Annotated in this window: 45 protein-coding genes, 1 tRNA gene and 1 pseudogene; 13 read left to right on the top strand and 34 right to left on the bottom strand. The window is 71.5% G+C overall.

All coding sequences use genetic code 11. The annotated features are described in order from the left end of the window. Positions 1-890 (bottom strand): annotated as a pseudogene (locus GXW76_RS12210) (thiol reductant ABC exporter subunit CydC); the annotation flags it as partial. Continuing rightward, positions 890-2,566: a thiol reductant ABC exporter subunit CydD gene (gene cydD, locus GXW76_RS12205; protein WP_211862299.1), complete on the bottom strand. Its 1,677-nt coding sequence runs from the start codon at positions 2,564-2,566 to the stop codon at positions 890-892. The pseudogene GXW76_RS12210 and the gene cydD, both read right to left, overlap by 1 nt. 96 nt (positions 2,567-2,662) lie before the next feature. Here cydD and GXW76_RS12200 point away from each other — a divergent pair, with 96 nt between their 5' ends. Beyond that, positions 2,663-3,562, top strand: coding sequence for a polysaccharide deacetylase family protein (locus GXW76_RS12200; RefSeq protein WP_211862298.1), 900 nt, complete (start codon positions 2,663-2,665; stop codon positions 3,560-3,562). Further along, entirely contained in the window at positions 3,559-4,095 is a 537-nt protein-coding gene (locus GXW76_RS12195; RefSeq protein ID WP_211862297.1) for a lipocalin family protein, read from the top strand. Before GXW76_RS12200 ends, GXW76_RS12195 begins: the two co-directional genes overlap by 4 nt. Positions 4,096-4,119: 24 nt before the next feature. On the opposite strand, the gene GXW76_RS12190 is transcribed toward GXW76_RS12195, so the two are convergent. From GXW76_RS12190 to GXW76_RS12180, 3 genes are read right to left on the bottom strand one after another with little or no spacing between them, the layout of a single operon-like run. Further along, positions 4,120-5,694 (bottom strand): hypothetical protein, encoded by a 1,575-nt coding sequence (locus tag GXW76_RS12190; RefSeq protein ID WP_211862296.1) that lies wholly within the window; start codon positions 5,692-5,694, stop codon positions 4,120-4,122. A 46-nt stretch (positions 5,695-5,740) separates the two neighbouring features. After that, entirely contained in the window at positions 5,741-6,589 is an 849-nt protein-coding gene (locus GXW76_RS12185; RefSeq protein ID WP_246514159.1) for a GNAT family N-acetyltransferase, read from the bottom strand. Continuing rightward, a complete protein-coding gene (locus GXW76_RS12180; RefSeq protein ID WP_211862295.1) occupies positions 6,586-7,335 on the bottom strand; it encodes an SDR family NAD(P)-dependent oxidoreductase in 750 nt (249 codons plus the stop codon). The genes GXW76_RS12185 and GXW76_RS12180 overlap by 4 nt, the downstream gene beginning before the upstream one ends. 123 nt (positions 7,336-7,458) lie before the next feature. Here GXW76_RS12180 and GXW76_RS12175 point away from each other — a divergent pair, with 123 nt between their 5' ends. Further along, a complete protein-coding gene (locus GXW76_RS12175) occupies positions 7,459-7,884 on the top strand; it encodes a PaaI family thioesterase (protein ID WP_211862294.1) in 426 nt (141 codons plus the stop codon). 116 nt (positions 7,885-8,000) lie between these two features. Here GXW76_RS12175 and cysQ read toward each other — a convergent pair whose 3' ends face one another. After that, positions 8,001-8,777, bottom strand: a complete 777-nt coding sequence (cysQ, locus tag GXW76_RS12170) for a 3'(2'),5'-bisphosphate nucleotidase CysQ (RefSeq protein ID WP_211862293.1) — start codon at positions 8,775-8,777, stop codon at positions 8,001-8,003. A 152-nt stretch (positions 8,778-8,929) separates the two neighbouring features. On the opposite strand from cysQ, the gene cysD reads away from it, so the two are divergent. Together cysD and cysN are read left to right on the top strand one after the other, a co-directional pair. After that, positions 8,930-9,853, top strand: a complete 924-nt coding sequence (gene cysD, locus GXW76_RS12165; protein WP_211862292.1) for a sulfate adenylyltransferase subunit CysD — start codon at positions 8,930-8,932, stop codon at positions 9,851-9,853. A 1-nt stretch (position 9,854) separates the two neighbouring features. Next, positions 9,855-11,723 (top strand): sulfate adenylyltransferase subunit CysN, encoded by a 1,869-nt coding sequence (gene cysN / locus GXW76_RS12160; protein ID WP_211862291.1) that lies wholly within the window; start codon positions 9,855-9,857, stop codon positions 11,721-11,723. Between the two features lie 7 nt (positions 11,724-11,730). On the opposite strand, the gene GXW76_RS12155 is transcribed toward cysN, so the two are convergent. The 6 genes from GXW76_RS12155 to GXW76_RS12130 all read right to left on the bottom strand — a co-directional run bounded on the left by GXW76_RS12155 (position 11,731) and on the right by GXW76_RS12130 (position 17,081). Further along, a complete protein-coding gene (locus GXW76_RS12155) occupies positions 11,731-12,705 on the bottom strand; it encodes a hypothetical protein (RefSeq protein WP_211862290.1) in 975 nt (324 codons plus the stop codon). A 6-nt stretch (positions 12,706-12,711) separates the two neighbouring features. Continuing rightward, complete coding sequence (locus GXW76_RS12150) at positions 12,712-13,563, bottom strand: hypothetical protein (RefSeq protein WP_211862289.1); 852 nt, start codon at positions 13,561-13,563, stop codon at positions 12,712-12,714. Then, entirely contained in the window at positions 13,556-14,863 is a 1,308-nt protein-coding gene (locus GXW76_RS12145; protein ID WP_211862288.1) for an NAD(P)/FAD-dependent oxidoreductase, read from the bottom strand. Before GXW76_RS12145 ends, GXW76_RS12150 begins: the two co-directional genes overlap by 8 nt. After that, entirely contained in the window at positions 14,860-15,750 is an 891-nt protein-coding gene (locus GXW76_RS12140) for a DMT family transporter (RefSeq protein WP_211862287.1), read from the bottom strand. The genes GXW76_RS12145 and GXW76_RS12140 overlap by 4 nt, the downstream gene beginning before the upstream one ends. A gap of 84 nt (positions 15,751-15,834) precedes the next feature. Next, a complete protein-coding gene (locus GXW76_RS12135; protein WP_211862286.1) occupies positions 15,835-16,356 on the bottom strand; it encodes a cysteine dioxygenase family protein in 522 nt (173 codons plus the stop codon). A gap of 41 nt (positions 16,357-16,397) precedes the next feature. Beyond that, positions 16,398-17,081 (bottom strand): GntR family transcriptional regulator, encoded by a 684-nt coding sequence (locus GXW76_RS12130; RefSeq protein WP_211862285.1) that lies wholly within the window; start codon positions 17,079-17,081, stop codon positions 16,398-16,400. Positions 17,082-17,194: 113 nt separating this feature from the next. On the opposite strand from GXW76_RS12130, the gene GXW76_RS12125 reads away from it, so the two are divergent. Beyond that, a complete protein-coding gene (locus GXW76_RS12125; RefSeq protein WP_211862284.1) occupies positions 17,195-18,244 on the top strand; it encodes a DUF4214 domain-containing protein in 1,050 nt (349 codons plus the stop codon). Here GXW76_RS12125 and GXW76_RS12120 read toward each other — a convergent pair. Beyond that, positions 18,223-18,864, bottom strand: a complete 642-nt coding sequence (locus GXW76_RS12120; RefSeq protein ID WP_211862283.1) for a class I SAM-dependent methyltransferase — start codon at positions 18,862-18,864, stop codon at positions 18,223-18,225. The genes GXW76_RS12125 and GXW76_RS12120 overlap by 22 nt on opposite strands. Before the next feature lie 106 nt (positions 18,865-18,970). Beyond that, positions 18,971-19,588 (bottom strand): 30S ribosomal protein S4, encoded by a 618-nt coding sequence (rpsD, locus tag GXW76_RS12115; RefSeq protein WP_211862282.1) that lies wholly within the window; start codon positions 19,586-19,588, stop codon positions 18,971-18,973. Between the two features lie 200 nt (positions 19,589-19,788). On the opposite strand from rpsD, the gene GXW76_RS12110 reads away from it, so the two are divergent. Continuing rightward, on the top strand, positions 19,789-19,989 hold the full coding sequence (locus tag GXW76_RS12110; protein ID WP_211862281.1) for a hypothetical protein: 201 nt from the start codon (positions 19,789-19,791) through the stop codon (positions 19,987-19,989). A 52-nt stretch (positions 19,990-20,041) separates the two neighbouring features. Here GXW76_RS12110 and GXW76_RS12105 read toward each other — a convergent pair whose 3' ends face one another. The 9 genes from GXW76_RS12105 to GXW76_RS12065 form a co-directional block, all read right to left on the bottom strand. Next, on the bottom strand, positions 20,042-20,881 hold the full coding sequence (locus tag GXW76_RS12105) for an RNA methyltransferase (protein WP_211862280.1): 840 nt from the start codon (positions 20,879-20,881) through the stop codon (positions 20,042-20,044). Between the two features lie 7 nt (positions 20,882-20,888). Beyond that, entirely contained in the window at positions 20,889-22,313 is a 1,425-nt protein-coding gene (gene cysS / locus GXW76_RS12100; protein ID WP_211862279.1) for a cysteine--tRNA ligase, read from the bottom strand. Between the two features lie 141 nt (positions 22,314-22,454). Beyond that, positions 22,455-23,789: a glutamate--tRNA ligase gene (gltX, locus tag GXW76_RS12095; RefSeq protein ID WP_211862278.1), complete on the bottom strand. Its 1,335-nt coding sequence runs from the start codon at positions 23,787-23,789 to the stop codon at positions 22,455-22,457. Then, positions 23,786-24,094, bottom strand: coding sequence for a hypothetical protein (locus GXW76_RS12090; RefSeq protein ID WP_211862277.1), 309 nt, complete (start codon positions 24,092-24,094; stop codon positions 23,786-23,788). Before GXW76_RS12090 ends, gltX begins: the two co-directional genes overlap by 4 nt. Next, entirely contained in the window at positions 24,091-24,474 is a 384-nt protein-coding gene (locus GXW76_RS12085; protein WP_211862276.1) for a hypothetical protein, read from the bottom strand. The genes GXW76_RS12090 and GXW76_RS12085 overlap by 4 nt, the downstream gene beginning before the upstream one ends. Next, complete coding sequence (locus tag GXW76_RS12080; RefSeq protein WP_211862275.1) at positions 24,471-26,135, bottom strand: NAD+ synthase; 1,665 nt, start codon at positions 26,133-26,135, stop codon at positions 24,471-24,473. Before GXW76_RS12080 ends, GXW76_RS12085 begins: the two co-directional genes overlap by 4 nt. A gap of 34 nt (positions 26,136-26,169) precedes the next feature. Beyond that, positions 26,170-27,054, bottom strand: a complete 885-nt coding sequence (locus GXW76_RS12075) for a DMT family transporter (protein ID WP_211862274.1) — start codon at positions 27,052-27,054, stop codon at positions 26,170-26,172. Then, a complete protein-coding gene (locus GXW76_RS12070) occupies positions 27,051-28,199 on the bottom strand; it encodes a beta/alpha barrel domain-containing protein (RefSeq protein ID WP_211862301.1) in 1,149 nt (382 codons plus the stop codon). Before GXW76_RS12070 ends, GXW76_RS12075 begins: the two co-directional genes overlap by 4 nt. A gap of 86 nt (positions 28,200-28,285) precedes the next feature. Further along, the gene (locus GXW76_RS12065; protein ID WP_211862273.1) at positions 28,286-29,665 is read right to left on the bottom strand and encodes a class II 3-deoxy-7-phosphoheptulonate synthase; all 1,380 of its coding nucleotides are present in this window, start codon (positions 29,663-29,665) and stop codon (positions 28,286-28,288) included. Between the two features lie 129 nt (positions 29,666-29,794). On the opposite strand from GXW76_RS12065, the gene GXW76_RS12060 reads away from it, so the two are divergent. Next, complete coding sequence (locus tag GXW76_RS12060) at positions 29,795-30,961, top strand: serine hydrolase domain-containing protein (RefSeq protein ID WP_246514157.1); 1,167 nt, start codon at positions 29,795-29,797, stop codon at positions 30,959-30,961. Positions 30,962-31,075: 114 nt separating this feature from the next. Here the strand turns inward: GXW76_RS12060 and gorA are convergent, their stop codons facing one another. Together gorA and GXW76_RS12050 are read right to left on the bottom strand one after the other, a co-directional pair. Then, positions 31,076-32,452 (bottom strand): glutathione-disulfide reductase, encoded by a 1,377-nt coding sequence (gene gorA, locus GXW76_RS12055; protein WP_211862271.1) that lies wholly within the window; start codon positions 32,450-32,452, stop codon positions 31,076-31,078. Between the two features lie 99 nt (positions 32,453-32,551). Beyond that, entirely contained in the window at positions 32,552-33,361 is an 810-nt protein-coding gene (locus GXW76_RS12050; RefSeq protein WP_246514155.1) for a class I SAM-dependent methyltransferase, read from the bottom strand. Between the two features lie 199 nt (positions 33,362-33,560). Between GXW76_RS12050 and GXW76_RS12045 the strand changes: the two genes are divergently transcribed. Then, on the top strand, positions 33,561-34,343 hold the full coding sequence (locus tag GXW76_RS12045) for a tetratricopeptide repeat protein (RefSeq protein ID WP_211862270.1): 783 nt from the start codon (positions 33,561-33,563) through the stop codon (positions 34,341-34,343). 143 nt (positions 34,344-34,486) lie between these two features. Here GXW76_RS12045 and GXW76_RS12040 read toward each other — a convergent pair whose 3' ends face one another. Continuing rightward, the gene (locus GXW76_RS12040; protein ID WP_211862269.1) at positions 34,487-35,965 is read right to left on the bottom strand and encodes an NAD-dependent succinate-semialdehyde dehydrogenase; all 1,479 of its coding nucleotides are present in this window, start codon (positions 35,963-35,965) and stop codon (positions 34,487-34,489) included. Positions 35,966-36,087: 122 nt separating this feature from the next. Here GXW76_RS12040 and fahA point away from each other — a divergent pair, with 122 nt between their 5' ends. Together fahA and GXW76_RS12030 are read left to right on the top strand one after the other, a co-directional pair. Further along, on the top strand, positions 36,088-37,386 hold the full coding sequence (fahA, locus tag GXW76_RS12035) for a fumarylacetoacetase (protein WP_211862268.1): 1,299 nt from the start codon (positions 36,088-36,090) through the stop codon (positions 37,384-37,386). 6 nt (positions 37,387-37,392) lie between these two features. After that, positions 37,393-38,181 carry a cyclase family protein gene (locus GXW76_RS12030; protein ID WP_211862267.1) on the top strand — a complete coding sequence of 263 codons (789 nt, stop codon included), beginning with the start codon at positions 37,393-37,395 and terminating at the stop codon, positions 38,179-38,181. 119 nt (positions 38,182-38,300) lie between these two features. Here the strand turns inward: GXW76_RS12030 and GXW76_RS12025 are convergent, their stop codons facing one another. The 4 genes from GXW76_RS12025 to glmU form a co-directional block, all read right to left on the bottom strand. Further along, a complete protein-coding gene (locus GXW76_RS12025) occupies positions 38,301-39,269 on the bottom strand; it encodes a Bug family tripartite tricarboxylate transporter substrate binding protein (protein WP_211862266.1) in 969 nt (322 codons plus the stop codon). A 218-nt stretch (positions 39,270-39,487) separates the two neighbouring features. Beyond that, the gene (locus GXW76_RS12020) at positions 39,488-40,687 is read right to left on the bottom strand and encodes an amidase family protein (protein ID WP_211862265.1); all 1,200 of its coding nucleotides are present in this window, start codon (positions 40,685-40,687) and stop codon (positions 39,488-39,490) included. Positions 40,688-40,752: 65 nt separating this feature from the next. Further along, the gene (gene glmS / locus GXW76_RS12015; protein WP_211862264.1) at positions 40,753-42,576 is read right to left on the bottom strand and encodes a glutamine--fructose-6-phosphate transaminase (isomerizing); all 1,824 of its coding nucleotides are present in this window, start codon (positions 42,574-42,576) and stop codon (positions 40,753-40,755) included. Between the two features lie 4 nt (positions 42,577-42,580). Next, on the bottom strand, positions 42,581-43,888 hold the full coding sequence (gene glmU, locus GXW76_RS12010; RefSeq protein WP_211862263.1) for a bifunctional UDP-N-acetylglucosamine diphosphorylase/glucosamine-1-phosphate N-acetyltransferase GlmU: 1,308 nt from the start codon (positions 43,886-43,888) through the stop codon (positions 42,581-42,583). 238 nt (positions 43,889-44,126) lie between these two features. On the opposite strand from glmU, the gene gph reads away from it, so the two are divergent. After that, a complete protein-coding gene (gph, locus tag GXW76_RS12005; RefSeq protein ID WP_211862262.1) occupies positions 44,127-44,774 on the top strand; it encodes a phosphoglycolate phosphatase in 648 nt (215 codons plus the stop codon). Here gph and GXW76_RS12000 read toward each other — a convergent pair. Further along, positions 44,763-45,539 carry a DUF3108 domain-containing protein gene (locus GXW76_RS12000; protein ID WP_211862261.1) on the bottom strand — a complete coding sequence of 259 codons (777 nt, stop codon included), beginning with the start codon at positions 45,537-45,539 and terminating at the stop codon, positions 44,763-44,765. The two genes, gph and GXW76_RS12000, sit on opposite strands and share 12 nt — an antisense overlap. 89 nt (positions 45,540-45,628) lie before the next feature. Here GXW76_RS12000 and GXW76_RS11995 point away from each other — a divergent pair. Beyond that, a tRNA-Val gene (locus GXW76_RS11995) sits at positions 45,629-45,703 on the top strand. A gap of 99 nt (positions 45,704-45,802) precedes the next feature. On the opposite strand, the gene GXW76_RS11990 is transcribed toward GXW76_RS11995, so the two are convergent. The 3 genes from GXW76_RS11990 to GXW76_RS11980 form a co-directional block, all read right to left on the bottom strand. Then, positions 45,803-46,444 (bottom strand): EF-hand domain-containing protein, encoded by a 642-nt coding sequence (locus tag GXW76_RS11990; protein ID WP_211862260.1) that lies wholly within the window; start codon positions 46,442-46,444, stop codon positions 45,803-45,805. Between the two features lie 117 nt (positions 46,445-46,561). Beyond that, positions 46,562-47,950, bottom strand: a complete 1,389-nt coding sequence (locus GXW76_RS11985; RefSeq protein WP_211862259.1) for a M20 family metallopeptidase — start codon at positions 47,948-47,950, stop codon at positions 46,562-46,564. Positions 47,951-47,963: 13 nt separating this feature from the next. After that, entirely contained in the window at positions 47,964-48,932 is a 969-nt protein-coding gene (locus GXW76_RS11980) for a D-2-hydroxyacid dehydrogenase (RefSeq protein WP_211862258.1), read from the bottom strand. Positions 48,933-49,085: the final 153 nt, after the last annotated feature.

Raw genomic sequence — 49,085 nt, 5'->3', positions numbered from 1 at the left:
GGCATCAGCCCCAGCGCCTCGGCGGCCGCGATGGCGAGGAAGACTGCCATCAACCCCGCCGCCAGTCCCTGCGCCCCGGCGGCGAGGGCCCAGGCCAGGCTGCCGAGCAGCGCCGCCTGCGTCAGCAGCGACCCGGTGGCGCCGCCCCAGGCCGCGCGACGGGAGAGGCCGCGCTGCGCCGCCGCGAGCGCAGCACCTTCCGCCGCGACGCGGGCTGCTGCGCGGGCTTCGCCATTCGCCGCGAGCGTGTCCTCGATGCCGGTCAGCGGTTCCACCACTGCGCTCCGCAGCGCGCCCTGCGCGTGGGCCACGGCCTCCCCGCTGCGCATGGCCGCCGGGGCAAGCAGAAGCGGAAGTCCCAGCGCCGCCGCCAAGGGTAGGGCGAGGCATGCCGCGAGCAACGGATCGGCCGCGCCCACCACGAGCGCCATGGCCAGCACCACGGCAAGCGATGCTGCCGCCGGCACGAGGGCGCGCAGATACAACCCGTCGAGCGATTCCACATCCGCGACGAGACGGCCGAGCAGGTCGCCCGCGCGCCGCAGCCCGAGGCCGGTCGGCAGTCGCTGAGCCAGGCGCCGGAAGAACCAGACGCGCATATCCGCCAGCGCGCGGAAGGTCGCCTCGTGCGTGACCAGGCGCTCGAGGTAGCGCGCGACCGGCCGGAACAGCATGACCGGCCGCAGCCAGAGCAGCGCGGCGAGGCCGAGCCCCCCCAGGGCGGCCGCAACCGGCTGCCCGCCGGCCACCGCCCCGGCGATGACCCGGCCCGCCAGGACCAGCAGGGCCACCCCCGCCAGCGCCGAGAGCACAGCCGCCGCGAGGCCGGCGACAAGCCAGCCGGTCCGGCCGCGCCACAGGCCGAGGACGCGCAGGATATCGTGCCGCATCAGTCCCCCGCCATCCGATCGCTGGCCGACCGCCCGGCCTGGAGTTCCAGCACCCGGCCGAAATGCCCGCGTGCCGCGCGCGCATGTGTGGCGACGATCGCCGTGCGCCCGACACAGAGCCGCCGGATCGCATTCAGCACCGCGGCCTCCGTGCCCGGGTCGAGATGCGCCGTCGGCTCGTCCAGCAGCACCAGCGGCGTATCGCGCAGGAAGGCGCGCGCCACGGCCACGCGCTGCGCCTGGCCGCCGGAGAGGCCGAAGCCCCCCTCGCCCACCAACGTGTCGAGGCCCTGCGGCAGGTCGGCGGCGAAATCCGTCACCTGGGCGGCGCGCGCCGCCGCCTCGACTGCGGCGTCATCCGCCTCGGGGCGGGCGAAGCGGATGTTCTCGCGGATGGTGGCGCGGAAGATCTGCGCCCGCTGACCGACATAGGAAGAAAGGCGCCGCAACTCGGCTGGCCGAAGCTGCGTGACGTCGTGCCCGTTCAAGGCGACGCGCCCGCCATCCGGCCTGCGGAAGCCCATCAGGATACGCAGCACGCTCGTCTTGCCGGAGCCCGAATGGCCGGTCAGCAACAGCGTCTCGCCCGGCAGGACACGGAATGAGAGACCGTCCAGGGCGGGCGGCCGCGACGGGTCGTAGCTGAGCTGCACCTGGTGGAATGTGACCGTCACCTTGGGCGGCACTTCCTCGAGCAACAGGCCTTCCGGCTCCGGCGCGGCGAGCAGCGGCGCGAGGTCCGCTGCCGCGCCCTGCGCGGCCATCCGCTCGTGATAGGCCGCGGAGAAGGCCCGCAACGGCAGGAAGAAGACCGGCACCAGCAGCAGGGTGAACAGCGCGGTGACCGGCGCAGGATGGGTACCCGTCACCAGCGCCCCGTGGCGATAGGCGAGCGAGGCCAGCGCGATGGCGACGATCAGTTCCATGGCCCCGCTGGCGATGAAGGCGAGCCGCAGCACGCGCATGGTCCGCGACCGCAGTTCCTCCGCCGCGGCGCCCAGGCGCTGCGCCTCGGCCTCCTGCTGGTTGAACAGGACCAACACGGGCAGGCCGCGCATCCGGTCGAGGAAGCGGCCCGAAAGGCGCTGCAAGGCGCTGAACTGTCGCCGGCTCGCCACCCCCGCGCCGATGCCGCTGATCGCCTGCGCGACCGGCACCAGCAGCCCGGCGCCGAGCAGGATCAGCCCGCTCACCGGATCGGCCAGCGCCGCCGCGGCCGCGACCAGCAGGGGTCCGAGGATGGCCAGCGCCGCCGCCGGCAACCAGCGGGCGAAGTAGCCCTCCAGCGCCTCGACGCGTTCGACCACGAGGGCGCTCTTCTCGCCGACGGCTCGTTCGTCCGCGGGGCCAGCGGCCAGCAGGCGGGAGAAGACGGTGGCGCGGATGCGCGCCTTCGCGTCCTCGCCGGCCGCGATCTGTGCCCGTTCCTGCGCGATGCCGAGCACTGCCATCAGCAGCGCCAGGACGCCCGCGGCGGCGAGGTCGTGCCAGCCCGCCTCGGCGCGGCCGAGCAAGGTAGCCAGCAGCCGCGCTATCAGCAGGGCCTGCCCGATGCCACAGGCCGCGATGCCAAGGCCGATCAGGACAGGGGGGATGAGCCGGGCGCGTTCGAACCGGGCCTCCCGCGCCAGCAGCGCCGCGGCCCCGGCCTCCGCACCCGCCGGGGAGGTTGCCATGGCGCGACACTAGGCCATCCGGCGCCTCGCCGCCACGGGGGCCCATCTTGCCGCCCTGCCCGGGCGGCCCCATCACGGTGCGGCAGGAGGGTTCCGATGCTGCCGACCCACGGGCGCTACGACTATCACCCCTGGCCGATGCGCGCGGCCTACACTTGGCCCGGCGGGGCCCGGCTCGCGGTCTACCTGGGTGTGAACCTGGAGCATTTCGCGTTCGGCGAGGGGCTCGGCGCCGAACTGGCGCCTGCCGGGCCGCAGCCGGATGTCCTGAATTTCGCCTGGCGGGACTATGGCAACCGGGTTGGCGCCTGGCGGCTGATGGCCCTGCTGGACGAACTCGGCCTGCCGGCCACCATACTGCTCAACTCCGCCATGTACGACCATGCGCCGTCCCTGGTGGCGGCGCATCGCGCCCGCGGCGACGAGATCGCCGGCCACGGCAGGACAAATTCCGAACGCCAGTCGGTCCTGCCCGAAGCCGAGGAACGCGCGCTGATCGCCGAGAGCACCGCGGCGATCCTGCACCACGAGGGACGGGCGCCGCGCGGCTGGCTCTCCCCATGGATCGCCGAATCGCGCGTGACCCCGGACCTCCTGGCGGAGGCGGGCTACGCCTACACGCTGAACTGGTGCGCCGACGATGCGCCGATCTGGATGCGCACGCGTGGCGGGCGGCTGCTCGCCATCCCCTACCCGCAGGAGGTCAACGACATCCCCGCCATCGTCGCCCGCAAGGATGGCGCGGCCCAGTTCGCGGACATGATCGTGGACGATTTCGAGGAGCGCCTGCTGCAGGTGCGCGACGGCCGGCCGCAGGTGATGGGCGTCGCGCTGCATCCCTACCTCGTCGGCCAGCCTTACCGGCTGCGGCAGTTGCGGCGTGCCCTGTCCCGCATCGCCGCGCGCCGGGGCGCGGTGTGGATCACCACGGCAGGCGGTGTGCTCGACCATGTGCTGTCATTGCCCGACGGCACCATTCCGGGAGACGACAAATGATTCGCCGCGCCCTGCTCGCCCTGCCGCTGCTCGCGGCCGCCTGTGCCACGCAACCCGATCAAACCACGCCGCGCACCGTGGGGCAGGTGGACCTCGCCCGCTATGTGGGCCGGTGGTACGAGGTGGCGCGCTTCCCGGCCTCATTCCAGGACAATGCGCGGCTGCGCTGCGAGGACGTGACGGCGACCTACACGCAGCGCCCCGACGGCCGGATCGACGTCGTCAACAGCTGCCGCAACGCGCTGGCGGGCGGGGAGGAGCGCATTGCCGAGGCAGTCGCCTACAGCGCGGCGCCGGGCAACGACCGGCTCCGCGTCTCCTTCTTCTGGCCCTTCTATGGTGACTACTGGGTGATCGGGCTGGACCCCGGCTATCGGTGGGCTGTCGTCGGCGCGCCTGGCCGGGACTACCTCTGGATCCTCTCGCGCACGCCGGTCCTGCCTCCGGCCGACCACGCGGCGGCGGTGGAGATCGCGCGCCGCGAAGGCTTCGACGTCAGCCGGTTGCAGGCCACGCCGCAACGCGGGGGCTGACCCCCGCGCATCCGGCGGCGCCGCTCAGCGCCCGCCGGGTGGCAGCAGGATGAGTTCGAAGGCACCCGCCCCGTCGCCGAGCACACCCGCCCGCAGGAAGACATCACCCTTGCGGACACCCTCGATGACGAGGCGGGAGGCGAGGTTCTCCTCCCCGCCGTCATCGTCATCGGCGAGCATGCGGCCCTCGGCATCCAGGAGTTCCAGGACGGTGTCGGTACCGTCCCGCAGCATCCGCGTCAGCGCCACGTGCTCGCCCGGCGGCAGCAGGAAGAAGGCGGATTGCCCACGCCGCAGCCGGATCGGCACCGCCACGCCAGGCTGCAGCGGGGCCGCGGAAGCCGCGTCCGCGAGGGAGGTCGGGAAGGTCACCGCCAGCGGCGCGTCCGCCTCGACGACGAGCTCGAACTCGCCCGTCGCATCGCCGAGCAGGCCGGCGCGGATATAGAGCGGCCGAGCCTCGGAGGCCGGCACCTCGATGCGGGAGGCAAGGCCCCCACCGCCATCGTCGTCCTCGGCGATCTCGGTCCCGGCCTGGTCGAGCAGCGCCAGCACCGTGTCCGCGCCGCGGCGAAGGTTGCGGGTCAGCACGGCGATGTCGCCCTCGGGCAGTCGGAAGAAGGCGGTCTGGCCGCGGCGCAGGCGGAGCGGGACCGATTGCCCCAACTCGAGCGCGGGGGCCGCCGTCGCTTCGCGAAGGCTGGTCGGGAAGGCCGGCGTGGCCGGCGCCGTATCCGGCAGGGCGACGAGTTCGAAGGCGCCCGCGACGCCAAGCACGCGCGCGCGGACATAGAGCGGCCGCCGCTGGCCGGCCGGCACCTCGAGGCGCGAGGCGAGCTGTTCCTCCCCGCCGTCATCATCCTCGACGATCTCGCGGCCATTCGCGTCAAGCAGCGTCAGCAGCGTGTCGGTCCCGCTCGAGAGGCGCCGCGTCACGACGACCAGGTCCTGCAGCCCCGGCGGCAGGCGGAAATAGGCTTCCTGCCGCCCGCGCAACTCGACGGCGACGGGCTCGCCGACCCTGAGTTCCGGCCGGCTCACGGCCTCCGTCAGGGTCCGCGCCGAAACGGAGGAATCGGAGGGCGGCGCCGCCTGGAGCGCGAGTTCGAAGCGGCCGGCGGTGCGCTCCAGCAGGCGCACGCGCAGGAACAACGGACCGGCCTGGTCGGCGGCGACCTCGATGCGCGAGGCGAGGCTCTCCTCCCCGCCGTCGTCGTCCTCGGCGAGGACGCGGCCCTGCGAATCCACCAGCGCCATCACCGTGTCGGTGCCGCGGGCGAGGCGACGCGTCTGCGCCACCAGGTCGCCGGCACCCTCGGGCAGGCGGATATAGGCGGTTTCCCCCGGGGCGAGACGCAATGCGAGCACGTCCCCGACGGCAAGCGGCGGTCGCGAGGCCGCCTCGGCGAGATCGAGGGCAGGCGTTGCCTCCGCAGCCGGCGTGCCGAACTGCGCCCGCTGCACCGCAAGCGGCGCGTCCGTCGCGGCGCCGCGCAGCGGTCCGGCCGGCGCCGGGCCGCTCAGCATGGGCGCGGCGCCGAGAAGCAGGACCGGTGCGAGCCGTGCGAAGCGCCGGAGGCGCGCGGGACGTTCGGTCATCCTGGAAGACTCTCCTTGCTGTGACATGCGTGAAGCGGCCGCGCGGTCAGCCGAGTTCGAAACTGGTGATACCGTAGATGCGGCCGAGCGGCAGGCCGGGCGCCGGGCCGGCATACATGCGCGCGGTCTCGAAGGCTGGCGCCATGCCGGCCGCGACCGCCATCGCGACCGCATCGGCGTTCGGCTCCGGCAGGTCGAGGAAGACCGGCCCCGGCGGCGCCGCTTCCACCAGGGAAGCCAGCAGGGCACGGGCAATCGCGCCGTCCCCGGCGAAGAGCGGCCCGATCTTCGAGCCCTCCCGGCAGGGCCGCAGGACGGCGTAGCCACGCAGCCCGTCCGGGCCTTGCACCGCGCGGGCAACATGGCCCGGTGCGGTGAGCCAGGCGCGCAGGAAGGCCTCACGCGGCGCGGGGAAATGCGCGCGGTCGAAGGCGGCGAGGGCCGCGAAGGGCAGCGCGGCGGCATCCACCACCCTCGGCGCGTCGGGGATCCGCGGCGCGCGCGGGGCGACGGCGCCATAGCGGATGTTCCGGTGCAGCAGGGCGAAGCCCGAGCGGCGGTAGTTCTCCTGCTGCGCCACCACGCCGTCGAGGCCGACCACGCCGGGCTGCAACCGCCGCATCGCGGCCTGCCACAGCGCCAGGCCGCAGCCCCGGCCGCGGAACTCCGGCCGCACGATGTAGAAGCCGAGGAAGCCGAAGCCGTCGTCGTAGCGGACGGCGGAGACGCAGCCGACCGGCTCGCCCGCCGCCTCGGCGATCAGGAAGCCCTCGGGATCGGCGGCGAAGAAGCAGTCGGCGTCGGCGAGGCCCGGGTTCCAGCCCTCGGCGGCGGCCCAGTCCAGCGCGAGGGGCAGATCCTCGCGCCGCATCGTGCGGATCGTCGGCCCGCTCAATGCATCACGTCCCCGCCATTGGGCGACAGGCACGCGCCCACGTAGAAATCGCCACCGCGTCCCGCGAGCAGCAGCGCCGTCTCGGCGATCTCCTCCGGCCGGCCGAGGCGGCCGGCGGGCAGCGAGGCCTCGATCGACGCGCGCCATTCCGCGCCCCGCGCGCGCGTCAGGTCGGTGTCCACCGGCCCCGGCGCAATGCTGTTCACACGCACCCCGCGCGGCGCGGCCTCGAGCGCCAGAGCGCGGGTGAAGCCCTGGATCGCCGCCTTGGCCGCGCAATAGGGCGTGAGGTTCACCGCGCCCTTGAACGCAAGTTGCGATGAGATCGTGATGATCCGCCCTCGCCCGCGCGCGGCCATCCCGGGATAGACCGCCTGCGCCGCGGTGACCGTGTGCATGAGGTGGACGTCGAGGATGCGGCGGAAGGCTTCCTCCGGCAGCGCCTCGAAGGCGCCGCGCAGGTTCATCCCGGCATTCGTCACGAGGATGTCCGGCGAGCCGAGCGCCGCCTCCGCCGCCGCGAGGAAGGCCCGGAGCCGGGCGCTGTCCGCCACGTCGAGCGATTCGGCATGGATACGCCGGCCCAGCGCGGTGACGGCCGCGGAGACTTTCGCCGCGCCCGCATCGTCGTCGAGGTGACAGAAGGCGATGTCGGCACCGGCCCCGGCGAAGGCCAGCGCGATCGCCGCGCCGATGCCGCGGCTGCCGCCGGTGACGATCGCGACCTGTCCGGTCAGGTCGGTCATGGCCGCTCTCCTCGCTCGTATCGGAATGCTTCCATCGCGCATCGATCGGGTGCCGGCAAGCGACGCCCTGGCCGGCGTCCGACGCATCGGGCAGCATCACGACACATGACCGGGAAGAACAGCATGGACGACGCTGCGCCGAGCTCCGCCTCCATCCAGGATGTGGTGCACCGCGGCGTGCCGCTGGCGGCCGCCTGGGGGATCGAGGTGCTCGCCGCCGCCGGCGGCAGCGCCACCTGCCGCCTGCCCTGGCGCGAAAGCCTGCTGCGGCCGGGCGGCACGGTCTCGGGCCCGGCGCTGATGGGGCTGGCGGATGTGGCGATGTGGGCGGCGCTGCTCGGCCTGACCGGCGGCCGCGACGAGAGCCTGACAACGAGCCTGACCATCCACTTCCTCCGCCGGCTCGATCCCGGCCCCGTGCTGGCCGAGGCGCGCGTGCTCAAGCCTGGGCGGATCATCGTCGGGGAGGTGATGATCCGCGGCGAGACTGCTACCGAGATCGCCGCGCATGTCACGACCAGTTGGGCCGCGGTCGTGCCGCGTTCCTGATCGCGCGCGGCGCTGGGGCGACTTCCCTTCGCCCCGGCTCACGGAAGTCGCCCTGGATCCTTGTCGTTGCGGGCATCTTCGCCCGATCGGGTGATTCCACCTGATCGGGATCCACCCTAACCCGGCCGGGGCGCGCCGCCCCAGGCGACGAAGGCACCGTTGCGCCAGGCTGCGCCTGCCTTGCCGTAGCGGAAAGGGGCGCCTTCAGGCGTGACGACGCGGCCGCCCGCCGCCTCCAGCACGGCCTGGCCCGCTGCCGTATCCCACTCCATGGTCGGACCGAAGCGCGGATAGACATCCGCCTCCCCTTCCGCGATCAGGCAGAACTTCAGCGAGGAACCGACGGAGCGCAGACCCGCGACCGAAAGGCCTGCGAGGAAGGCCTCGGTGGTCGCGTCGCGATGCGAGCGGCTGGCCACGGCGACGAGGCTGCCATCCGTGGGCTGGCGCACCGAGATGGGCCGGTCCGCCTCTACGGCCACGTCCCGCACGCGCGCACCCGCGCCGACCGCGCCCGACCAAAGCCGGCCGAGCGCCGGGGCAAGGACGACACCCGCAACCGGCGCGCCCCCCTCGATCAAGGCGATGTTCACTGTGAACTCGCCGTTGCCGGAGAGGAACTCGCGCGTGCCGTCGAGCGGATCGACCAGGATGAAGGGGCCGACAGGCGGCGCCTCAAGGCGCTCGGCATCCTCCTCGGAGACCACCGGCAGGTCCGGGCAGACACGCGTGAGCCCTTCGAGGATTGCGTCGTGCGCGGCAAGGTCGGCCTGGGTGAGCGGGCTCCCGTCGGCCTTCGCCTCTGCGGAGGCGGTGCCGTAGATGCTCATGATCCGCGTCCCCGCCTCCGCCGCGATCACGGCGAAGCGGTCGGCCAGGCGGGCGCGCGTCATCGGGTCGTAATTCATCGGCGGCGGGCCTCGAACAGTGTCGTCGGCGGAACTTGCGCGCCACGGATGGTCATGGGAAGAGGCCAGGGCGCACCGTCGCGCTGCGCCGCACAAGGCCCGCGTCCTGCGGGCCGGTCTTCGCTCCCGAGGGGTCCGTGTCGAGCCAGTCAGGTAAAGCCACGCTCACGCCGCATCTCGCGCGGCTCGAAGCCGAATCCATCGCCATCATCCGTGAGGTCGCCGCCTCCTTCCGCAAGCCGGTGATGCTCTACAGCATCGGCAAGGATTCCGGGGTGATGCTGCACCTGGCGCTCAAGGCCTTCGCGCCGGGCAAGCCGCCCTTCCCTCTGCTGCACGTCGACACGACGTGGAAGTTCCGCGAGATGATCGCCTTCCGCGACATGATGGCGAAGAAGGTGGGGATGGAATTGCTCGTCCACACCAACCCGGACGGCATCGAGCGCGGCATCAGCCCGGTCGCCTCCGGCTCCGCGCTGCACACGCAGGTGATGAAGACCGAGGGGCTGAAGCAGGCGCTCGACAAGTGGGGCTTCGACGCGGCCTTCGGCGGCGCGCGGCGGGATGAGGAGAAGTCCCGCGCCAAGGAGCGCATCTTCTCCTTCCGCGGCCCCGGCCATTCCTGGGACCCGCGCGGCCAGCGGCCGGAACTGTGGAACCTGTTCAACACGCGCATCCGCGACGGCGAGAGCATCCGCGTCTTCCCGCTCTCGAACTGGACCGAATACGACGTGTGGGACTACGTCCTCGCCGAGGACATCCCGGTCGTTCCGCTCTACTTCGCCAAGCAGCGGCCGGTGGTGAAGCGGTCCGGCACCTGGATCATGGTGGACGACGAGCGCCTGCCGCTCGAGCCCGGCGAGACGCCGGAGATGCGCATGGTCCGCTTCCGCACCCTAGGCTGTTATCCGCTCTCGGGCGCGGTGGAGAGCACGGCGGCGACCCTGCCAGAAATCATCGCCGAGATGCGCGCGGCCAGGACCAGCGAGCGCCAGGGGCGCCTCATCGACACCGACGAGGACGCCTCGATGGAGAAGAAGAAGCGCGAGGGGTATTTCTGAGATGCCGCATCGCCACCTCCGCCAGCAGCAGCACGAGTTGCTGCGCTTCCTCACCTGCGGTTCGGTCGATGACGGCAAGTCCACGCTGATCGGGCGCTTGCTCTACGACAGCCAGCTGATCTTCGAGGACACGCTCGCCGCCATCACCAGGGACAGCCGCAAGCACGGCACCACGGGCGACGACATCGACCTCGCGCTGCTGGTGGACGGGCTCGAGGCCGAGCGCCAGCAAGGCATCACCATCGACGTCGCCTACCGCTTCTTCCAGACGCCGCGGCGCTCCTTCATCGTGGCCGACACGCCGGGCCATGAGCAGTACACGCGCAACATGGCGACGGGTGCGTCCGCCGCCTCGCTCGCCGTGATCCTGATCGACGCGCGCAAGGGCGTGCTGACGCAGACGCGGCGGCATTCCTACATCTGCTCGCTGCTCGGCATCCGCGACATCGTCGTCGCGGTGAACAAGATCGATCTGGTGAAGTTCGATCAGGACACCTTCGACCGCATCGTCGGCGACTACGTGACCTTCGCCTCCGAACTCGGCTTCCGTTCCATCGTGCCGGTGCCGATCAGCGCCCGCTACGGGGACAACGTGACGTCGCGCTCGGGCAACATGCCCTGGTACAACGGGCCGACGCTGCTCGAGCACCTCGAGACGGTCGACGTCTCCCAGGACCTCGCGGCCAGGCCCTTCCGGTTTCCGGTGCAGTGGGTGAACCGGCCGAACCTCGACTTCCGCGGCTTCGCGGGCACGATCGCCAGCGGGCGCATTGCGCCGGGCGACCAGGTGGTGGTGGCGGCTTCCGGCAAGACGTCGCGCATCGCGCGCATCGTCACCGCCGACGGCGACCTGCCCGCCGCCGAGGCCGGGGAGGCGGTGACGCTGACGCTCGAGGACGAGATCGACGTCGCGCGCGGCGACATCCTGGTCCGTTCCGCCGAGCGCCCGCCCGTCGCCGACCAGTTCGCCGGCCACCTGCTGTGGATGGACGAGGAGGCGATGCTGCCCGGGCGTGGCTACCTCATGCGCATCGGCAACATCTGGACGCCATGCTCGGTCACCTCCATCCGCCACCGGGTGGACGTGAACACGCTGGAGGAGCACGCGGCGCGGCGCCTCTCGCTGAACGAGATCGGCTTCTGCAACTTCTCCGCAGGCCAGCCGATCCCGCTCGATCCATACGCGGACAACCGCGCGACGGGCGCCTTCATCCTGGTGGACCGCTTCACGAACCGCACCGCCGGCGCGGGCATGGTGGCCTTCCCGCTGCGGCGGGCGTCCAACATCCACCACGAGCACTTCACGATCGACAAGGCGGCACGGGCGGCCCTCGTCGGCAACACGCCGATGGTGCTGTGGTTCACAGGCCTGTCGGGTTCCGGCAAGTCCACCATCGCCAACATCGTCGAGCAGGCGCTGCACCGCGCCGGGCGGCCGACGTACTCGCTGGACGGCGACAACATCCGCCACGGGCTCTGCCGCGACCTCGGCTTCACCGCCGAGGACCGCGTCGAGAACATCCGGCGCGTCGGCGAGGTGGCGAAGCTCTTCGTCGATGCCGGGATGGTCGTGCTCTGCTCCTTCATCTCGCCCTTCCGGGCGGAGCGGCGGATGGTGCGGGACCTGCTCGGCCCCGGCGAGTTCACCGAGGTCTTCGTCGACACGCCGATCGAGGCTTGCATGGCGCGCGACCCGAAGGGCCTCTATGCCCGCGCGCAGGCCGGGCAGATCAAGAACTTCACCGGCATCGACAGCCCCTACGAGGCGCCGGAACACGCCGAGCTGCACATCCTGACCGCGGGGCGCACGCCCGAGGATTGCGCGGAAGAAGTGCTGGAGCGCCTGCGCGCCGCCGGCATCGCCTGCTGACAGAGCCTCAGCCTGGCACCTGTGCGGGCCAGGCGAAGGGCAGTGCCGGATCCTCGGCGAAGGGGTCCGGCCCGTCGGCCAGGGCGGCGGCGAGGAAGCCCTCGCCCCCGCGCGCCAGCCGCGCCAGGCCGCGGCGCCAGAAGGCCAGCAATTCGGCATCCGGCGCCGCGCCCGTCATCGCTTCGTCCAGCCAGCGGCCGAAGGCCTCGGGCAAGGTGGCGAGGAGGCGCGCGACGAGCAGCCGATCGCGCGGCGAGAGCCCCTCTGGCAGCGCCAGCCGGCCCGCCACGCCCTGATGAAGGGCCAGTGCCGGCCTTCCCGGCGCCGCGAGGGCGAGGTCCATGACATCGGCCGTTGCCCTCAGCGCCAGGGTGAGATGCGGCTGCGCGGACGGCCCGAGGCGCGCGCCTTCCAGTCGCATCTCGAGCAGCCGGGCCTCGCCATCGGAGCGGAAGGCAAGGCGCGGTCGGCCGGCAGCGACGTGCAGGCGGTCCCGCAGGAAGCGGCTTCCCGCGATCAGGGCCAGCGCCTCGCCCGCCGGCGCCGGGCCTGCCGCCGCCGGCTCGATAGCGAGGGTCGAGAGCCGGAAACCAACGCTGCGCATGCGCTCACCCGGAGCGGGCAGGCGCTGCAGCCGCTCAGCGTGGAACCAGAATTCGGCCCGCGCCTCGCCGGCCATCGCCGCGGCGTCCCAGGCGAAATCCAGCACGCCGAAGGTGCCGAGCCGTCGCTGCATGACCTCCAGCCGGCGACCGTTGAGGAAGACGACGACCGCGGGCAGTGGCTCGCTCGGGGAGAGCAGAAGATGCGCCTCCCCCCGCCCCGCACCGGCCGGCGCCGGAACGCGCAGGATCGAGAAATATCCTGGCCCGCTCCAGCGGAAGCCGATGCTGTCCTTGAGTTCTGGCTCATGCCAGCCGCTGCCCTCGGTGGCGAAGAGCAGATCGTGCACGAAGCGGCGATTCCAGGGTCCGGTGTCCATCGCCGCTCAGTCCAGCCGCCAGGCGCGGCGCTCGGCCAAGCGGACGATCTCGATGCCGAAGCGCGTGCCTGCCACCGTCATCATGTCGTCCAGGGGATATCCCTCCGTCTCGCGTGGCGCGATGGCAAGGAGCAGGTCGGCCACCGCCTCCGCCACCGCGCCCATGCCAAGCCTTTCCAGCGCCGCACGGCGCGGGCCGAGATTGGCCATCAGCACACCCAGCGCCCGGCGCCAGGCCGGCTGATTCCAGGCCTGCGGATGCGCCAGGTGACGGATGCCGTCGCACTGCACGACCTGGACCGGAAGGTCCTGCAGCAGCGCATCGAGCACCACCCAGTAGTCCCACCAAGGCACACCGAGCGCGAAGCCGTCGAGCGCCAGCCGCCCCGCCATCTCCCGCGGCATCAGCACGAGGTCGTACCCGTAGCGGTAGAACGGCCCTGCGGCCTGGGCGGCATGGCCGACATCCATGCGGTTGCAGACCAGCATGGCGCGAGACGCGCGCTCCGCCAGCGCCGCGCGACGCGCCGGCCTGAGGTCGAGGCGGATGTCGGCATTGACCAGACCGACCACAGGCGCGCCGGTGGAGACCGCACGGGCCAGCGCATCCCCGACCCAGGTGCCCGCTCGGCCATACACGTCAGCGACACCGGGCGCGGCGTTCGCGGTCCCGATCTCCGGCGGCAATGCACCGAGCGCGGCGAATTCCTCCGCCGGGTTGACCGTCACCACGCGCCAGCCGGGCGCTGCCCAGGAGGCGAGGCAGGCGGTACGCCAAGCGGGCCCTGCATCCTCCCCGCCCGGCCCAGGGCGGCGCATGCGCGGGGGGATGGAGGTGGCGAGTGCGACCTCAGTCACGCGCATCCATGCGCCGCAGCTTGGCGACGTTCCAGGCGATGCCGAGCGCGCGGAAGGCGTGGCCGGGGATGGTACGCAGCCGTGTCTCGACCGGCGCGGCGATCTGCTTCAGCGGCGTGCCCGTGAAGGCGCGCGAGAACTCGCGCCCGAGCGCAATCGCCAGTGCCACGCCACGACCGTTGCAACCCGTCCAGGACAGGATGCCAGGGGCGAGTTCATAGACATGCGGCATCCGGTCCGCGGTGCCGGCGACGTAGCCCCACCAGACGTAGTCGAAGCGGACCTCGCCGATCTGCGGAAACACGCGGCGCACGCGCTCGGTGATGCGGGCGCGGATGCGGCCCTCCCAGCCGAAGGGCACGATCAGCCCGCCGCCGGTGACGAGCCTTCCGTTCGCGTCGAAGCGGTAGAAGTAGAGATCGCCGCGCGTGTCCGACAGCGCATGGCCTTCGGGCAGGATGGTCCGGCGAATGTTGTCGGACAGGACCGAGGTCGCCATCTGGTACGACCGCACCGGCACGATGGTGCGCTTCAGCCCCGGCCAGAAATCCCCCGTATAGGCGTGCGTCGCGATGACCACGCGCTCGGCGGTCAGCGTGCCGCGAGGCGTGTCCAGCGCCCATCCGCCCGGTACCTGGCGGATGGCCTGGACCGGGCTGCCCGTGTGAACCACGGCGCCGGCCCGGATCGCGGCAGCGGCGAGCCCGCGCGCGAGGCCGAGCGGATTGATGCGCCCGCCGGTCGCATTGCCCCAGCCGCCGAACCAGTGGTCCGTGCCGGTCAGGCTCGCCATCTCCGCGCGGGAATACATGCGCACCGGCGCGCCGCGGCGGCCCCATTGCTCGGCGCGCTTCTCGGACAGGCGCAGGCGTGCTTCGCGATGCGCGGGCTGGATCCAGCCGTTCTGCACGGCTTCGGCCTCGATCCCGTGCCTGCGGATCAGGTCGAAGGTCAGCGCGGCGCTGTCGCGGATCAGCGCGACGAGTTCCTCGCCCTTGTCGCGGCCGCCATGTTCGGGTGCGACGGCGGCGGCGATCTCGTCAGGGTCGAGCCGCGAGAGTGTCGGGATGACCTGGCCGTTATTGCGGCCCGAGGCGCCCCAGCCGATCTCGGCGCCCTCGAGCAGCGTGACAGGCACACCCGCCTCGGCCAGGTGCAGCGCGGTCGAGAGGCCGGTGAAACCCCCGCCGACCACCGCGACACCGGTGCGCGCGTCACCCGCCAGCGGCACGGTCGGCGGCGCGGGCGGGGCGCTGGCGGCCCAAAGACTCGGCGGCATGGGGGGGGTGGTGGCGTTCATCCCGCCTTCCTTCCAGTGAACAGCACGGCTGCCAGCATGCCGCCGGCAGCCAGGGAGGCGCCCAGCCCCTGCAGCAGCGAGATGGATTCGTGGAGCAGCAGCGCGGCAAGCAGCAGGGCGGTCACGGGCACCATGATCGAGAGGGTGGCTGCGCGCGTGGGTCCCAGCAACTCCACCGCCCGCGCATAGAGGAACATCGCGAGAGCACCGAGCAGGAGCCCCTGGGTCGCAAGGTGCAGCAGGATCGATCCGGGCGGCAAGGCAAGCACCTCTGCCGCCCGCCAGGGCAGCCAGACCGGCAGCACGGCGGCGGCCGAAACCATCGTGACCGCCGCCGTGGCCGGAATGGCGGGCACCTGCCAGCGGCGCAGCAGCAGGGTGAACACCGCCCAGGTCGAGCCCGCGAGCAGCAGCAGGATATCCCCTCGCCAGGCGCCGGGGTGTGCGCCGGCGACGCCGTCCCAGCCGATCATCAGCACGCCCGCCGCCATGATGCCGAGCGCCATGGCGCGCCCGCGGCTCGGCCATTCGTGGATGAGAGGAATGGCGAGAAGCGCGCCGGCGATCGGCACGGTCATCGGCGCGATGGTCCCGCCATGCGCCGCCGGGGCGAAGACCAGTGCCGACAGGAAGAGCAGCAGGTTCGGCGCCCCGCCGAAGGTGGCGAGCAGCAGCACGCGGCGCCAGCCGACGCGCGACAGCGCATCCCGTGCCCGCCAGGCCAGTGGCGCGAGAATCAGCGCTGCCGGCACGTAGCGGAACGCGGCAAGGTCGAGCGGATGGAAGCCCTGCCCGGCCAGGGCCGGTCGCGCCACCACGGCATGACCGCCCCAGATCACCGAGGAGGCGACGCCGAGCGCAAGGCCCAGCAGGATCTTCGGATTCATCGCCGGCGAGCCTGCCCTGCCTCGCCGCGCCGCGATACGGCGGACCGGAGCGGATCAGGCATGCCGCCGCGCCGGCGTCGCGGATCAGGCCGCGAGGACGCGGTTCAGGTCGCTGCAGAAGCGGCCATAGGGCAGGCCGTAGGCATGGATCGAGACAGCGGTCTCGGTGCCGAGATTGGCCAGGCGATGGATCGCGTCAGGCCGCGGCGGGCCGAAGGTGGTGTCGCCCGGGCGGCGCAGCACCGTGCCGCAGGGAGTGGGCGCGCGGTTCCCGGCGCAGGGTTCGTAGAAGGTCTCGGTCAGGACGCCGTGATGCACGCCGACCGCGCACCAGACATGGTGGCCGTGCACCGGGGACATCTGCCCAGGCCGCCACACCAGCGCGGCGACGGCCCAGCCGCCTTCCGCATCCTCGTGCAGCAGGTGGCGGATGTAGGTTTCGGCACGACAGGGGCAATCATGGCCGGCCAGCAGCAGCGCGTCGGCGGCATGGGCGCCGAGCACCTCCGCCACCGCGGCGGAGGGGTCATCCGGCGCCCGGCGAAGCGCGGCGGCGATGCCCGCCACCATGGCGTCGAGGCTGCTGCGGGCGGCGATGGCGTTCATGGCTTGCTCCTTTGGCTGCGGCTCGGTTGCGGGGGAAACGGTCATACGGCGATGGCCGCATCGGGGGCCGTCAGCGCCGCCAGCACCATGTCGCGACTGGCCGCGACCTGTTCGTGCATCAGGGCTGCGGCCTCGGCGCCGCGGCCGTCGGCGAGCATCTTCACCAGCTCGGCATGCTCGTGCGCCATCTCCCCGGTGCGATCGCGGCGGCGCAAGCCAAGCACGAGCATGCGGGTGCTCTCGTCGAGCAGCCGGCCGATGACGCGCGCCAGGCGCAGATTGCCGGAGAGGTCGGCGATGGCGACGTGAAAGGCCCGGTTGGCGTCGAGGAAGGCGAGCGCGCTCTCCTCGTCCTCCGGCCGGTAGCCGGCGGCGCAGACGGCATCGAGGTGCGCCAGCACCGCGCCATCGGCCCGCCCCGCGGCGCGGCGCGCGGCCTCGGGCTCGAGCAGCAGGCGCAGGTCGAAGACCTCGTGGATGTCGCGGATCGTGACCATGGAGACGACCCATCCGCGGCGGGGAACGGAGAGGACGAGGCCCTCCTCCGCCAGCCGCGCGAGCGCCGCGCGCACGGGTGCCTTGCCGAGGCCCAGGCGCTGCGCGGTCGCACCTTCCGAGACGGTCTCCCCGGGGGCGAGCCGAGTCGTCAGGATGTCGCGCCGGAGGATGCCGGTCGCCTGGTCGGTCAGCAGAGGCGGGCCGTCAACCGGCCGTAGATGAGACATCGGAGAGAACGCCATCTGACATGTCAGTTCAATGTTGACACGATCGTTGCGCCGGCTCAAGCACCGTTCCTCACGAAAGCCCACACCGGCCCTGCGCGCACGAGGAACGCCACATGACCCCGGAGTGCACCCCGCCTGCGGACCCGGACATGCGGCTCGTCTTCCTGCATGTGCCGAAGACCGGCGGCACCTCCCTCCATGCGGCGCTTGCCCGGCACTTCCCGCCGGAGGCCGTGGCGCACGTCGTCGGCCCCGCCGACTGGCGCGATGCGCTGGTGCCGGCCTCGCGCATCCGCTTCGTCTCGGGGCACACGCGGTTCTCGGCCGCTGTCCTGCTGCCCGGACCGCTGCGCGTGGTGACCGCGCTGCGCGAGCCGGTGGGCCGGATCCTCAGCCTCTACGCCTTCTGGAAGCGGCATCGGGACCCGTCGCTGCCGGAACTGCGCGAAGCGATGGAGAAGGACCTGCTCGGCTTCCTGCTCTCTCCCGAGCCGCAGGTGCGCGCCGCGATCGACAACGCCATGGCGCGCCAGATCTTCGGCCCGGCGCTGGTGGCGCCTGACGGCTCCTGGGTGACGCCGGCGGCCGCGCAGGGCAAGGCGAGACGTCTTCCGGAGCAGGAGGTGGTGGACGGCGCACTCGCCAACCTCACCACCTGCGACGCCGTCGGGCTGGTGGAGGAATTGCCGGCACTCTACCGGCGCATCTGCGCGGTGACGGGCATGGCGCCCGGCTCCGATCCGGGCTGGCTCAATACCCGCGACAATCCGCCGCCGGGGCTCGGCGAAGCACCGGCGCCGGAACCCCTCACGCCTGCAATCCGGGCGGGACTGGATCGGCTGACGCGGCTGGACCGCATCGTCTACGAGGCCGCGCGCACCAGCGCGACCAGGAAGGCGCACGGCGCGCCAGGCAACGCGCCGCGGGCGTCCTGGTCGCTCGACCCGCTGGGCTTCGTCGATGCGGTCTATCGCGGCCTACTCGGCCGGTCGCCGACGCCGGATGGCCTCACGATGCATGCCGTCGCCCTGGCGGAGGGCACGCTCGCGCCAGCGGATATGCTGCAGCGCTTCGCCGAAAGCGGTGAGTTCCGCGCACGCCAGGCGAGTGCCGCGAGGCGCGACGGCTGCGGCGAGGGAGGTCAGTCGGCGGTCTTGCGGTAGGCCAGCTGCTGGCCCGACATGCGGGAGAGAAAGCGCAGCCGCCGCCGGAACAGGTTGGTGAAGGAGTCGATGGCGAGCTTCGGCGAGTCGAGCACGTCCTCCTCGCCCGGCTTCTGGCGTTGCCAGAAGTAGTCGTCGCAGATCACGACGCCGCCCTTCCGGCACAGGCGGAAGGAAAGCACCAGGTCCTCCAGCACGTCGGGCGCCTGGTGGGAGCCATCGACATAGACGAAGTCGAAGGTGCCGGCATGGCCCTCGGCGATCAGGCGGACCATGGCATCGAAGGATGTGCGCCGATGGATGACGACACGGTGCTGCGGCAGGCGCCCTACGAGGAGGGTGACATTCCGCCGGAAACGCGCGTGCACCTCCTCCATTGGGAGGGCGCTGTGCTCGACGCCGCCGGCCCAGGTGTCGACGCAATGGACCTCGCCCGGCGCGTCGGGCGCGAGGACGTGCTCCAGCATGAAGCAGGTGGCGCGCCCCTCGAAGGATCCGATCTCGAGGATCTTCCGCGGCAACGGCTGGATGGTGGAGAACAGGGACCGCCAGGCCGGGATGTGCTGGCTGAACCAGTCCCAGTGGAATTCCGGCGCTTCGTCCGGGGCGGTGGCGCTCATCTCGGCGGAACCCTCCCTCCCGGCATGTCCGCCGGGCCCGCGCAAAGCAGCCGGCGGCAGCGCCGGAAAAGGAAAGGGCCGGCCCGAAGGCCGGCCCCTGCAGAGATCAGCGGCTGTAGAACTCGACGACGAGGTTCGGTTCCATCTGGACCGGATAGGGCACGTCCGAGAGCTTCGGCGCGCGGAGGAACTTGCCGCGCATCGCGCGGTGATCCACCTCGATGTACTCGGGCACGTCGCGCTCGCCGCTCTGGGCGGCGTCGAGCACGGCCACGAGCTGCTTCGACTTCTCCTTGACCTCGATCTGGTCGCCGTCCTTCACGAGGTAGGAGGGGATGTTCACCCGCTTGCCGTTCACGGTGATGTGGCCGTGGTTGACGAACTGGCGCGCTGCGAAGGGGGTGACGGCCAGCTTCATGCGGTAGATCACCGCATCGAGGCGACGCTCCAGCAGCTCGATCAGGTTCTCCGAGGTGTCGCCCTTACGGCGCACCGCTTCCTCGTAGTACTTGCGGAACTGCTTCTCACCGATGTTGCCGTAATAGCCCTTGAGCTTCTGCTTCGCCATCAGCTGCACGCCGAAGTCGGTCGGCTTCTGCTTGCGGCGCTGGCCGTGCTGGCCGGGGCCGTATTCACGCTTGGCGATGGGGGACTTGGCGCGGCCCCAGAGGTTGACGCCGAGGCGGCGATTGATCTTGTACTTGGATTCGGCGCGCTTGGTCATGCGCTGCATCCCGCCGCTTTGCGCGTGCGGGCCTTCTTCACTATGCCCCGGAGGGCTGTTGTCCCGGTAGGCCCCCGCCCGTCATGGGCGGCGGCGGGCGCGGGCCCCGAAGGCCCGTCCGCGTTCCCGGAAGGAGGCCGGGCTATAGGGGGCCCGGCCCGGGCTTGTCAAACCACGCCCGAGGCCCCTACTCCGCCGCCATGGTGACGCGCGAAGAGATTCTGGTGCTCGGCCTGACGGCGGGCGTGGTCGGCAGCCTGGTGGGCGGGCTGCTGCTCTATGCCGGCCTGGCGCTGGTGCTGAACGGCAGCCATGCCGGCTGGGCCCTGGCACTGCCGGCGGCACCGGCGGGCGGCGGGCTCGGATACCTGCTCGCGCGGAGGTTGGCGGCGAAGGTCTGACGGGGCTTCGCCGCGGACCCCGCCAGGGCGCCGCCCTGGACCCGCCAAGGGCCTAAGGGCCCTTGGAACCCTCGACCTGCCACGGCGGCAGGGCATCGTCCTTATCCGGGCGGCCGCGGCGCATGCGGCCGCGGGAGAGTTCCGTCACCACGCCATGCAAGGTGCGGAGTTCCTGTTCCGTCACCTCGCCGCGCTGGAACCAATGCCGCAGGTTCCGCACCATTCCCGGGCGCTTTTCCAGGTTGTCGAGGAAGCCGGTCGCGTCGAGCTCGGCCATCAGTCGGTTCAGGAAGCCGTCCAGCTCACCCTTGGTGGCGACGCGGGTCTCGTTGGTCATCAGCACCCGCGGCGGCGTCGGCTCGGCTGCCGTCCACCATTCATAGGCGAGAATCATCACCGCCTGCGCCAAGTTGAGCGACATGTGCTCGGGGTTCAGCGGGTAACGCACCAGCGTGTCGGCGCAGGCCATGTCCTCGTTCTCGAGCCCCGCGCGTTCGGGGCCGAACAGCACGGCGGAGCGCAAGTTGCGGGACGCGATCTCCCGCAGGTCCTCGGCGGCGGCGCGGGCCGTGCGGACAGGGACGACGATATGGCGCGGGCGGGGGCAGGTCGCCATGACGCGGTGGCAGTCGGCGACGGCCTCCGCCACGGTCGGGAAGACCTGCGCGGCGTCCAGGATGGCATCGGCGCCCGAGGCGGATGGATAGGCATCCGGCTGCGGCCAGCCGTCGCGCGGAGCGACGATCCGCAGGTGGAAAAGCCCGCCATTGGCCATGGCCCGCGCCGTCGAGCCGATGTTGCGCGCCATCTGCGGCCGCACGAGCACGATGATGGGCGTCTCGCCTGCCGGCGGCGTCAGCCTCGCCCGGCCTTCCTTTCGCCCGCCGGTCATCGCGGCGTCACGCGCGGCGCCAGGTGGTGCCGCCGGGGCCATCCTCGAGAAGGACGCCCTGGGCCTTGAGATCGTCGCGGATGCGGTCCGCCTCGGCCCAGTTCTTCGCCTTGCGGGCGGCAAGGCGGGCAGCGATGGCGGCCTCGACCTCGGCGGCGTCGTCTGCGCCGCCCTGCAGCCAGGCCGCCGGGTCGCCGATCGCGACGCCAAGAACCGCCGCGGCCTCGCGGAAGGCGGCGGCAGCGACACCGGGGGCCGGCGGCGCGGACAGGCCGGCGCGCTCCATCGCGACCGCCGGCGAGCCGCCCACCGTCACCGCGTTCTCCAGTGTGCGAAGATCCCGAAGGCGGGCTAGCGCGAGCGGCGTGTTGAGGTCATCCAGCAGCGGCGCCAGCACCCAGTCCGCGAGGTGTGAAATCGCGCCGCCGCCGGGCGCCTCCGGCGCGCGGGAGAGCATGGCGTAGTGGTCGTCGAGTTCCGCCTTCGCCTCGCGCAGCGCATCCATCGTGAAGTCGAGCGCCTGGCGATAGTGCGTGCGCAGCAGCAGCAGACGGAAGGCCTCCCCGGCCCACGGCCCTTCGGCGAGGATGTCTCGCACGGTGCGGAAGTTGCCGAGCGACTTCGACATCTTCTCCCCGTTCACCAGCAGCATGCCGTTGTGCATCCAGTACCGGGCGAAGCCGTGGCCTGGGAAGGCGCAGACGGATTGCGCGAGCTCGTTCTCGTGGTGCGGGAAGATCAGGTCGTGGCCGCCGCCGTGGATGTCGAATTCCTCGCCGAGATGCTTCCACGACATGGCGGAGCATTCGATGTGCCAGCCCGGCCGCCCGCGGCCCCAGGGACTGTCCCAGCCCGGCGTGTTCTCGTCCGAAGGCTTCCACAGCACGAAGTCGCCGGCATCGCGCTTGTAGGGCGCGACATCGACGCGCGCGCCGGCGAGGAGTTCGTCGGTGCTGCGGCCCGAGAGTTTCCCGTAGTCGCGGAAGGACGGCACGCTGAACAGGACATGCCCGTCGGCGGCATAGGCGTGGCCGTTGGCGATCAGGCGCTGGATCAGCGCGATCATCTCGCCGATGTGCTGGGTCGCGCGCGGCTCGACATCCGGCGGCAGGGCGCCGAGGGCGGCCATGTCGCGGTGGAAGTCCTCGGTGGTGCGGGCGGTGATGGCGGCGATCGGCTCGCCGCTCTCGCGGCTCCGCGCGTTGATCTTGTCGTCCACGTCCGTGATGTTCCGGACGTAGGTGACCTTGGGGTAGCGCCGCCGCAGCAGCCGCGCCAGAACGTCGAACACCACGACCGGCCGCGCATTGCCGAGATGCGCCAGGTCGTAGACCGTCGGGCCGCAGACATAGATCCGCACATGGGTCGGATCGATCGGCTCGAAGCGGCGCTTTGTCCGCGCGGCGCTGTCGTGGATGTAGAGGTCGGTCATGGCGGTCCGGCGGGGGAAGTGGGTGTCGTGCAGGCGCGCGGGGAAGGCCCTTCCCCGAAGGGGCGGTTCAGCGACAGAGCGCGAACGCGCGGGGCCTGGACGCGGACATGAGCTTCTTCATGCCCGCTCCGGCCGTCCGGTTCAAGCGCCGGCTGATAGCCGCAGCCGGAAGGCCGCCCTCTCGCGCCCGATCAGGGGCAGGAGGGTGGCGAGGTCGGGGCCATGCTCCTCCCCGGTCAAGGCGAGGCGGAGCGGCAGGAAAAGCGCCTTGCCCTTGCGGCCGGTGGCCTCCTTCAGCGCCCCGGTCCAGGCGGCCCAGGTAGCGCTGTCCCAGGGTTCGGGCGGCAGGGCCTCGAGCGCGGCGTGGAGGAAGGCTCCCTCCCCCTCCAGCACCGGCGGAACGATGGTGCCGCGGACGATGTCGAACCAGTGGCGGGCTTCCCGCATCAGGTCGAGGTTGCCGCGCACGGCAAGCCACCAGGTCTCGTCCGCGCCCTCGGGCAGTCGGTCGCGCACCGTATCGAAGGGCGCCTCGTGCAGCACGCGGCGGTTCAGGGCCAGCATGTGCCGGGTGTCGAAGCGCGCGGTGGCGTGGGAGACGCGGGGGATGTCGTAGGCGGGCGCCAGGTCCCGCGGCATCCCCGGCACCGGATCGGCCGAGGTGCCCAGCGCGGCAAGATAGCCGACGAGTGCCGCCGGCTCGATCCCATCCTTGCGCAGATGGCGCAGCGAGATGGAGCCTAGGCGCTTGGACAGCGCGCCACCTTCCTCGTCTGTCAGCAGCGGCAGGTGAGCGAAGGCCAGCCGCGCCGGATTGCCACCAAGGGCCTCATAGAGGTCGAGTTGGATGCCGGTGTTGGTGACATGATCCTCGCCGCGGACGATGTGGGTGATCCCCATCTCCAGGTCATCGACGACCGAGGTGAAGGTGTAGAGCGGCGAACCGTCCGCGCGGATCAGCACCGGGTCGGATATCGCGCTGAGCTTCACGTTCCGCTCGCCCAGCACGAGGTCGCGCCAGCCGACCGGGCGCATCGACAGCTTGAAGCGCCAATAGGGCTGCTTGCCGTTGGCGATGGCGCGCTCGACCTGCTCGGGCGTCATGCGCAGCGCCTCGCGGTCGTAGAGCGGCGGCTTGCCCTCCCGCCGGCGACGCTCGCGCTTGTAGGCGAGTTCCTCCTCCGTCTCGAAGCAGGGGTAGAGGCGGCCGGCGGCCTTCAGACGTTCGGCGGCAGCGGCGTAGCGGTCCAGACGGTCGGACTGCGCCACGCGCTCATCCCAGTCGAGGCCGAGCCAGCGCAGGTCCTCCTCGATCGCCGCGGCGAATTCGGGCTTCGAGCGTTCGAGGTCGGTGTCGTCCAGGCGCAGCAGGAAGGCGCCGCCATGCCGGCGCGCATGCAGCCAGTTGGCGATGGCGACGCGGGCATTGCCGACATGCAGCAACCCGGTCGGAGAAGGAGCGAAGCGGAGTTTCATGCGTTGGGATCGAGCGCCTGATAGTCGGTGTCCGCCTTGCGGGCGGCGGGATTGGCGATGCAGTGGGCGAGCCAGGCTTCCAGTTCGAAGCCGGGCGCGATGGCGTATTCGCCGAAGGCCATGAAGGCCTGCTTCAGCGCCTCGGCGTCCGCGTATTCGGGGCGGAGGTGCTCGACCTGGTCGCGGATGAAGCGGCGGGCGTATTCGGCGGCGTCTTCCGCGGTGCGGAAGCCATCGACCGTCCACTCCTCCTCGGGGTCCATGTAGTTGGCGAAGTCGCCGCACAGCACCTGGAAGGTGCTCACGGCTCGTCCTCCACCTCGTCCTCGTCGAGGCGCGGGTCGAGGATGCGCCAGTTGCGCTCCTCGGGGTCGCTGACTGGCGTGTCGGCGAAGTCCTTGAGTTCCGACCGGCTCACCCAGGCGTCGTCGCCGGCGCCAAGCACTTCCGCATCCTCGCCATAGGCGAACCAGGCGTCGAGCACGGCCTTGGCGTCCATGCTCGGCGCGCGGCAGCGCTCGACGGAATCGCGCACGTAGCGGCGGGCGAATGCATTGGCGTGCTCGATGGTCAGGAAGCCGCGGATCGTCTCGACCGGCTCCGCGCTGTTGGCGCCGGAGAGGTCCATGATCTGCACGGCGTACTCGCCGCTCGGGAAGATGTCGGCCTCGAATTCCTCGCTCATGTGACCAGCGCCGTGAAACCGTTGGTGATGGGGTAGCGGCGGTCGCGGCCGAAGGCACGGGGCGTGATCTTCACCCCCGGCGGTGCCTGCCGGCGCTTGTATTCGGCGCGATCCAGCAGCTTCCACACGCGCAGCACGATGGCGCGGTCATGGCCTTCGGCCACCAGCGCATCGACCGACTTCTCGCCTTCGACCAGCCCTTCGAGGATGGCATCGAGCACCGCATAGGGCGGCAGGCTGTCCTCGTCCTTCTGGTCGGGCCGCAGTTCCGCCGAGGGTGGCTTGGTGATGACGCGCTCAGGCATCACCAGTCCGGCCGGACCCATCGCGCCAGTGGGCACATGCGCGTTGCGCCAGCGGCAAAGGTCGAAGACGGTCGTCTTGTACACGTCCTTCAGCACCGAATAGCCGCCGGCCATGTCGCCGTAGATCGTGGCGTAGCCGGTGGACATCTCGGACTTGTTGCCCGTGGTCAGCAGCATGTCGCCGAACTTGTTGGACAGCGCCATCAGCGTCACGCCACGGATGCGGGACTGGATGTTCTCCTCGGTGATGTCCGGGGCGCGATTGCCGAAGGCGGGCGCCAGCATGCCCCTGAAGGCATCCATCGCCGGGCCGATGCCGATCGTCTCGTAGCGGATGCCGAGCAGGCGCGCGCATTCCGCCGCGTCCTCCAGGCTTTCCGCAGTGGTGTAGGGCGAAGGCATCATCACCGCGCGAACGCGGTCCGCCCCCAGCGCATCCACCGCGACGGCAGCCGAGATGGCCGAATCGATGCCACCCGACAGCCCCAGCACCACGCCCGGGAAGCCGTTCTTGCCCACATAGTCGCGCAGGCCGAGCACCATGGCACCGTAGATCTGCTCGAGCCGTGGCACCGCGGGCGCGATGGCGCCGGGTGCGCAGACCAGCCGGTCGCCGTCGCGGCGCCATTCGGTCAGGCGCACATCCTCGGCGAACATCGGCATGACATGGACGAGCGAGCGGTCGGGGTTCATCACGAAGGACGCACCCTCGAAGACCAGTTCGTCCTGCCCGCCCACCTGGTTCACGAAGACGAAGCCGAGGCCCGTCTCGACCACGCGATGCACGGCGAGATCGACGCGCGCCTGATGCTTCTCCGCCTCGAACGGCGAGCCGTTGATGGCGAGAAGGATCTCGGCGCCCGTTTCGCACAGCGTCTCGCAGACGCTGGGGAGCCACCAGTCCTCGCAGATCATCAGGCCGAGACGGAAGCCGCGGAAGGGCAATGGCCCCGGCGCCGGCCCGGCGTCGAACACCCGCTTGTCGTCGAAGACGCCGTAGTTCGGCAGTTCGTGCTTCGCCCGCCGCGCGACGATGCGCCCGCCGTCGAGCAGGAACAGCGCATTGTGCAGCAGGTCCCCGTTCCGCCACGGCCCGCCGAGCACGATGCCCGGCCCGCCATCCGCCGTCTCGGCCGCCAGGGCGGCGATCGCCTCCTCGCAGGCGGTGACGAAGGCGGGCTTCTTGACCAGGTCCTCGGGCGGGTAGCCGGCGATGGAGAATTCGGGCGTGACCACCAGGTCGGCGCCCAGGCGCGCGGCCTCGGCCCTCGCGCGGCGGATGCGGTCCGCATTGGCGGTGATCGCGCCTTCGTGTGGGTTGATCTGCGCGAGCGCGATCTTCAGCGTGTCGGCCATGATCGGCGGAACCTAGGGAGGCGCCCGGTGGGGGTCAACGCGCCCTCGCGACCCCGAGCGCCATCCCGCCCATGGCCAGCACCACCCCGGCCATCCCCGGCAGGCCGAGCGGCTCGCCGAGCAGGGGCCAGGCAGCGAGCGCCACCAGCCCGGGTACCAGGGCGCCGACAAGCGTGGTCGGCCCCGGCCCGATCCGTGCCACCGCCGTGGTGTAGAGGAAGCCCGCGGTCACGCTCGCCAACATGCCCTGATAGACCATCTGGAAAAGCGCCTCGCCCGGCGGGGCGGCGGCCATGTTCGATGGCAGGGCCAGCCACCAGACCGGCAGGAAGACAGGCGCACCGGCCAGCGCGATCAGCAGCGTCGTTCCCAGCGCCGGGAGGCGCCAGCGCCTGACCAGCAGCGTATAGCCCGCCCAGCAGAAGGAGGCGGCCGCATAGAACAGGTCCCCGATCCAGGCCCCGGGAGGGCTCGCGCGCCCGTCCGCGGCCAGCAGAAGGGCAGCGAGGACGACGGCGCCGAGGCTCGCCAGCCGGCGCCTGCCCGCCGCCTCCCGCAACAGTGCCCAGGCGAGGATGGTCGTCGCCACCGGCAGGCCCGCCGACATGATCACCGCGCCATGCGCCGCCGGGGCATGGGCGAAACCGAGATAGGCGCAGAGCGGGAAGCCGAATCCGGCCGTCGCCATCACCGCCGCGAAACGGACCGGCGGGATGCGCGGCACCCCCACCCGCCAGGCGATCGGCGCCGCGAGCAGGAAGGCGCCCGCATAGCGCAGGGCGCCGATGTCCCAGGGCGTGAAGTCCTGCCTGACGGCGACGCGGCCGACGAGTTGGAACCCCACCCAGATCGCCAGGACGCCCAGCGCGGCGGCCCAGCCTTTGCGACGATCCCGGGCCGCCGCGCCCGTGGCGCTCAACCCGGCCCGCCGTTCTTCTTCCGTGCCTTCTCGTGCCGCAGCAGGAACTCGCGGCCGAGTTTCACCCGCGGCGTGCCGTCATAATCCACGATGTCCGCCGTGGCGTAGGTCTCGCTCCAGGCGTCGGGGATGAAGGAGCCGGTGCCGACCACGTCGATCGGCGCCTTTGTCTCGGCCATGACGCGGCACTTGCCGACGCCGAAGCCGGACGAGACGATGATGCGCACCTTCGGGAAGCCGGCCTTGTCCAGTTTCTCCCGCATCTTCCAGATGGCGGCGGCGGAGACGCCGGTGCCGACAAGGTGGCGGAGTTCCGTCTCGCTGCGGTAGCGACGGATGGCGCCCGGCGAATGGCGTTCCAGCACGGCATAGGATTCCGCCGGGTCGAGCCCCTCCAGAAAGCGCCCGCCATGGGTGTCGAGCCGCATCGCGAGCCGCCCTTCCGCGGCCAGTTCCGGGAAGCGGCGCGCGACGGCAAGCCCATCCGTCACCTCCCGTCCGAAATAGTCCACCAGCACCGTCAGCGGCTCGTCCGGGTAGGTTTCGTGGAACATCTCCGCCGCGCGCACCGTGGTGCCGGCGTAGCCGATGAGGGCATGAGGCATGGTGCCATAGCCGGCCTTCTGGCCGAACCAGTGCGCCGTCATGTCGTTGGCGTTGCCGACGAAACCCTTGGCCCCTTCCTTCTGCGCCGCACGGCTGCCGACGGAGGCAGCGTAGGCCATCATCTCCTGCATCTCGGCGCCCGCGCAGTGCCGGGCCTCCATGGCCAGGAAGGCGACCTGCGGCAGTTCGACGCACATCTGGTAGGCATTGTGCGCGGCGACGCAGGCGGCGCCGAGCTTCTGCAGCAGGATGGTCTCAAGGTCCGAGAGACCGACCAGGGATCCGGTGATGTAGAGCAGCGGGTCGCCCGCGCCGACCCACTGGCCTTCCTCGTGCATCAGTTCGATGCGCACATCCACGCCGCGGGCGGCGGCGACGGCGCGCAGCCAATCCAGCATCAGCCTCGGCGCGGAGACGACCGGGCGGCGCAGGAAGATCGCATAGGTGACGCGGGTGTCGCCGAAGCGGGCGACGATCTCCTTGGTGCGGTTGAAGTAGGAATCCGTCCGTGCGGTGATGACCGCATCGTCCGTGTCCAACGGCGCCGCGGCGGGGCCTTCCCGCCGCGCAACGCCTGTCGCGAGCGCGGCGCCGAGCGTGGCGCCGCCGAGCGCGGCCGGCTCGTTCACTGCGCGGCCTGGGCCGGTGTCGCCAGGCCGGCCGCCTTGCGGGCCTTCAGCTCCTCGGCGATCAGGAAGGCCAGTTCCAGCGATTGCTCGGCATTGAGCCGCGGGTCGCAGGATGTGGCGTAGTTGGCCGAGAGATCCGTCTCGCTCAGCCGGTGCGCGCCGCCGAGGCACTCCGTCACCTCGCTGCCCGTCATCTCGACATGCACGCCGCCGGCGATGGTGCCCTCGGCCTCGTGCACGTCGAAGAAGCCGCGCACTTCGCCCATAATGGCGTCGAAGGCACGGGTCTTGTAGCCGGCGACGGTGGTGGTGTTGCCGTGCATCGGGTCGCACAGCCACACCACGTTGCGCCCGGCCTTCTGCACCGCGCGCACCAGCGGGGCGAGCCTCGTCTCCACCTTCTCCGCGCCCATGCGGGAGATGAGCGTCAGCCGCCCCTTCTCGTTCGCGGGGTTCAGGATCTCGGTCAGGCGCACGAGCTCGTCCGCGTCCATGGACGGGCCGACCTTCATGCCGATCGGATTCTTCACGCCGCGAAGGAATTCCACATGCGCGCCCTCCGGCTGCCGCGTGCGGTCGCCGATCCAGAGGAAATGCGCGGAGCACGCATAGGCGTCGCCCGTGGTGGAATCGACGCGGGTCAGCGCCTGCTCATAGGGCAGCAGCAGGCTTTCATGGCTGGTGTAGAAATCCGTCTCGCGCACCTGCGGCAGGTCCGACATGCCGCAGGCCTGCATGAAGCTCAGCGTCTGGTCGATGCGCTGCGCGAGGTCCGCATAGCGGTCCGCGAGCGGGCTGCGCGCGACGAAACCGAGGTTCCAGCGGTGCACATGGTGCAGGTCGGCGTAGCCGCCGGTCGCGAAGGCGCGCAGCAGGTTCATCGTGCCGGCCGACTGCATGTAGGCGAATTCCATGCGCGCCGGGTCGGGGATGCGGACCTCGGGCGTGAAGTCCGGGCCGTTGATGATGTCCCCGCGGTAGGAGGGCAGGGTCACGCCGTCCTTGGTCTCGGTATCGCTCGAGCGCGGCTTGGCGAACTGCCCGGCCATGCGGCCCAGCTTCACCACCGGCACCGAGCCGCCGAAGGTCAGCACCACGGCCATCTGCAGCAGCACCCGGAAGGTGTCGCGGATGATGTTGGCGGTGAAGTCGGAGAAGCTCTCGGCGCAATCCCCGCCCTGCAGGACGAAGGCCTCGCCGTCGCCGGCGCGGGCCAGCGCGGCCTTCAGCCGGCGCGCCTCGCCCGCAAAGACCAGCGGCGGAAATCGCGCGATCTTCCCTTCCATCGCGGCGAGCGCCGCCGGATCGGGGTATTCCGGCACCTGCCGGATCGGCATCGCCCGCCAGCTTTCCGGGCTCCAGCCTCGCGCGGTCATCGTTTGGCACTCTCCTCCAACTAAGGCCCTGGACCATAGACGCCCTGGCGGGGCTGGGGGAAGCGCCGCCGCCGTGCGAGGCTGTCGGGGCCGCCATGTGCGGCATGCCGATGCGAGGAAGGAATGGTGATGGACCGCGGCGACGCGATCGGGCTGCTCATGCAGGGCGCCGTCCAGGCCGGGCAGGTGCCGGGTGTCGTGGTCGCCGCCGGCGGGCGGGAGGAAGCCGGGTTCGCGGCCGGCTACGGCGTGCGGCGGCTGGGCGCGCCCGAGACGATGGGGCCGGACACGGTGGTCTGGATCGCCTCCATGACCAAGGCGATCGTCGCGACCGCGGCCATGCGGCTGGTCGAGGCCGGCCGGCTGCGGCTGGACGCGCCCGCGGGGGACGTCGTGCCGCCCCTGGCCGGCGTGCAGGTGCTGACCGGCTTCGACGCGGCCGGGCAGCCGCTGCTGCGCGCACCGAAGCGGGCCGTGACCCTGCGTCACCTCCTCACCCACACCTCCGGCTTCGCCTACGACATGTGGAGCCCGGAGATCGTCCGCTTCCGCAAGGCGACCGGCACCCCCGGCATCACCACCTGCCGCAATGCCGCGCTGAACCTGCCGTTGCTCTTCGACCCCGGCGAGGGCTGGACCTACGGCATCGGCATCGACTGGGTCGGCAAGATGGTGGAAGCCGCGACGGGGCAGCGCCTCGGCGCCCATCTGGAGCAAAGCCTCTTCGGCCCGCTCGGCATGGCCGATACCGCCTTCCGCCTGCGCGACGACATGCGGGCGCGGCTCGCCTCGGTGCATGCGCGCGCCGCCGACGGCAGCCTGGCGCCGATCGAGTTCGAGGTCCCGCAGGACCCGGAATTCGAGATGGGCGGCGGTGGGCTCTATTCGACCGCGAGGGACTACCTGGCCTTCGCCCGCATGATCCTGAACGGCGGGCGGCACGGGAAGGAACGCTTCCTGAAGCCCGAGACGGTCGCCGAGATGGCGCGGGACCAGATCGGGCCGCTCTCCGTCACGCCGCTGGCCTCCGCCGTGCCGGCGGCGACCAATGACGTGGATTTCTTCCCCGGCCTGCCCTGCGGCTGGGGGCTGTCCTTCCTGGTGAACCGGAAGCCGACGCCGCAGGGGCGCTCGGCCGGCGGGCTGGCCTGGGCGGGGCTGGCCAACACCTATTACTGGATCGACCACGGCCGCGGGACGGCGGGCGTGTTCCTCACCCAGATCATGCCCTTCTTCGACGCGAAGGCCGTGGACCTGTTCCGCGGGTTCGAGGCGCGGGTGAACGGGGTGGCGTGACGCGCCCCGTCCTCACAGCTTCGACACGATGATGACGAACATGATCATGAAGAGGACGATCACCCACACCGTGCCGCTCTGCATGGGCGCCGCCTGACGCCGGACCGGCCGCCGTTACTCGGCGGCCTCCTGCACCCCGGCCACGCGCGTGCGGGTGCGCAGCGTGACGAATTCCTCCGCCGCGGTCGGGTGGATCCCGATGGTGCGGTCGAAGTCCTGCTTGGTCGCGCCCATCGCCACGGCAATGCCGATGCCCTGCATGATCTCGGCCGAATCCTCGCCCAGCATGTGGGCGCCGAGCACTTTCTGCGTCCGCTGGCAGACCACCAGCTTCATCAGCGTCTTGCGCCCGTCCCGCTTGCTGATGGTGTGGCGCATCGGCGTGAAGCGGGTGACGTAGACATCGACCGGGCCGCGCGCGGCGGCCTCGGCCTCCGTCAGGCCGACGGTGCCGATCGGCGGCGTCATGAAGACCGCGGTCGGCACGTTCTCGTAGGACGCCTCGCGCGGGTTGTTGCCGAACAGCGTGTCCGCCAGCGCATGGCCGACCGCGGTCGCCATGGGCGTGAGGTTCACCCGGTCGAGCACATCCCCGATCGCATAGATGTGCGGGACCGAGGTGCGGTGCTCCGCATCCACCTTGATGGCGCCGCCCGCATTCGCCGCGATCCCGGCCCGGTCGAGCCCCAGCCCCGCCGTGTTCGGCACGCGGCCGGTGCAGAAGAACACGGCGTCGGCCTCCGTAGTGGAGCCGTTCGAGAGCGTGACCATCCCTCCCTCGCCGACCTGCGCGATGCGCGTCGGCGTCACGTCCGGATTGAGGCGGATGCCCTGCGCCGCCAGCGCCTCGGCGGCCGCGGCGCGGATGTCCTCGTCGAAGCCGCGCAGCGGCAGGGGCGCGCGGTAGAGCAGGTCCACCTCCGCCCCCAGCCCACGCAGGATGGAGGCGAATTCCACCGCGATGTAGCCGCCGCCGATCACGACCGAGCGCTTCGGCAGGGCCTTGAGTGTGAAGAGGTCATCGGACACCAGGCCGAGTTCCGCGCCCGGGATGGGCAGCCGCGCCGGCGTGCCCCCCACGGCGATGACGATGCGCTCCGCCGTCACGCGCTTGCCGCCGACATCGAGCGTATGCGCATCGACGAAGGTCGCGCGCGCTTCGAAGGTCGTGACGCCCGCGCCGGCCAACAGCCGGTCGTAGATGCCGGAAAGGCGCGCCACCTCGCCGTCCCGCGCGGCGGCGAGCTTCGCCCAGTCATGGCCGGCGGTCGCGATCTCCCAGCCGAAGGCCGCGGCATCCGTCGCCCAGGCGCCGTATTCTGCCGCATTGACCATGATCTTCTTGGGCACGCAGCCGACATTGACGCAGGTGCCGCCCCAGAAGCGCTCCTCCGCCACCGCGACCCGCGCGCCGTGACCCGCGGCGATGCGGCCGCAGCGCACGCCCGCCGAACCGCCGCCGATGACGAAGAGGTCGAAGTCGTACTGCATCGGTGTACCCCCGGGGAACGGCCCCGCGCATCACGCGCTGGAGTTAGTGGGAAACGGCGAAGGCGGCAACGCAACGCCAACGCCCGGCCGGGCATCGGTTCACCGCGTCGCTTCCATGACAAGCGCCCGGCTCGGCGCCTCGAACGGGCCGTCACCGAACTGCGCGGCAATCTCCGCCGCCGCGGCATCGGTCGCGATCGACAGCGCGTCCGGGCCGAATGCCTCGATCTCGGCACGCATCGGCGTCCCCTGGCAGAGCGCGATGGCGGCGCTGCGCGCTGAGGCGGCGCGGCCGATCCCGGTCACCGTCTCGACCCGGACCGCCTCCCAGCCCGCCGCGCGCAGGTCGCGCCGGATGACCTCGGGGTCGAAGTGGCCGTGCGGGGTCCGCTCCAGGAACCAGGCGTCCGCTCGGCGGAAGCGGCGCGACAGGGCGTCGAGCGCGAGACGCGCCACCGGTGCGTGCGCAACGCTGTCCCAGATGCTGAAGAGGAAGCGTCCGGCGGGCCGCAGCACCCGCCGCGCCTCGCGATAGGCGGCGACGCGGTCAGGAAAGAACATCGCACCGAACTGGCAGACGACGGCGTCGAAGGAGGCGTCGGCATAGGGCAGCCCCTGGGCGTCGGCCTGGCGGAAGCTGACCCGCTCCATGCCGGGCTTCGCCATCGCATGGTCGAGCATCGGCTGGTTGAGGTCCGTCGCCGTGATCGTCACCGCCTGCGGCAGTGCCGCCGCCAGGGCCGCGGTGACGATCCCGGTGCCGGCCGCCGTCTCCAGCAGGGCGCCGGCGCGGAGATCGGACAGGCGCCTGGCGACATCCCGCGCGAAGGGCTCGAAGAACAGCGGCCCCATGTACCGGTCGTAGTTGGCCGGCACCGAACCCGCGAAGACGGCGTCAGGAGTTGCCAAGGGTCCGTCCTTCCGTTGCGCGGTGCACGCCTGAAATCATTGCGTCAGTCGTCGGCCGCCGCCGATGACGAAGCGGTCAAGATCATGGGCGGCCCTGCGCTCGATGCCCCACGCTGTCAGGCGGGCGATATGGGGTGCCGCGGGCCGGCTTCCAACGTGGTTATTTGCGACTCGCTCTCATTCGCAGTATCGCGGGCCCATGTTCCGTCGCCCGCGCCCCTCCGCCCCGCCCCGCCGCCGCGTCTCCTTCGACGAGTTTCGTGGGGCCGGCCCGGATGCCCTGGCCGCGATCTTCGCCGCCCCGCCGGAGGAAGCCGCCCCGTGGGTCGAGGCGGCGGCCAAGTACGGAATTGCGCGCGCGATGGTGTTCTGGGGACAGATCCTGCTCGACGGGCTTGGGGGCGTGCCGCAGGACCGCAAGGCGGCGGCGGAGTGGTTCCGGGCAGCGGCGGAAGCCGGCGAGGCCGAGGGAATGAACATGCTCGGCCGCTGTTACGAACTCGGCTGGGGCGTGCCCGCGGATGCCGGCAGGGCGGCCGAATGGTTCCGCAAGGCGGCCGAGGCCGCGCTGGACTGGGGGCAGTACAATCTCGGCAACCTGTATTTCCGCGGCGCCGGCGTGGAACTGGATCGGGCGGAGGCGCTGCGCTGGTATCGCCTGGCCGCCGCGCAGGGGCATGCAAAGTCGCTCAACATGGTCGCGCGCTTCCTCGAGGAAGGCTGGGAAGGCCCCGCCAACCCGCGGGCGGCGTCGCGCCTCTACGCCCTGTCCGCCGAGGGCGGCGATTTTCGCGGCCAGTTCAATCTGGCGGCATTGCTGGCGGCCGATGGCCGGATCGAGGATGCCACGCACTGGTTCCGCCAGGCCGCGCGCGGCGCGCATGTGGCCTTCCGGCGTGGAATGGTCGAACGCCTGTCGTCACGGCCCGAACCGGAACTGCGTGCCATCGCGGCCGAGATCGCCTCCGCCCTCCCGGTCTGAGGCGTCAGCCTGCCGCAGGGCGGTGTGCCGTGGCTGGCGGTCGTAGCGGCGGGCGAAGGCGATGATCCGCTCCTCGGTGACCGTCACCGGGCCGACGTTGAAGCGCCGGCCCGGGGGGCAGTTTTCGAGGAAGTGCGCGGCCCTTACGCCCCGATGCCGCCGAGGGCCAGGTACTTCACCTCGAGGTATTCCTCGATGCCCATGTGGCTGCCCTCGCGGCCGAGGCCGGACTGCTTGAAGCCACCGAAGGGCACCTCGGCGGTCGAGATGATGCCCTCGTTGATGCCGACGATGCCGTATTCGAGGCCCTCGGCCACGCGGAAGATCCGGCCGACGTCACGGGCATAGAAATAGGCCGCGAGGCCGAACTCGGTGTCGTTCGCCAGCCTGATCGCCTCCTCTTCCGTCTTGAAGCGGAAGAGCGGCGCGACCGGGCCGAAGGTCTCCTCGCCGAAGATCTTCGCCGCGCGCGGCACGTTGGCGAGCACGGTCGGCTCGAAGAAGTTGCCGCCGCGGGCGTGTCGCTTTCCGCCCGTCACGACCGTCGCGCCCTTCGCGAGCGCGTCGGCGATGTGCTCCTCCACCTTCGTCACCGCATCGGCGTTGATCAGCGGGCCCTGGGTCACGCCCGGCTCCATGCCCGGCCCCACCTTCAGCCCTTCCACCGCCGCCTTCAGCTTGGCGGCGAATGCGTCATACACGCCGTCCTGCACCAGGATGCGGTTGGCGCAGACGCAGGTCTGCCCGGTGTTGCGATACTTCGACGCCATGGCGCCCAGCACCGCCTGGTCCAGATCCGCATCGTCGAACACGATGAAGGGCGCATTGCCGCCGAGTTCCATCGAGGTCTTCTTGATGGTCGCGGCGCATTGCGCGAGCAGCACGCGGCCGACTTCCGTGGACCCCGTGAAGGACAGCTTGCGGATGATCGGGTTGGCGGTGAGTTCCTTGCCCGTCTCGCCCGACGGCCCGGTGATGACGTTGCACACGCCGGTCGGCATGCCTGCGCGTTCGGCGAGCACGGCGATCGCCAGCGCGGAGAACGGCGTCTGGGACGCCGGGCGGATCACGCCCGTGCAGCCCGCGGCCCAGCCCGGGCCGGCCTTGCGGGTGATCATCGCGCTCGGGAAGTTCCACGGCGTGATCGCCGCGAAGACGCCGATCGGCTCCTTCGTCACGATGATGCGGCGGCCCTTGGCGTTCTGCGGGATGGTTTCGCCGTAGACACGGCGGCCTTCGTCGGCGAACCACTCGATGAAGGAGGCGGAATAGACCACCTCGCCCTTGGCCTCCGCGAGCGGCTTGCCCTGCTCGGCCGTCATGATCGCGGCGAGGTCGTCCGCGTTCTCGTGCATCAGCGCGGCGAGCCTGTGCAGGACGACGGCGCGGTCCTTGGCAAGCATCGCGCGCCAAGCGGGCCAGGCGGCGTTGGCGGCCTCGATGGCGCGGCGCGTCTCGGCCTGGCCCATCGCGGGCACGTTGCCGATCACTTCGCCGGTCGCCGGGTTGCGCACGGCGATGGTCTTGCCGCTCTCGGCTTGCACCCACTGGCCGGCGATGTAATTGGCCTGGCGGAACAGGTCCGGGTCCTTCAGCGGAATTTTCGCGGTGACGTCGAGCATGGCGGCCTCTCCTCCTGGGTGCCGGGGAACATAGGCCTCGCCCCGCCCCGTGTCAGCGGGGCGCCCTTGCGCAAGGCGGCAACCCCGGCATGATCCGCGCGAACTCCAGAAGGAAGCGACATATGGCCGCGCGCGACGCGACTCACGATCCCGCGCTCAGGAGCTGGTTCGCCTCGGCGAACGAAGTCACGACGGATTTCCCGATCCAGAACCTGCCCATCGGCATCTTCGACCGGCCGGGCGAAGCGCCGCGCGGCGGCATCGCCATCGGCGAGGCGGTTCTCGACCTGCGGGCCGCGAAGGACGCGCGGCTGATCGCCGGCGATGCGGCGGAAGCGGCGATCGGGCCCACACTGAACCGACTGATGGCAATGGGCCGGCCCGCCTCGGCGGCGCTGCGGCGCCAGGTCTCGGCGATGCTCGCCGCCGGCGCCTCGGCCGCCTCGCACGCCGAGAGCATCCTGGTGCCGATGGACAGGGCCCGCATGCGGCTGCCGGCGAAGGTGGCGAACTTCTCGGACTTCATGGCCAGCTACGATCACTGCGCGCGGCTCGGCGTGCGGCGGGACCCGAAGAACCCGCTGCCGCAGGCCTTCCGGCAATTGCCGGTCGCCTATCACTCGCGCGCATCCTCGGTGCGCGTGAGCGGCGAGCCGGTCGCGCGCCCGAACGGCCAATGGCAGGCGCAGGACGGCGCCATGCGCTTCGGCCCGACCGAGGCGCTGGACTACGAACTGGAACTCGCGATCTGGATCGCCGGCGAGAATGCCCTCGGCACGCCTGTGCCGATGTCCCGCGCGCCTGACCGCATCTTCGGCTACGGCCTGCTGAACGACTGGTCCGCGCGCGACGTGCAGCGTTGGGAGATGCCGCCCCTTGGCCCCTTCCTGGCCAAGAGCCTGTCCACCAGCGTCTCCCCATGGATCGTGACGGCCGAGGCCCTGGCGCCCTTCGAGGTCGCAGCGCCGGTGCAGGACCCGCCCGCTCTGCCCTATCTCGACAGTGCCTGGAACCGCAGCAACGGCGCGCTCGCCATCCGCATGACGGCGGCGATCCTCACGCCGCGCATGCGCGCGGAAGGCGCCGCGCCCTTCGTGCTCACGGAGGCACAGTTCGCACGGATGTACTGGACGGCGGCGGCGATGGTGACGCACCACGCCTCGAACGGCTGCAACCTGCTGCCGGGCGACCTGCTCGGCAGCGGCACCGTCTCAGGCCCCGAGGACACGGCCCGCGCCTGCCTCGCCGAGATCGGCCTGACCGGCCCGGTCACCCTGCCAACCGGCGAGACGCGCCGCTGGCTGCAGGATGGCGACGAGATCGTCTTCCGCGCCCGCGCCGAGGCCCCCGGTGCCGTGCCCATCGGCTTCGGCGAATGCCGCGCCGTCATCGCCCCCGCCCCCGGCTGGCCGCAGGAGTAGCCCGGAATGCCCCGCCGGATCGTCGACATCTCCTCCCCCCTGAAGGCCGGGATCGCGAGCGACCCGCCGCACATGCTGCCGGAGATCGATTATGTCGATCACCACATGAGCGCGCCTGCCATGGCGAAGGAATTCGGCATCGGCGTGGACCAGCTGCCGGAAGGCGAATACGCGGCCGTCGAGCGCGTGCGAATCAGCACGCACAACGGCACACACCTCGATGCGCCCTACCACTTCTTCTCCCGCATGAACGAGCGCACGGTGCCGGGCGGCGAACCCGCCTGGCGGATCGACGAGGTGCCGCTCGACTGGTGCTTCCAGCCCGGCGTGAAACTCGACTTCCGCCACCTGCCGGATGGCTACGTCGCGACGCCGGAGGACGTGCAGAAGGAACTCGCGCGCATCGGGCACACGCTGAAGCCGCTCGAGATCGTGGTGGTGAACACGCGCGCGGGCAGCCGCTACGGCCAGGACGACTACATCCACACCGGCTGCGGCGTCGGCAAGGCGGCCACACTTTGGCTGCTCGAGCAGGGCGTGCGCGTCACCGGCACGGATGGCTGGTCCTGGGACGCGCCCTTCTCGCACACGAAGAAGAAGGTCGCCGAGACCGGCGATGTCGGCCTGATCTGGGAAGGCCACCGCGCCGGGCGCGAGATCGGCTATTGCCACATGGAAAAGCTGAACAACCTCGAGGCGCTGCCCGCGATCGGCTTCATGATCGCCTGCTTCCCCGTCAAGGTTCACCGGGGGTCTGCGGGCTGGACGCGGGCGGTCGCGATCTTCGAGGAGTAGCGCGAGAGCAGATCCCGATCAGGTGGCATCACCGGATCGGGTGAAGATGCTCGCGAGAACACGAGCGCAGAGCGGTTGCCGTGCGCCGATGCGAACGGCAACCGCTCCGGCGGTGCCCGTCAGTTCGGCGTGGCGCCGGAAGCACGCACGACCGGCGCCCACTTTTCCGTCTCGCTGCGGATGAAGGCCGCGCATTCCGCAGGGGTGGACGGCGTCGCCTCGATGCCGCGCTCCGCGAGGGCCTGCACGACCTGGGCCTCGGCCAGAGCCGCCGTCACGGCGCGGTTCAGCACCTCGACCACGGGCGCGGGCACGCCGCGCGGGGCCATGAGCGTGGACCAGTCAGCCATGTCGAACCCGGCGAGGCCCGGCGTCTCGGCGATGCTCGGCACGTCGGGCGCCAAGCGGCTCCGCGCCGCGGTGGTCACGCCGAGCAACCGGACGCGCCCTGCCTCGGCATGCGGCCGCACGCCCGAATAGGGCGTGAAGGCCATGTCGACCTTCCCGGTGATGAAGTCCGAGATCAGCGCGCCGCCGCCACGATACGGCACATGGGTGTTCTGCAGGCGGGCCATGGCGTTGAGCTGTTCACCGGCCAGGTGACCCGCGCCGCCGACGCCGGAAGTGCCGAAGGTCAGGGCGTCGGCGCGCGACGCAGTGACCACCTCGGCCACGCTCCGCCAGGGCCGATCGGCAGGCACCGCCAGCACGTTGAGGATCATCGCAACGCGGCTGATGGCCGTGAGGTCTGTCTGCGGGTCGTAGGGCAGGCTGCCGTAGAGCGTCGGATTCACCGCAAGGCCGCCGATCGTCCCGAGCAGCAGCGTGTGCCCGTCGGCCGGCGAGCGGACCACCGCCTCGGTCGCGATGTTGCTCCCGGCCCCGGGGCGGTTCTCGATGACCACCGACTGCCCGAGCGCCGCCTGCATGCGCGGCGCGAGCAGCCGCGCCGCGACGTCGGTCGTGCCGCCCGGCGCAAAGCCGACCAGAAGGCGGATGGGGCGGTTCGGGAAAGCCGGCTGGGCACGCAGAGCCGGCGCGGCAAGCAGCGCGGGCGTCAGGGCGATCAGATGGCGACGGTTCAACATAGGTTTTCCTCACGAGTCAGTACGGTGTCACGAACCCAGCCCGCCACGGCGCAGGCATGGGCATCGCGCCCCGCAAATCCGGCTAGCTGCACGCCGAGCGGCAGATCCTGGTCCACCAGTAGCGGCAGGGCGAAGGCCGGCCCGCCCACCATGGTCCAGGGCAAGGCATAGTTGCGGGAGCCGGTAAAGGAATGGTCGCTGATCGCAGGCCCGCTCGATCAGAGCAGCAGAAAGCCATCGGCGCGCGAGGCGAAACACGCGACCGCCGCGCGCAGCCTTTCGCGCGCAGCCAGCGCGGCGGCATAGCGTGCCGCGTCCATCTCCGCGGCGCGTGCGAGCAGGTCGTGGATGCGCGCCCCGACCATGGCCGCGCCCTGCGCGCGATAGGCGGCGAGCGGCCAGCGCGATTCCCAGGCCAGCAGGTCCGTCGCCCAGTCGCCGATATCGGCGAGCAGTGCTTCCAGCGCAGCGACCTCGGCATCGTTGTCGGCGTCGAGGATGCGCACGCCGGCGACCGAGATGCGGGAGACCGCCTCCTCGAAAGCCGTGCGCGAGGTATCCGGCGTCTCCATCCAGCCGAGCGTCCCGAGGCGCACGAGCACGCGCGGCGCCGCCGGCGATGGCGCTTCCTCCGGCCCCGCCAGGCCGGGATGCGGCGGCGTGCCGCCCGCGCGCCGCGCGATCGCCATGGCGCCGGCCCAGACATCCTCGAGGCTCGCGCCGATGATGCCGAGATGATCCAGCGTCGGCGCGAGCTGCGCGAGCCCACCCACATGCAGCGCGCCGAAGCTCGGCTTCAGCGCATAGGTCCCGCAATAGCCCGCCGGCCTGATGGTCGACGCATGGGTCTGGGTTCCGAGGCCGAGGCTCGCCATCCCGGCGCCGACCGCCGCCGCCGAGCCGCTGGACGATCCACCCGGCGTCCGGCTGGTGTCGTACGGGTTCCGTGTCGGTCCGGAATTGCCGCAGGCGAATTCCGTCGTCACGGTCTTGCCGAGCACGACGGCGCCCGCATCACGCAGCGCCAGCACCGAAGCGGCGTCGCGCCGCGCGTGCCAGCCTGCATAGATCGGGTTGTTCATCTGCGTCGGCAGATCGGCGGTCTCGATCATGTCCTTGACCACCACGGGCATTCCATCGACCGGCGAGAGCGGCTGCCCCGCCCGCCAGCGCGCGCTCGCCGCATCGGCGGCGCGGCGCGCGGCATCGAGGTCGTACGCGACGAAGGCCGCAATGGCGGGCTCCTGCTCGATCAGCGTCGCGATGCGGGATTCGAGGAATTCGCGCGGCGAGGAACTGCCGGCTGAAAAGCCGGCGCGTGCCGCCGAGAAGGACCGCAGCAGCGGCCGCGTGGGATCGTAAGCAATACGGTGCCGCGGCGCGTCTTCGCGCAGCGGCACGACAGGCAGGAAGGTCACGCGTCTCTCCGGCAGGCGCAGTTCGCGCTGAGCCTCCCGGAGCGATGCTGCGCTGTCAATCCACGCTATTCGACCGTCACGCTCTTCGCCAGGTTGCGCGGCTGGTCGACGTCGGTGCCCTTCAGCACCGCGACGTGGTACGCGAGCAGTTGCACGGGAATGGCGTGCAGGATGGGCGCCGAGAAGGCACCGACCCGCGGCAGCACCACCACGCGCTCGGCGAAGGATTTCAGCCGCTCCGCACCGAGGTCGTCGGTGAAGGCCATGATGCGCCCGCCGCGCGCCGCGGCTTCCTGCAGGTTCGACGCCGACTTCTCGAACATCGGGCCCGAGGGGCAGAGCGAGATCACCGGCACCGCGGAATCGATCAGCGCGATCGGGCCGTGCTTCATCTCGCCGGCGGCATAGCCCTCCGCGTGGATGTAGCTGATCTCCTTGAGCTTCAGCGCGCCTTCCATCGCGATCGGGAACAACGTGCCGCGGCCGAGGAACAGCACGTCCCGCGCCTTGGCCACCTCCGCCGCCATGGCGCGGATCTCCGCGTCACGCTCCAGCACCGACGCCGCATGGGCCGGCACTTCGAGCAGGGATGCGGTCAGTTCCGCCTCCTGCTCCGCGGACAGCGTCCCGCGCGCCCGCCCGAACCCGATGGCGAGGCAGGCCAGCACCGCGAGCTGCGCGGTGAAGGCCTTGGTGGATGCAACGCCGATCTCCGGCCCCGCCACCGTCAGCACGGCGCCATCGGCCTCGCGCGCCATGCTGCTCTCGGGCACGTTCACCACGGCGAGCACCTTCTGGCGATGCTCCTGCAGCAGGCGCAGGGCGGCCATGGTATCCGCCGTCTCGCCGGACTGGCTGACCAGCAGCGCGGCGCCGCCCTCGGGCAGCGGCGGCTCGCGATAGCGGAACTCGCTCGCCACGTCGGCATCGACCGGGATGCGCGCGAGCTGCTCGATCCAGTAGCGGCCCACCAGGCCCGCCAGGAAGGCGCTGCCACAGGCGGTAATGGTCATCCGCGGCACCTTGGCCGGGTCGAAGGGCAGCGGCGGCAGCGTCACGCTCCGCGTCATGGGGTCGAGGTACTGCGTCAGCGTATCGCCCAGCACCACCGGGTGCTCGTGCAGTTCCTTCTCCATGTAGTGGCGATAGTTCCCCTTCCCCGTCGCGGCGCCGGAGACGGAGGTCAGGCGGATCTCGCGTTCGACCGGCCGGTCCTCGACGTCGAAGAAGCGCGCGCCGGCATCGTCCACCACCGCCCAGTCGCCTTCCTCGAGATAGGCGATGCGGCGCGTCAACGGCGCCAGGGCGAGCGCATCGGAACCTACGAACATCTCCCCTTCCCCGTAACCCACCGCAAGCGGCGCGCCCTGCCGGGCGCAGATCAGCGTGCGCGGATGGCCGGTGAAGATCATCGCGAGCGCATAGGCGCCGTGCGCGCGCTTCAGCGCGGCGGCAGCGGCCTGCTCGGGCGCCATGCCCTCGGCGAGGTTCTGGTCCACCAGGCGGGCGAAGGTCTCGGTGTCGGTCTCCGTCTCGAAGACCTGGCCCTTCGCTTCCAGTTCCGCACGCAGGTCGGCGTGGTTCTCGATGATGCCGTTATGCACCACGGAGACGCGCGGCGTGCCGTGCGGGTGGGCGTTGCGCTCGGTCGGCGCGCCATGCGTCGCCCAGCGCGTGTGGCCGATGCCGGTCGTGCCGGGCAGCGGTTGCGCCTCCAGCACGGTGGCGAGGTTCGACAGCTTCCCCTCCGCCCGCCGCCGGTCGATGTGGCCATTCACCAGCGTGGCGATGCCCGCGCTGTCGTAGCCGCGGTATTCGAGGCGACGCAGCGCCTCGAGGATGCGCGGCGCGGCCGCCTCGCGCCCGACCACTCCCACGATTCCGCACATGCCACTACTTCCCCTTCTTGCCCTTGAAGCCGCGGCCCTCGAAGACCGTCTGCCGGCCGCGCGCGATCGCCAGCGCATCGTCCGGCACGTTCGCCGTGATCACGCTGCCGGCGCCCACCAGCGCCCGCGCGCCGACCTTCACCGGCGCCACCAGCGCGGTATCGCTGCCGATGAAGGCGCCCGCGCCGATCTCGGTGCGGTGCTTGTGCACGCCGTCATAGTTGCAGGTGATGGTGCCGGCGCCGATGTTCGCGCCCGCGCCGATGCTGGCATCGCCGAGATAGGCGAGGTGGTTGGCCTTCGCCCCTTCCCCCAGCGTCACCGCCTTGAGTTCGACGAAGTTGCCGACATGGGCCCGCGGCTCGACCACGGTGCCCGGACGCAGCCGCGCATAGGGGCCGATGATGGCCTCGCGCTTCACGGTGCAGCCTTCGAGGTGGCTGAAGGCGCGGATGGTCGCGCTCTCCTCCACCGTCACGCCGGGGCCGAACACGACATGCGGTTCCAGCACCACGTCGGCGCCGAGCCGGGTGTCGAAGGAGAGGAAGACCGTCTCCGGCGCCTGCATGGTGGTGCCGCCGGCCATGGCGGCCGCGCGCAAGGCCGCCTGCACTTCCGCCTCCGCGGTGGCGAGCTCGGCCTTGCTGTTGATGCCGCGCAGCTCCGCCTCGGGCGCCTCCACGAAGGCCACGCGCCTGCCCTCAGCCCGCGCCAGCGCGACCACGTCGGTCAGGTAGTACTCGCCCTTCGCATTGTCGTTCCGCACGGCGGCGAGCCAGCGGAACAGGTCCGCCGAGGGCGCGCAGACCACGCCCGCGTTGCACAGGCCGACGGCACGCTCCGCCTCGTTCGCGTCGGCCCATTCCACCACCCGCTCCACCCCGCCATCGGGCGCGGTGATGACGCGGCCGTAGTGGCCCGGATCGGCGGGGCGCATGGCAAGCAGCACCAGGTCGGCCTGCGCGCGGGCGGCCAGCAGCCGGCCGAGCGTCGCCTCCGACACCAACGGGTTGTCGCCGTAGAGCACCGCCACGTCGCCCGGATGCCCGCCGAGCAGTGAGCCCGCCTGCAGCGCCGCATGCCCGGTCCCGAGGCGCTCCCGCTGCACCGCGATGTCGTGCGGCGCGACGGCGGCCTCCAGTTCCGGCATGTCGGGCCCGACGACCACCGCGATGCGGCCGAAGCGCGCCTCGGCGGCCGCGAGCAGGTGACGGATCATCGGCCGGCCGGCGAGCGGATGCATGACCTTGGGGCGCGGGGACCGCATGCGGGTGCCGAGGCCGGCGGCGAGAATGATGGCGGCTGGGTTCATGCGCCTCCGGTAACGCGCCTGGCCGCGCCGCGTCCAGCGCGCCGGTTGTCAACATGCTTTGCGGCATGTGTCGCCGCGTGGCCGGCGTGCGAATCCGGCTCGGGCGGCGGGCTGGGACCGCCGCGGCACCGCCCTTCCGCGGTCGCGCGGCCCGTGACCACCCAGGAACGGCGCCCCGGCTTCCCTTGGACGCAGCTGAGCCTTGCCCGCGCGGCCCGCCCGTCCTACCCGGGAGGGCATGAGCAGGATTGCGGTTTTCGACCTCGACGGCACGCTGGTGGACAGCGCGCCGGACATCCACGCCGCGCTGAACCGGGCACTCGTCGCCCGCGACCTCGCCCCCTACGCGTTGCAGGAGGTGAAGGCGATGATCGGCGACGGAACGAAGGTGCTCGTGGAACGGGCACTCACCGGCCGCGGCCGGGACTTCGATGCCGACTGCCACGACGAGTTCGTCGCCGACGAGGACATCCGCTCGGCCAGGCTGACGGTCGCCTTCCCCGGCATCGCCGAGGCCCTCGCCGCCATCGAAGCGGACGGATGGCGCCTCGCCGTCTGCACCAACAAGCCGGAGGCGGCGGCCCGCGGGCTGCTCGCCTCGCTCGGCCTGGACGGGCGCTTCGCGGCGATCGGCGGGGGAGACAGCTTCCCCGTCCGCAAGCCCGACCCGCAGCACCTGCTGGCGACGCTGGCCGCGGCGGGCGGCGAAGCCGGGAAGGCCGTGATGATCGGCGACCACCGCAACGACATCCAGGCGGCCGCCGGCTGCGGCGTGCCCTGCATTTTCGTCGCCTGGGGCTATGGTCCGCAGGAGATGGCCGCCGGGCGGCCGGTCGCCTCCCACCCCGCGGACCTGCCGGGCCTGGTCGCCACGCTACGGGGCTGACGGCCCGACCCGCACAAGGTCCATCCGGAAGGCGCCGAGGATCGTCGACGGGAATTCGACCCGCAGCGGCAGCGGCGGCCGCCCGGTACCGAGCACGGCAAGCCAGGCCTCGGCCCGCCGCGGCTGGCCGGCTCGCGCGGGGTCGTCGCTCCGCCGGAAGCCGGCCACCAGGCGGCTCTCCAGCGCGCAGCGCAGCGCCTCGCCGGTGAAGCCCCGCACCGGCGGTGCCCCGATCCCGATGGTGCGCGACGACCATTCGAGTCGCCGCCGCCCGTCATAGACCGCGCCCGTCAGGTCGCAGCGCCCGGTTGCCGCGGCATCGCGGGACAGCCGCAACAGCGCCGACAGCACGTCGATGGTGCCCTCGGCCTCCTCCGGGCGCACGGGAATGCGGTCCGGCCCCTCCGGCGGCTCCAAAGCCGCCAGGCGCGGCGTGCGGCCAAGATATTCGAGCACGGTCCGACGAAGGCTGCCGCGCCATTCGCCTTCCGTCCGGTAGCGGAGGGGCAGCACCTCGCGCCCGACGAGGCCGCCCTCAGCCTCCGTCGCCTGTTCCCGCGGCAGGAAAAGCCGGCCGATCCCGCGCGAGCGCGCGACGCTCGAGAGCCGGTAGCGGTCGGCCGAGAGGTCGATGACGACGCTGACATCCATGACCGGGATCCCGGACTGGCTGAGCGCATACTCCGCCTGCACCGGATTCGCGCATGCGGGCCCCGCCGGCAAGGCGAGTGAGGCCAGGACGGCGAGGAGGGCACGCCGCGTCATTCAAGGGAAATAGTGATGGCGGGGTGGGCCCGGCAAGGGCATGGCTTGACACCCCTGCCCGCCCCCCACTATGTCCGCGCTCCCCGGTAGGGCGCGTAGCTCAGCGGGAGAGCATTCGCTTCACACGCGAAGGGTCACAGGTTCAATCCCTGTCGCGCCCACCACCGGGGCTCTCCCCCTTTCTCCGAAAATCAGGTCACGCATTGCGGCACTGCGCGCATGCGAAGACGCCGCCACCCGAAGGCGGCGGCGTCCGTCAGGCGTCAGCGCGAGGGCTGCGCGGGCGCGCCCGGCTGGGCAGGCGTGCCGGGCTGGGCCGGTGCGGGCGCAGCCATCGGCGGGCCGCGACGGCCTTCCGGCCCGCGGCGGCGCACCTCGTCACGGGTCAGCGCGCCGTCGGAATTGCGGTCGAGGGCACGGAAGGCAGCCTCGGCCATCGGGCGAAGCTCGTCGAAGGTCACCCGCCCGTCGCCATTGGCATCGACGAAGCGGAACATCGCCCCGCCGCGCTCCTGCATCATCCCTTCGCGCGCACCCTCGGGCGGTCCGCGGCGGCCGGCAGGACGCTGCGCCTCGAAGTAGGCGCGGACCTCCTCGATGGTGACGGCGCCGTCGCGGTTGGCGTCCATCTCGTTGAAGCGGACCTGGACCCAAGCGATGCCCTCCTCCCGCGTGACGCGGCCGTCATTGTTGGCGTCGGCCCGGGCGAAGGCCTCCCCGGCGGCAAAGCCCCCGCCCCCGCGGCGGCCGTGGTGGTGGTAGCCGTGGCCGCCATCGCCGCGCATCATGCCGGGGCCCATCGGGGCAGAGCCGCCAGGGCCGCCCGGGGCGGGCTGCGCCAACGCGAGGCCCATGCCCCCTGCCGCCATCGCCACCGCCAGAACCGCGATCGTCGTCTTGCGCATCCTCTGAGTCCTTTCGTCAGGCGGCCCTTCGCCGCTGAGGGCAAACATGCGCGCCTTCTGTAACGCGCACGTTGCCCCCGGACGGCGAAGGGGTGAGGAAGCGTAACCCGAATGTGGTCAGGGCGTCCCTGTCTCGCCCAGGTCCCACCACATTCCGGCGAAGGCGAGGATGCCTTCCCGCGCCGGCGCGATCAGCAGGTGCTCGTCCGGCCCGTGCTGCTTGCAGCCGTTGTAGGAGTGCGGGACCCAGACCAGCGGCACATGCAGGTGGTCCACGAAGACGTCGCCCGGCAGGCCGCCGGAAGAGTTCGGAATGATCTGCACCTTCTTGCCGAGCGACTTCCCCATGCTCGCCTGCGCCCATCGGACCCAGGGGTGGTCCGGATCGGTGCGGGAGGCCGGCATGCGAAGCCCCGCATTCTCCACCGCGACCTCGCTGAAGCCGTTGGCGTCCAGGTGGTCGCGGATGGCCTTGGCGAAGGTCGCGGGGTCGCTGTCCACCGTGTAGCGGATCTGGCAATGGGCGCGGGCATCCGGCGCCACCGCGTTGACCGGGTTCTCGGGCCGGCCGGAGATCATCGCCAGCACGATCAGGCTGTTCCAGCCGTAGATCTTCTCGGCGGAGGTCAGGCCGGGCTCGCCCCAGCCCTCGTCGATGGTCGCCGCGCCGTCGCCGCCGCCGACCGGGCAGCCGTCCAGCACCGCGCGGACGGAATTCGACAGGTTCGGCGGCAGGATGCCGCGCACCAGCACCTTGCCGTTGCGGTCCATCATGGTGGTGAGCGCATGCGCGAGCAGGATCGCCGGGTCGCGCGTCAGCCCGCCCCAGTGGCCGGAATGCACCCCGCCCGGGCGCAACTTCAGCACCAGGTCGAAGTGGAAGGTGCCGCGCGTGCCGGTGGCGATGGTCGGGATGCCGGGCTCGACGCGGGGGCCGTCGGAGGCGATCAGCACGTCCGCGGCGAGATCCTTCGCATGCGCCGCGACGAATTCGCGCAGGCCGCGCGAACCGCGCTCCTCGGCCATTTCCAGCACGATCTTCACGTTGAAGCCGAGCTTGCCGTCGCGCTCCTTCAGCACGGCTTCGAGCGCGGCGATGTTGAGCGCGTGCTGACCCTTGTTGTCGGCGGTGCCGCGGCCGTACCAGCGGTCCCCTTCCTCGATCAGCTTCCAGGGCTCCAGGCCCTCACGCCACTGGTCCTCGAGCCCGCGCACCGTGTCGCCATGCCCGTAGAGCAGCACGGTCGGCCGCGACGGATCCTCGATGCGGATGCCGGTGAGGATCGGGCCGAAGCCCTCCACCGGGTTCGGGTTGAGGGCGACGGTGAAGCCGAGGCGCTCCAGCCAGGGCTGGATGGCGCCGTGCAGGTAGTCCTGCAGGTCCTCCTCGCGCCCTTCCTCCTGCGCGGTGGAGGGGATGGCGACGAGGTCCGACAGCAGCGACTTGAAGCCGCCATCATCGAAAAAGGACACGGCGCGGGCGAGCGCGCCTTCGCGGGTGGCCATGGTCCGGGCCTCCTCAGACGATCTGGTTCACGAGGGCGGTCTCGCCGCGCTGCAGGCGGGCGATGTTCTCCAGCATGAAGTCGAGGACGTTGTCCTCGTACATGTGCGTCTCGCCGCCGGTATGCGGGGTGATGAGCACATGCGGCATGTCCCAGAGCGGGCTGTCGCCGGGCAGCGGCTCCTCCGCCGTCACGTCGAGGGCCGCGCCCTTGATCTTCTGCGCGGCCAGCGCGGCGACCAGCGCCGGCTCGTCCACCACGCGCCCACGGGCGACGTTGATGATCTGCGCCGTCGGCTTCAGCAGGCCGATGGCCTCCGCGTCGATGAGGCCGCGCGTCTCGTCGGTCAGCGGGCAGGCAAGGATGAGGAAGTCGGCGCGCGGCAGCAGGCCCTTGAGGTCGCGGAAGGAATGCACCTCGTCCGCGCCCTCGGCGCCGCCGGCGACATCGCGCCGCACGCCCACCACCTTCATGCCGAGCGCCTTGCACAGCCGCGCGATGCGCCCGCCGATGCGGCCGAGGCCCACGACCACCGCGGTCTTGCCGCCGGCCTCGTCCTCGCGCTTGCTGAAGTCGCCCATCATGCCGCGCCAGATGTGCCTGGCCTGGTTGTCGCGCGCCTCGGGGATGCGGCGCAGCAGGGCGAGCATCAGCGCGATGGCGTGCTCGGACACCGCATTGGCATTGATGCCCTGGCCGCTGGCGAGCCGGATGCCGGCCTTCTTCAGCACCTCGCGGTCATACTGGTCGGTGCCGGCCGAGGCGGACTGCACGAAGCGCAGCTTCGGCGCGATCTGCGGCAGGTCGTTGCGCCACATGCCCGAGCAGACCAGCACATCGGCCTGGCCCACCGCGGCGTCCAGCGCCGCACGGTCGCGCGCCTCGATGAATTTCATGCCCGTGTTCCGCAGCGCGAAGCGGTCTCCGAAACGGTAGGCGACATGGGCGAAGCAGATGGTCAGCGTTTCGCGCGGCGGCAGCATGGGCGGCACTCTCCCCGGGGTGTCCAGATGGGTCGCGACCCTGGCCGCGCGGCGGCGCGGGCGCAAGGGGCTGGGCGGTGCCGGGAGGGTTCCGCCCCTGGACGGCGCGGATCAGCGCGTGCGGACGGCCGCCGCCGGCGCCGCGGCGGAACC

Source organism: Neoroseomonas soli (assembly GCF_018129065.1).
GTDB lineage: Bacteria > Pseudomonadota > Alphaproteobacteria > Acetobacterales > Acetobacteraceae > Neoroseomonas > Neoroseomonas soli.
This window is presented reverse-complemented; position numbering and strand designations above follow the sequence as displayed.

What these genes read in the sequence shown, in the direction of transcription:
- cydD (WP_211862299.1), bottom strand. Translation starts at nt 2,566, where the DNA reads ATGGCAACCTCCCCGGCGGGTGCGGAGGCCGGGGCCGCGGCGCTGCTG.
- GXW76_RS12200 (WP_211862298.1), top strand. Translation starts at nt 2,663, where the DNA reads ATGCTGCCGACCCACGGGCGCTACGACTATCACCCCTGGCCGATGCGC.
- GXW76_RS12195 (WP_211862297.1), top strand. Translation starts at nt 3,559, where the DNA reads ATGATTCGCCGCGCCCTGCTCGCCCTGCCGCTGCTCGCGGCCGCCTGT.
- GXW76_RS12190 (WP_211862296.1), bottom strand. Translation starts at nt 5,694, where the DNA reads ATGACCGAACGTCCCGCGCGCCTCCGGCGCTTCGCACGGCTCGCACCG.
- GXW76_RS12180 (WP_211862295.1), bottom strand. Translation starts at nt 7,335, where the DNA reads ATGACCGACCTGACCGGACAGGTCGCGATCGTCACCGGCGGCAGCCGC.
- GXW76_RS12175 (WP_211862294.1), top strand. Translation starts at nt 7,459, where the DNA reads ATGGACGACGCTGCGCCGAGCTCCGCCTCCATCCAGGATGTGGTGCAC.
- cysQ (WP_211862293.1), bottom strand. Translation starts at nt 8,777, where the DNA reads ATGACGCGCGCCCGCCTGGCCGACCGCTTCGCCGTGATCGCGGCGGAG.
- cysN (WP_211862291.1), top strand. Translation starts at nt 9,855, where the DNA reads ATGCCGCATCGCCACCTCCGCCAGCAGCAGCACGAGTTGCTGCGCTTC.
- GXW76_RS12155 (WP_211862290.1), bottom strand. Translation starts at nt 12,705, where the DNA reads ATGGACACCGGACCCTGGAATCGCCGCTTCGTGCACGATCTGCTCTTC.
- GXW76_RS12145 (WP_211862288.1), bottom strand. Translation starts at nt 14,863, where the DNA reads ATGAACGCCACCACCCCCCCCATGCCGCCGAGTCTTTGGGCCGCCAGC.
- GXW76_RS12140 (WP_211862287.1), bottom strand. Translation starts at nt 15,750, where the DNA reads ATGAATCCGAAGATCCTGCTGGGCCTTGCGCTCGGCGTCGCCTCCTCG.
- GXW76_RS12135 (WP_211862286.1), bottom strand. Translation starts at nt 16,356, where the DNA reads ATGAACGCCATCGCCGCCCGCAGCAGCCTCGACGCCATGGTGGCGGGC.
- GXW76_RS12130 (WP_211862285.1), bottom strand. Translation starts at nt 17,081, where the DNA reads ATGTCTCATCTACGGCCGGTTGACGGCCCGCCTCTGCTGACCGACCAG.
- GXW76_RS12125 (WP_211862284.1), top strand. Translation starts at nt 17,195, where the DNA reads ATGACCCCGGAGTGCACCCCGCCTGCGGACCCGGACATGCGGCTCGTC.
- GXW76_RS12120 (WP_211862283.1), bottom strand. Translation starts at nt 18,864, where the DNA reads ATGAGCGCCACCGCCCCGGACGAAGCGCCGGAATTCCACTGGGACTGG.
- rpsD (WP_211862282.1), bottom strand. Translation starts at nt 19,588, where the DNA reads ATGACCAAGCGCGCCGAATCCAAGTACAAGATCAATCGCCGCCTCGGC.
- GXW76_RS12110 (WP_211862281.1), top strand. Translation starts at nt 19,789, where the DNA reads ATGGTGACGCGCGAAGAGATTCTGGTGCTCGGCCTGACGGCGGGCGTG.
- GXW76_RS12105 (WP_211862280.1), bottom strand. Translation starts at nt 20,881, where the DNA reads ATGACCGGCGGGCGAAAGGAAGGCCGGGCGAGGCTGACGCCGCCGGCA.
- cysS (WP_211862279.1), bottom strand. Translation starts at nt 22,313, where the DNA reads ATGACCGACCTCTACATCCACGACAGCGCCGCGCGGACAAAGCGCCGC.
- gltX (WP_211862278.1), bottom strand. Translation starts at nt 23,789, where the DNA reads ATGAAACTCCGCTTCGCTCCTTCTCCGACCGGGTTGCTGCATGTCGGC.
- GXW76_RS12085 (WP_211862276.1), bottom strand. Translation starts at nt 24,474, where the DNA reads ATGAGCGAGGAATTCGAGGCCGACATCTTCCCGAGCGGCGAGTACGCC.
- GXW76_RS12080 (WP_211862275.1), bottom strand. Translation starts at nt 26,135, where the DNA reads ATGGCCGACACGCTGAAGATCGCGCTCGCGCAGATCAACCCACACGAA.
- GXW76_RS12065 (WP_211862273.1), bottom strand. Translation starts at nt 29,665, where the DNA reads ATGACCGCGCGAGGCTGGAGCCCGGAAAGCTGGCGGGCGATGCCGATC.
- GXW76_RS12060 (WP_246514157.1), top strand. Translation starts at nt 29,795, where the DNA reads ATGGACCGCGGCGACGCGATCGGGCTGCTCATGCAGGGCGCCGTCCAG.
- gorA (WP_211862271.1), bottom strand. Translation starts at nt 32,452, where the DNA reads ATGCAGTACGACTTCGACCTCTTCGTCATCGGCGGCGGTTCGGCGGGC.
- GXW76_RS12045 (WP_211862270.1), top strand. Translation starts at nt 33,561, where the DNA reads ATGTTCCGTCGCCCGCGCCCCTCCGCCCCGCCCCGCCGCCGCGTCTCC.
- GXW76_RS12040 (WP_211862269.1), bottom strand. Translation starts at nt 35,965, where the DNA reads ATGCTCGACGTCACCGCGAAAATTCCGCTGAAGGACCCGGACCTGTTC.
- fahA (WP_211862268.1), top strand. Translation starts at nt 36,088, where the DNA reads ATGGCCGCGCGCGACGCGACTCACGATCCCGCGCTCAGGAGCTGGTTC.
- GXW76_RS12030 (WP_211862267.1), top strand. Translation starts at nt 37,393, where the DNA reads ATGCCCCGCCGGATCGTCGACATCTCCTCCCCCCTGAAGGCCGGGATC.
- GXW76_RS12025 (WP_211862266.1), bottom strand. Translation starts at nt 39,269, where the DNA reads ATGTTGAACCGTCGCCATCTGATCGCCCTGACGCCCGCGCTGCTTGCC.
- glmS (WP_211862264.1), bottom strand. Translation starts at nt 42,576, where the DNA reads ATGTGCGGAATCGTGGGAGTGGTCGGGCGCGAGGCGGCCGCGCCGCGC.
- glmU (WP_211862263.1), bottom strand. Translation starts at nt 43,888, where the DNA reads ATGAACCCAGCCGCCATCATTCTCGCCGCCGGCCTCGGCACCCGCATG.
- gph (WP_211862262.1), top strand. Translation starts at nt 44,127, where the DNA reads ATGAGCAGGATTGCGGTTTTCGACCTCGACGGCACGCTGGTGGACAGC.
- GXW76_RS12000 (WP_211862261.1), bottom strand. Translation starts at nt 45,539, where the DNA reads ATGACGCGGCGTGCCCTCCTCGCCGTCCTGGCCTCACTCGCCTTGCCG.
- GXW76_RS11990 (WP_211862260.1), bottom strand. Translation starts at nt 46,444, where the DNA reads ATGCGCAAGACGACGATCGCGGTTCTGGCGGTGGCGATGGCGGCAGGG.
- GXW76_RS11985 (WP_211862259.1), bottom strand. Translation starts at nt 47,950, where the DNA reads ATGGCCACCCGCGAAGGCGCGCTCGCCCGCGCCGTGTCCTTTTTCGAT.
- GXW76_RS11980 (WP_211862258.1), bottom strand. Translation starts at nt 48,932, where the DNA reads ATGCTGCCGCCGCGCGAAACGCTGACCATCTGCTTCGCCCATGTCGCC.